Origin of the sequence: Limnohabitans sp. Rim47 (assembly GCF_001517545.1) — a bacterium.
In the GTDB taxonomy this organism is placed as follows: Bacteria; Pseudomonadota; Gammaproteobacteria; order Burkholderiales; family Burkholderiaceae_C; genus Limnohabitans_A.
In genome coordinates this window covers 1-56,376 of the sequence record NZ_FBYA01000007.1, presented here as the reverse complement: position 1 = coordinate 56,376, position 56,376 = coordinate 1, and the positions used below count along the sequence as shown (strand labels likewise).

Here is a 56,376-nt window from a genome sequence, read left to right as displayed (position 1 = left end):
TTTGTGCATTCAAGGATCCGGAAATCACCCAAAAACAAGGGTAAGCACCAACGTCATCACTTGTAAAGATCGGTAGTCCAACCCAATATCCAAAAAAAACCGCCCGAGGGCGGCTTTCGTACCCAACCAGCAGGCAGCTCGGGAGGCTGCGCGCCTCAGGCCTTTTTGGCGTAAGCCGAGCACCAGCCTTTGGCCGAGACTTGCTTGCCTGCAAACAAGGGGCACCCACCGGAAGCAGCGCCGGCCTTACCCTGGTACAAGGCGCAGTTGCCGCAATTGGAACCCGCAGCGAACTTGGGGTTCTTCGTCTTGTCAACTTTGGTCGCATCGGCTTTGTAGGCCAATCCGGCCGCCTGAGGGTCTTTTTCATCGACCATGGCTTGGGCAGAGGCTTCGCTCACAGCCATCACGGCCGTGGCCACAGTGGCAGCCTGCATCATGAACACGCGGCGATTCGAAGGAAGGGGCGAAAAAATCGACATGAATTTCTCCTGAAAAGGAAGGTTAAAAAATACTGTCCAGTTCATTGTGCGCCAGATCAGTCACTTTGTCCTTAAGCGCTGATACCCGAGCAAATCACACAGGAACTTCCGAAACTTCAAATGTCAACCTCAATAGACACACCCGTGTCAGAATGCCACTTGAGTCTGAATTCGACGCCCCTCTACCCTGCACACAAAGGTTTTGACATGCTGCAACTGCTCATCGGTCTGGCCCTCTTTTTGGGCATCCACTCCGTGCAAAGCCTAGCCCCGCAACTGCGCAGAAACGCCATTGCCCGCTGGGGTGCGCTGGGTTTCAAAGGCGTTTACACAGCCATCTCGCTGCTGGGTTTGATCCTGCTGGTGCAAGGTTACGGCCAGGCACGGCTGAACCCTCTGATTTTGTGGACGCCGCCGCGTGGCATGCAGCACGCCACCATTTTGCTGATGTGGCTGGCCATGGTGCTGCTGGTGGCCAGCTATGTGCCGCGCAACCAGATCAAGGCCAAACTGCGCCACCCCATGACCCTATCGGTCAAGGTATGGGCGCTGGCCCATTTGCTGTCCAACGGCAACCTGGCTGATCTATTGTTGTTCGGCGGCTTTCTGATCTGGTCGGTGCTGGTGTTTCGCGCGGCGCGCCAACGCGACCGCCTGAGCCTGCACACCGCCCCCGAAGGCACACTGATCGGCAGCGTGTTGGCGGTGACGATGGGCACGGGCATCTGGGCCGCCTTCCTCATGGGTGGCCTGCACCTGTGGCTGATTGGTGTGATGCCATTCACCCGCGCGAGCTGATCGGGTTCGGACCCCAAACGCCGTCATGAGCATCTCGGCCAACATCTCAGCTCAAGGTACGCCTTTGGCCAGCCCCATCACCGCCCCAAGCCGCAAGCTGTGCACCGATTGCGGCCTGTCTCGCACCGACGACCCCAAACGCTGCGGTCAGGCCTGCCAGTTCATCCAGCCCGACTACCCGGGGCTGGAGCAGCGTGTGCACGGCCGCCAACGCCAGCATGACCGCCCAGGTCACAACGCCCAGCCCGACGAGCTGTTTTTCGGGCCTTACCAACAGATCCTGAGCGCCCGCCTCGACCCACCCACACCCGGCGCGCAATGGACCGGCATCACCACCCGACTGGCCGAAGTTCTGCTCGAAAAAGACCTGGTTGACGCAGTAATCGCCATGGCCGCCGACCCGCATGACCGCTGGCGCCCGCGCCCGGTACTGGTCACCCGCGCCGAGGACATGGCGCAGTGCCGTGGCATGCGCATGGGCTACGCCCCCCTGCTGAGTCTGGTGGAGCCAGCGCTGGCGCAAGGCCACAAACGCCTGGCCGTGATCGGCATTCCGTGTCAGATTTATGCCCTTCGCGCCATTCAGCCGCAGCTCGAACGCGAACAAGGCCTCGAGCAGCTCTATGTGATCGGCACGCCCTGCTCGGACAACACAAGCACCGAAAACTTCCACCAGTTTCTGGGGCTGATCTCGGACCGCCCGCAGGACATCAGCTACGTCGAATTCCGCGCCGATTACAGGGTCGAAGTGCGCACCGACCAGGGCGACCAACAGCTGATTCCGTTTTTGAACTTACCGCTGTCGACCTTACCGCCCGACTTTTTCCCGCTGACCTGCCGCACCTGTGTGGACTACACCAATGTGCTGGCCGACATCACCGTGGGTTACATGGGCGGGCACGGCCAGCAGTGGCTGCTGGTGCGCAACGCACGCGGGCAATCGGTGCTCGATGGCCTACAAGGACAACTGGTCACCAGCGCCCCGATCAGCAAGGGCCAAAGAGGAGGCCCGGTTCGCGGCTTCATGGCCAACACCGAGCGGGCCGCTGGCGGCCTGCCGCTGCGGCGCATGCCCGCCTGGATCAAGCCCCTGGTCAACTGGCTCATGCCCCGAGTGGGTCCACGCGGCCTGGAGTTTGCACGCGCCCGGGTCGAGATGAAGGCCATCGAGGCCATCTTGCACCTGCGTCGCGAAGCCCCAGCGCGCATCAAGAACATGCTGCCGCAGCACGTTTGGGATTTAGCTGCCCGCTACGGCTTGAAGCCCGAGCCCTCACGCGAATCCGACCCAGTGGTCACGTCAAAACACAAACTGTAAATTTAACTTGACACTTTGCCATGTCTTTTGGATGATGGCCCAAGAACAGTTTTGCGGGACGCCCCATGGCATTGACCTTCCCTTTCGCGGCCATCGTTGGTCAAGATGAAATGACCCTTGCCATCCAGGTGGTGGCGGTCGACCCGTCAATCGGTGGCGTGCTGGTACTGGGCGACCGGGGCACGGGCAAATCAACCGCCGTGCGGGCGCTTGCCGACTTGCTGCCTCCAATCCAGGTGGTCAAGGGTTGCCCTTACCGCTGCGACCCGACCCAACCCGCAGGAGCTTGCCCTCTTTGCCAGGCCCGCGACCCGAAAAGCAAAGTCGCGACCGAACGCCAGAATGTGGCCGTGGTTGACCTGCCTTTGGGCGCGACCGAAGACCGTGTGGTCGGCGCACTCGACCTGGAAAAAGCTCTTTCGCACGGCGTCAAGGAATTCGCCCCCGGTTTGCTAGCCCAAGCGCATCGGGGCTTTTTGTACATCGACGAGGTCAACCTGCTGGACGACCACCTGGTGGACCTCTTGATCGACGTGGCCGCCTCGGGCGAAAACCTGGTCGAGCGCGAAGGCCTGAGCGTGCGCCACCCCGCCCGTTTTGTACTGGTGGGCAGCGGCAACCCCGAAGAAGGCGAACTGCGCCCGCAACTGCTGGACCGCTTTGGCCTGTCGGTGCAGGTGCGCACACCGCAAGACCTGGCACTGCGGGTGACCATCATCAAACGACGCGACGCCTTCGACAAAGACCCCGCCGCCTTCAAAGCGCTGTGGCACAAGGACAACCAGAAACTACAAAAACGCATCCTCAAGGCACGTGACTTGCTCGAAGAGGTGCAAGTCAGCGACGACATGCTGATGCTCTGCGCCCGCCTGTGCCAACAGCTTGGCACCGACGGCCTGCGTGCCGAACTCACGCTGCTGCGCGCCACGCGGGCCTATGCCGCGCTGCAAGGCCACAAGGCAGTCCAACCCGAACACCTGCAAAACATGGCACCGCTCGCCCTGCGCCACCGCCTGCGCCGCAACCCGTTGGACGACACCGACTCGGGCGCGCGCGTGCAGCGCAGCTTGCAAGAAGTGCTGGCCGCCTGAGCGGTTGACCAGATCCCCATGTTTGCACTGCCCCTTCCCTTTAGGGACTGCGTCCTCGCAGCGATGGGTTCTCGTAGACCCCGCCCCGTTGCACCCCAGGCAACGCGCCTGCACAACCGCTGTTCAGCCGCCGCATGAGTCGCGAAACCTCTTCCTCAGACCCGCTGACGCGCTGGAACGACGCGCTCACCGCGCTGCAGCTGCTGCAAATCGACCCCCACGGTTTTGGTGGTGTGTGCCTGAGCGCACCGCACGGCCCGGTGCGCGAGCGCTGGCTGCGAGCACTGGCAGGGCTGGGCCTGGGCCTCATCAAAGTGCCTGGCTCGGTGGACAGCGAGCGGCTGCTGGGTGGCATCGACTTGGCCCACACCCTGCAAACCGGCCAACTGCTCACCCAAGCGGGTTTGCTGCAGCAAGCTGACCAAGGCTTGGTGTGTCTGCCCATGGCCGAGCGCTTGTCGCCCGCCCTGCTCGCGCCGTTGGTTCAGGTCCTGGAGCAAGGACAAGTGCCGCCCACCCGCCACAGCAGCGCCCCGACACCCACCCGCTTTGGGGTGGTCGCGCTTGACGAATCCTTGCCCGACGAGCCTGGCGTGGGCACTGCCCTGGCCGAGCGCCTGGGCCTGTGGCTGGACCTGAATGAACTCTCGCCCAGCGACATTCATGCGAGTTGGGCCGATGCCGATACCGATACCGATGCACACGCGGACAGCGATGGCCTGCACATCCGCCTGAGCCCCGGCGCTTTGGTCCGTGCCCGCGAGCACCTGCCGCAAGTGCAAGCCACCGACGAACAGGTGCAAGCGTTGTGCGCCGCCGCCTGGAGCTTGGGCATTGGCTCCTTGCGCGTGCCCAGCCTGGCGCTGCGCGTGGCCTGCGGCCATGCGGCGCTGAACGGGTGCAGTACGCTGGACGCCGAAGACCTGGGTTTTGCAGCGCGCTGCGTGCTTGCGCCGCGCGCCACACAGTGGCCGACCGAGCCGTCTGCCGAAGCAGCGCCCGCTGAAACCGAGCAGGCCGATGGCAACACACCACCAAAGCCCCAAGAATCGGCTGAAACGCCTGAGCAAAACGCCGAACAAAGCACCGAAAAAAACGCCGAACAAAGCGCCGAACCCAGTGCAGAAGACCTGCAAGAGAGGGTGGTCGCCGCCGCGCTGGCCAGCTTGCCGCCGCACATGCTTGACGCGCTGATGACCCGCCAAGGCGAGGTCAGCCAACACACCTCCGGGCGCAGCGGCCAAACCCGTGCAGGCTCGCAACGCGGCAGACCCCTGCCCCCTCGTCCGGGCCGCCCCGGTGGTCAGGCGCGCCTGCATGTGCTGGCCACCTTGCGCGCCGCCGCGCCCAAGCAGCGCTTGCGGCAGACGCAGAGCACCGGCCGCGTCGCGATCCGCGCCGAAGATTTCCACATCCAGCGCTACCAGCAGCGCGCCTCCAGCTGCCTGATTCTGGCGCTCGACGCTTCGGGCTCGGCCGCGCTGCAGCGCCTGGCCGAGGCCAAAGGTGCGGTTGAGTTGCTGTTGCAACAGTCTTATGCCAGACGAGACAGCGTGTGCATCGTGGCCTTTCGGGGTGCGCAGGCGCAGCTGCTGCTGCCCATGACGCGCTCGCTGGTGCGTGCCAAACGCGCCATGACCGGCTTGCCCGGCGGCGGCGGCACCCCTTTGGCACTGGCCCTCAAAATGGCGCACGAGCAAGCGGCGCAGCTGCACCGCCAAGGCGTCACGCCTATCCTGGTCGTGCTGAGCGACGGCCGCGCCAATGTGACGCTGCAAGGCCTAGGCGGCCGTTCCCAGGCTCAATCCGATGCGCAAAGCTGGGGCCAGCAGTGGCGCGCCAGCGGTCACCGCGCCTTATGGATCGACACCTCAATGCACCCCGATGCGCAAGCCCAGCAACTGGCCGCCACCATGGGCGCGAGCTACCTGGCCATGCCGCAGGTGCAGTCGCAGCGCATGGCAAGCGCCATGGAGCGCGTGCGCAACCCCGGCACATGAACCGTTTCAAAAACCCGATACGCCGCAGCACCTGCTATGTTTGAAAGCTTTTACCCCGGCATGGTCTGGGCAGAACACCGGACCTACTGGCCACATGCGCAGCACAGCCGCTTCATTAAGGCAGGCGGCATCCAGTGGCACGTTCAGCAAATGGGTCAAGGCCCCTGCATGTTGCTGCTGCACGGTACGGGCTCGGGTAATTTCAGCTGGCGCGGCTTGCTGCCGACCTTGGCGCAGCACTTCACCGTAGTCGCACCCGACCTGCCCGGCCACGCCTTCACCAGCCGGGGGCCAGAAGGCGCACTGTCGCTGCCCGGCATGGCCGAAGGCCTGCGCGCGCTGATGCGGCAACTGAACCTCTCGCCCCAGGTCATCGTGGGCCACTCTGCGGGTGCTGCCATTGCCGCGCACATGGCGCTTCACTTTGACAGCGCGTCGCGCAGCACCTTGATCGGCTTGAACCCGGCCTGGCTCCCACTGCCGGGCATGGCCTCGTGGTTGTTCGGCCCGGCGGCCAAGCTGGCCGCGCTCAACCCACTGTCGGCCTGGGCCACCGCCAAAATGGCTGCCAAACCCGGAGCCGTGGCCGAATGGCTGACGCGCACCGGCTCGACACTCGACGCGCAAGGGCTAGAACTGTACCACCGCGTGCTCAGCAACTCGGGCCATGTGCACGGCGTGCTGTCTATGATGGCCGCCTGGCGTCTCAAGCCGCTGGCCGCACGTCTGCATGAAATACGCAACCCGGTGTTCATGCACATCGGTGCGCAAGACCGGACCGTGCCGCCCGCCCTGGCCGTTGAGGCTTGCCGGCGTTTGCCGCAAGCCGTGCAGCAGGTTCAGGCTAACTTGGGGCATCTGGCACACGAGCAGGACCCAGCGGGCACGGCACAACAAATTCTGAAATGGAGCGCTGCCCGCTGATGACCGCATCAGGTGCTGCATATCGCAGCAAATGGAACGCTGCGTTCCTGACCCTATAGGGCATCACACGAAGCCCCGCGTTCAACTCGCCCGCACCAAATGCTTGACCGCGCCGACGGCCTCACGTGCATCGGTGAAGATGGCATCCGCCCCCAACTCGACTGGGTTGAAATCTCGGATCATGAAAATCGGGCCGCCCAAGACCACCCGCACCTTGGGGTTTCCCGAGCTGGCCCGCATATGGGCAATCAAGGCGGGCAGTGTGCTCAATTGCGCCTCGATGGCCACCGAAATCCCCACTACATCAAACCATTCGTTGGCCACGGCCCGCAGCAACTCGGATTCGGAGGAGGAGATTTCCAGCACCACCTCGGAGCCCGCTTGGCGAAAAAAATCGGCCACGATCGTGAGGCCGAGGAAATGCTGAGACCCTGGCGCGCAGGCCAGCATGACCCGCTCGCGAGCGCCCTCTTCGCATTGCCCAGCTGGTGACTCGTAACCCAGGCGGTAAATCATCTGGTGCATCAGGGCCAAGCCACAGGTGACTTGGGTGAAATCACACAAATCCTGCTCCCACAAGACCCCCAGATGGCGGGCGGCCGGAGTGATGAGCTCCAAAAAAATGCGGTCGTTCGCCAAACCCCGGGCGCTCAAGGCGTCAACGATCTGGTTGGCCTGCATGGCGTCGCCGCTCAGGCAGTGTTGGGTGAAGGCCTGGAATTCAGGCTGGGCGTCCAGGCCGCTGTTCTCCAGCGCCTGAACGGCCTGCTGGACGTTGCCGGGAAAGAACTGCTGGACGTTGAGCAATCGGGGAATGATTTGTTGCTCGATCACCACATGCAGGGATTCTTTGCAATCGTCCAGCGTGTTGTTTTGGGGTTTTAAAGCATTCGATGGACTACCCAAGCCGTTGAACTCAGACATGCACGTTCCTTGCAGCACAAGCGTGTCACCTTGGGCGAAGGTAAAAACCGGGGCGTCAATTCGCCAGCGAGATAGCTTGCCGGTCCGCCGCTGCAAGTGTGTTTATAAAATTTTCAACCTCGCTCAACAAGCATGAGAAACCCTAGGGTGGACGGGTTTCCACCCCAAGCCCAGCGTCAGAAAATGCCCGGAAACGGCCCATTCAACTCAACGGTTTGCCAGTTGAGGACCGCCGCGATGCTGACCCAAACCCCGTAACTGAGCAGCAGCAGGCTGGCCCAGCGAGAAAGGCGCCAAAGGCCCACGATCAGGGCCAGGATGGACAGCCACAAAAAAACCACCTCGACCAAGGCCCAATCGGGGCGCTGCAGCTTGAAGTAGAGCGCGCTCCAGATGATGTTGAGCACCGCATTGAGCCCAAACAGGCCCGCCACACGGCGGCGCAGCGCGGGCGTGCTCGCCGCCTGCCAGGCCAGCCAACCGCTGATGGCGCACAAGGTGAAAATGGTGGTCCAGATCACGCCAAAGGCGGCGTCGGGCGGCTTCCAGGCCGGGTGTCTCAGGGCGAAGTACCAAGGCCCCAGATCGGTCAAGGCACCGCCAATGCCGGCTGTGACATAGCTCAGGGCAAAAGCCCAGCCCAGTCGGATGACCGCTTGTTTGTTCATTTCGCGCATTGTGCACTTCTGGGCCGCCTTGGCTGTGCGCACAAACACGGTCCTCCACACGTGCGCCAGGCGTTACTGAGGCACTTCACGTTCGCGCCAAACCCAGCAGGTGCGCCATGTCTTTGATGAAGATGCGAACATGGGCCATCGGGTCCTTGCGCGCCAACTCCTTGTTCATGTAGGACTCGAAGGTCAGGCGCTGCACGTCGCGGTCTTCGCAGATCTTGACGAACTTTTCCCGGCGACGGTCGCTTTGGTACCAGAAATACTGCATCACGCCCAAAATCCAGAAGACGCGGCCATGCTGCTTCATGAAGCTCTTGCGGCCTTGTTTCAAGCAGGCGCTGTTGCCGGTTTTCAGGGCTTGGTGCGCCGCTAGCGCCACGCGGCGGGCGCAATCCATGGCGTAGTAAATACCCTCGCCCGACGACGGCGCCACCACGCCGGCAGCATCACCGACCACGACCACATCGCGGCCGTTGTCCCACTGGGGCAAAGGCTTGAGCGGGATGGGCGCGCCCTCGCGTCGCAGGGTGGGCGCCTTCGTCAAGCCCGCAATGGCTCGCAAACGCGCCGTGGCGCTGCGCAGTGAATAGCCTTTGTCGGCACTGCCCATGCCCACGCTCATGGTCTTGCCGTGCGGGAAGACCCAGCCGTAAAAGTCTGGCGACACCTCGCCCTGGTAATACACATCGCAGCGCGCCGCGTCATAGCCCGCCTGGCCCACAGGCGCTTCGATGATCTCGTGGTACGCGAACACATATTTGGTCTTGTGCGCATTCGGAATGGCTTGGCGTGCAACCTCCGAGCGGGCGCCGTCGGCCCCCACCACCATGCGGGTGGACACCTTGACCGAGCGGGCATGCTCAGGTGCAGCATGCTCTTTGGGCGTCACCGGGGTGTAGTGCACCCAGAGCTGGCCACCCGCGTCGTGCTCAAGCTTGTCAAAAATCGCCTGACAGCGCACCGCCCCCGACTGCGCTGCGCGTTCGCGCAAATACTCATCAAACTCGTCTCTGTCCACCATGCCAACAAAGCCGTTGTCGATCGGAATGTCCACTTTGTTGTCAGCAGGCGAAATCATGCGGGCGCAGCGCACCTTGGCTACAAGCAAGTGGTCGGGGATGTTGAAGTCCTGGATCAGGCGCGGGGGGATCGCGCCGCCGCAGGGTTTGGTGCGGCCTTGGCGGTCGAGCAGTAAAACGCGCCAGCCTTGTCGCACCAGGTCGTGTGCAGCGGTCGCCCCGGAAGGCCCGCCTCCCACCACGATGAAGTCGTAATCGGTCTGGTTCATGAGCTTGACCCGCCTTTCAGCCATTCTTGGCCTTGGAAATGCACGGCCTGCTCCGCAGGCGCTGGTTGTGAATGTGTGGACTTGGCGCGCAGCCGCAGTGCGACCGCCGCAGCGACTGCAAACATCAGTGCTTGAAGACCGAATACCGCTGCATAGGCCGTGCTTTGTTCACCAAGCAGGGCATGGGCCAAGTCACTGGCGGCCGTGCCCAGCAAACCCCCTAGTCCAAAAGCGGCGGCTTGCGCCGCGCCCCACAAACCCATGCGCGTGCCTTCGCGGCCCGGGCCGCCCTCACCGGCCAGGCGCATCATGGTGGCAATCGCTGCGATCGAAAACGCGCCATTGGCCACACCCAAAAACACCACATTGGCTTGCAGGGGCCAAAGGGCCGTCATCGCAGATTGGACCAAACCCACCGAAGCCAGGGCCGAAAACAGGCAACCGCCCACCATCCAGGCCTGCACCGAGCCCAGGCGCCCGGCCACCCAGCGCGAGCCCGCAGCGGCGACCGCCAGCATGCCGATCAGCACGCCCATGTGGTGCCAGCCAGACAGCTGCGTGGTCTGCCCCGGTGTAAAGCCGTGCACCGCGCCCGCAAAGGGCTCCAGAATCAAATCCTGCGCGCTGTAAGCCAGCATGGACATGAAGACAAACACGGTGAACGTGCGAGCCGCAGGATCGGACCAGACTTCCTGAAATGCTTCTTTGAAGCTCTGCTTTTGCAGGCGCTCGGTGCCCACAGTCTCGGTGGGGTTCAGGGGCGTGCCGCCGTCTTTTTCAAGGCCCCACAAACACAGCGCCGTGGTGCACGCAGTCAGCAGGCTCAAACCGGCCGATACCTGGAGCAGCACCTGCGGGCTGTAAGGGTCGATCAGTTTGCCCACCACGCCAGCGGTCACCGCGAATCCGACAATCATCATCAGCCACACCGTTGTGGCCGCCGGGGCCCGGCGCGCCTCGGGCACGCGTTTGGCCATCAAGGCTAAGAGCGAGGTGCCGCAAGCGCTCACCCCCAGGCCGATCAAGCTGAAGGCGAGCACGGCCAATAAAGCGCCATACAAGGGCTGCGTGGCCATCCACACCGTGGCCCAAGCGGCCATCACACCGCCCACGCCCAATATTCCCATTCCGCCCATCATCCAGGGTGTGCTGCGCTGGCCCTTGTCAGCACCGAAACCCATGCGCGGCCGCACCATCTGCACTGCGTAATGCCAGGCCACCAAAAAGCCAGGCAGCAAAGCGGGCAGCGCCAACTCGACCACCATGATGCGGTTGAGCGTAGACGTGGTCACCACCACCACCGCGCCCAGGCAGGCCTGGATCAGGCCCAAGCGGATGATCTGAAACCAACCAAACATTGGCCTCTGCAAGGAATTGCTCATAGGGTCCCCAAGGTGTTTTGCAGCAAATTCAAGTGGCGCAGGCCCCAGGCGCTGACCATCATGCCGCTGACAAACAGCGGCACGCCAAAGGCCGACACGTGCAAGGCACGTTCAACCGGTTGGCGCAGAAATTTCGCCATCAAGGGGCATTGCAAAACGGCCAAGACCAAGACGGCTGCCGCATGCCAAGGCAGCTGCCAATGGGCCAGCAGCAGCGTCACCGCCACTTGCGGCAGCAGCATGAACACGCAGGCTACGCGCGCTGCGCCGTGCTCGCCCAGTTGAACCGGCAAAGATGCCACACCCATGCGGCGGTCGCCTTCGATGGCCTTGAAATCGTTGAGCGTCATGATGCCGTGCGCACCCGCGCTATAGAGCAGCGCCAGCGCGATGGAATGCGGGCCGGGCCAAGCCCCCCCGAGCATCACAGCAGTGCCGGTGAGCCAGGCCAGACCTTCGTAACTCAGAGCGCAGGCGGTGTTGCCCCACCAGCCGTTGTTTTTGAGGCGCACCGGCGGTGCGCTGTAGGCCCAGGACAAGGCAATCGCCAAGCCGCAAGCCACAAAACCCCAAGAACCCATGAGGGTGGCCCACAGCAGCGACAGCCCTGTCCAGGCGATGGCGATGCCCAAACCCCAGCGGCCGGGCATGCGTCCTGAAGGGATGGGACGGTTCGGTTCGTTGATGGCGTCTACATGCCGGTCAAACCAGTCGTTGACGGCCTGGCTGCTGGCGCAGACCAGCGGTCCGGTGAGCATCAGGCCCAAAAATAGCAAATCCCAGCGGGTTCTCAGGTCCTGGCCAGCGGCCACCGCACCGCAGGCAAAGGCCCACATGGGTGGGAACCAGGTGATGGGTTTGAGCAATTCGGCCACCGTGCCCAGCGCAGGGCGTGTGCGTGGGGACGTGAGAGCGAGGGGCGGTGTGTCCATGCCCCCATTGTGGAGAGCGATTTGAAAATGTCAATCGGGATTGACACTTTGTGTCAATCAATAGGTACAAACTTCAAGAAGCGTCGGCTTCGGCCTCGGCCACCATGCCAAAGCGGCGCAGCTTGACGTAGAGACTTTGGCGCGACAGCCCCAGCATTTCCGCCGCCGAAGCGCGGTTGTTGTGGGTCAGCTCCAGGGCCGCCTCGATGCACATGCGCTCGATGGTGTCCACCGTCTCGCCCACGATGTCCTTGATCGGACGGCGTCCGACGAGTTGCGACAAGTCGGCGAAAGGGTTGGCCTGGCTTTGCGTCACCGACGCACCGCCTTGCAGACGGCGGTCCATGTCGCGCACGAAAAAGGCATACATCGGCTCTGGCCGTGCCAGCCATACCGCCGAGACCTCGACCGGCAACGTCATGCCCGACAGGGTGCGAACTTCGGTCGCAAAATTGCGCACCGGCAACTGCTGGCGCAAGCTGGTATTGAGCACACCCCAATCGACCGCGCCACGCAAGAGCCAGCGCTCCATGTTCTGACCCAACACCTGCGAAGAGGCCGTCAAACCGAGCAAGGCCATGCCCTCTTCGTTGACGCTTTTGATCACACCCGAGGTGTCTGTCAGCAGCCATCCGTCCGGGAACCGCTCCATGGCTTCGCTCAGCGCAGCCGCAGAGCCTACATCATGACGCGGTGCCACGGTGGATTCACGGGTCACCAGACGCACCAGAAATTGAGCCCCGCCCTCCTGGCGAAACACCGTGGCCGAGACGGTCCAGGCCGAGGGCAAACCCGCCACGCGGGCCGAACACATTTCGATGCGACCCGTGGCCAAGGCAATGCGCAGCAAGGACTGCACTTCGCCCTGGCTGTCAGCTTCAAAACATTCGCGCACATCGCGGCCCACCAGGCGTTTGCCTGCGTCTTTCAACAGCGACTGGGCGCCCACATTGGCCTCCAGCACACGCTGGGTGCTGGCGTCGACCATCAGTACGGCCTCGGACGAGGTGTCAAACAGCACGCGGTATCGCGCCTCTATGTGGCGCAGGCGCAAATAGTCGCGCTCCATGGATTGCTGGGTTTCGACCAGGCGGCGTTGCAACTCGGCCAGGCTCTCCAGGTCACGCCCCATGGCCAGCAGGCGACCAGCGCCCAAGGGCAAAAGCACATACTGCAAGGCCACCTCGTTGCCCGCGGGGGCCGTGTGGTTGACATGGCGCCAACGCATCTGCTCGGGAACCCCTTGCGACTGCAGCATTTCCAGGATTTTGGTCCGGCTTTCGGTGGTGACGGTGTCAACCCAGCGGCGCCCGATCCAGCTCTGGCAGCCCAAAGCGGCCAGGGTGTCTCGCCCGATCGAAACGTCCTCGATCACCCCTTGAACGTCCATGACGAGGGTGATGTCAGACACCACCCCCAGCAACTGGGAGAAGGTGGACGGGTCCAAAGAGGGAAGCTTCATGTTGTAAACCAAACGGGTTTGAGCATCAGGAAGTTGACACTTTAATTGATCATATAAGTATAGGCCAATTGACAGTATTCAAGCCCATGAATGTGCGTTTTGAAAGTAACAAAACGCACATTGATGCATTTCAGGAGGTGCTTGGGACACTCAAGGGCATGCGCTGTGTGATCCGCTTCACCGTGGCCGGCGCATCTTCTGCCACCAATTCTGCGGCAATGCCATTCAGGCATTCGGGCTCGAGCAGGGCCATCGGACCCCCCACAAAAATGCGCAAACCCAAGTTGTCTGCACCGGCCTTGAGCTGGGGCAACAGGTTGGCCAAAGCGTCCAGATACCGGTCGGTGCTCACCGAGATGCCCACGGCATCAAACCAGTCCGACTGGAAAAGACGCTTGAACTCGGCAACGTCTTGCGGCACGCCCACGGTCACGGTCCAGCCAGCGCGTTTGAAAAATTCGCTGAGCATAAACAAGCCCATGCTGTGCTGTGCCCCGGGCTCGGTCATCAAGAGCAGGCTCCAGCCGTTGCGCTTTTGTGGGCCCTCTTGCAAAAATTCCGCACTGAAGTCATATAAAAGCTGCTGAAGGTGCGTGGACGCGATGGTGGTCATGGCGAAGTCCAGCCGGTCGGCGCACCACCAGTCACCCAGCAGACGGGCGCAAGGCGTGATGCCTTGCAGATAAATGTCTTCCAACGACTGGCCTTGACGCTGCCAGCCAAACACCACTTGGCGCGCAGCGTCTAAGCCCTGTAGGCAGGCTTGCGCCAGGATCTGGATTTGCGCCAGGTCGATGGCCGACTTGCCAGCAAAAGTGGTCCCCCCAACCAACCGAGGACCAACAGGGCCACCTTGGCGCAGGGCCTCCGGCAAAAGCGGGCTCACCCCCGCTGTCTGGGGCGGGGACTGAGAGTTTTCAAGACTGAATTGCGCCATGACAAGCACCGATCATCAGAGGGATACACCAGCGGCAGACTCCGGGGCGTCGGAGTGCTCGTCGCAAGAGATGCATCGAGCGGGGCATGCGAAGCCCCGAAGAACACAGGCTTGAGTGTGAGCGGCTTACACCTATTTGCATTTAGTGTAAACCCTATAAATCAAAATTACTGTCAATTTTTGTTGACACACTGTAATAGCAGACTTACATTCATTCCAAGTCCCCTCACAAGCAGCTCCACCATGCCCACTTCGCCCGCCCAGGTTTTGTACACGCCAGCGCAACGCGCTCGGCGCAATGCAACGGCCTGGACGCTGGTGCAAGGGGTGTTGGCCCCGGTGCAGTTTTTGATTTTCGGCATCAGCCTGTACCTGGTCGTGCGCAGCCTGCAGACCGGCGAACACACCGACTGGGCCTTGGCCTCGGTGGTACTCAAAACCGGAGTGCTATACGCCATCATGGTCACTGGAGCCATCTGGGAAAAAGTCGTCTTCGGCCGCTATTTGTTTGCCCCCGCCTTCTTTTGGGAGGACTTAGTCAGCATGGGCGTGATGGGCCTGCACACCGCCTATGTCTGGGTCTGGTGGCTAGGGACTTGGAGCGCCACAGACCAGTTGCTACTGGCCCTGGCCGCCTACGGCAGCTACGCCATCAACGCCTTTCAATACATCCGCAAGCTGCGCATGGCGCGGATGCAAAAACACACCGACTCTGAAACCCCTTCTTTGCCCGCATCGGGTGCACAGGCCAGCACATGAGCACCATCATCCCGATCCGCGCCGAAACATCGGCTCAAACCGCAGGTTGCACCGACGTCGTGCCCTTAGTCGAACGCGGCCAACGCGAGGTTTTTTGCGGCCTGACCGGCATCATTTGGCTGCACCGCAAAATCCAGGACGCTTTCTTTTTGGTGGTGGGCTCACGCACCTGCGCCCACCTGATCCAGTCGGCGGCGGGCGTGATGATCTTTGCCGAACCCCGCTTTGGCACTGCCATCATCGACGAGCGCGACCTAGCGGGTCTGGCCGATGTGCACGAAGAACTCGACCGCGTGGTCGGACAGTTGCTGGCGCGCCGTCCCGATATCCGCTTGTTGTTTTTAGTGGGCTCATGCCCGTCCGAGGTCATCAAGCTCGATTTGTCCCGTGCCGCCGAGCGCCAAAACCAGATCCACCACCCTGCGGTGCGCGTACTGAACTACTCGGGCAGCGGCATCGAAACCACTTTCACCCAAGGCGAAGACGCCTGCCTGGCTGCGATGGTTCCTGGTTTGCCGACCAGCACTGACATGGCCCCCGCCCTGATGGTGGTCGGCACCCTGGCCGATGTGGTCGAAGACCAGATGCGCAGCCTGTTTGATCGCATGGGTTTGCAGGTCAGCTTCTTCCCACCGCGCAACAGCCAGGCCATGCCCGTGGTCGGCCAGAACACCCGCTACCTTTTAGCCCAGCCCTTCTTGGCCGACACCGCCCGCGCCCTGCAGTCGCGCGGCGCGCAGCATCTGCCAGCCCCCTTTCCTCTGGGTGTGGAAGGCACCACCGCCTGGCTGCAAGCGGCCGCCAACGAATTTGGCGTGGCCCCTGAGGTGTTTGAACAGGCCACCGTCGCCCCGCGCCAACGCGCCAACAAAGCCCTGGCCGTACAACGCCAAATGTTGCAGGGCCAGCGCATCTTTTTCTTCCCCGACTCACAGCTCGAAATCCCGCTGGCGCGCTTTGTGCATCGCGAACTGGGCATGGATTTGGTGGAAGTGGGCACGCCTTATTTGCACCGCCAGCACATGGCTGCCGAACTCGCCTTGCTGCCCGAGGGCACGCGCATCAGTGAAGGACAGGACGTGGACCTGCAGCTCGACCGCTGCATGGTCGATGCGCCTGATCTGGTCGTTTGTGGTCTCGGTTTGGCAAACCCCTTGGAGGCGCAAGGTATCACCACCAAATGGGCCATCGAATTGGTCTTCACACCCATCCAGGGCTACGAACAAGCGGCCGATTTGGCCGGACTGTTCAGTCGCCCGCTCAAGCGCCGTCTGAAACTGGCCGCTTGATCTGCGCAGGAACACCCCATGCAACTGACGCTCTGGACTTACGAAGGACCGCCTCATGTGGGCGCGATGCGCGTGGCCACCGCCATGACGGACGTGCACTACGTGCTGCACGCCCCACAAGGCGACACCTACGCCGACCTGCTGTTCACCATGATCGAGCGCTTGCCACGCCGCCCGCCCGTCACCTACACCACCTTCCAGGCGCGTGATCTGGGCGGCGACACGGCCGAGCTGTTCAAGGATGCTGCCCGCCAAGCCATGGCCCGTTTCAATCCTGCCGCCATGCTGGTGGGCTCGTCTTGCACTGCCGAGCTGATCCAAGACGACCCGGGCGGTTTGGCCCAAGCTCTGCAGCTGCCGATTCCAGTGGTGGCGCTGGAGTTGCCGTCCTACCAGCGCAAGGAAAACTGGGGCGCGAGCGAAACCTTTTACCAACTGTGCCGCCACTTGGTGCACAAGCCTGCCGTCCCATCCGAAACAGCCGAGAAGCCCGCCAAAAGCCGCCCCACCTGCAACCTGCTTGGCCCCAGCGCCCTGGGCTTTCGCCACCGCGACGATGTCAAGGAAATCACGCAGCTCTTGAACCAACTCGGTGTGGATGTGGCAGTTGTCGCGCCTTTGAACGCGAGCGTCGCCGACTTGCACCGGCTGGCCGAAGCCGACTTCAACGTGGTGCTCTACCCCGAGATCGGCTTGGCCTCCGCCCAGTGGCTGCAGCGCCAGTTTGACCAGCCCTACACCAAGACCGTGCCCTTGGGCAGCCACGCCACGCGCGACTTCATTGCCGAAGTCTGCTCCCTGACCGGTCTGCCCCTGCCAGCACAAGACCCCGCCAACGCAAACGCCCATTGGTATGCCAAGTCGGTCGACTCGACCTACCTGACCGGCAAGCGCGTTTACATCTTTGGCGACGCCACGCACGTCGTGGCCGCTGCCCGCATCGCCAGCCAAGAGATGGGTTTTGAGGTGGTGGGCCTGGGCACTTACAGCCGCGAGTTTGCCCGCGAAGTGCGTGAAGCTGCCAAGCGCTACGGCGTCGAAGCCCTGATCACCGACGACTACCTGGAAGTCGAAACCGAGATTAACGCCCTGCAGCCCGAGCTGATTTTGGGCACGCAAATGGAACGCCACATCGCCAAGCGCCATGGCATTCCCTGCGCGGTGATTTCGGCCCCAGTGCATGTGCAAGACTTCCCCGCCCGCTACGCCCCGCAAATGGGTTTTGAAGGTGCGAATGTGCTGTTTGACACCTGGGTCCACCCGCTGATGATGGGGCTCGAAGAACACCTGATCGGCATGTTCCGCGAAGACTTCGAGTTCCACGCCGGGGCTGCGCCATCGCATTTGGGCAGCACCCGGCCTGCGGCTGAAAACCTAGCCCCGACCACTGCCGCAGCGGCGGCACCGACCGCAACCCCTGCGCCCACGACCGTTGCGCCTGCAGCATCACGCGTTACCGATAGCCTTCAAGCCAAAGGCTTGACAAGCGATGGCCTCCAAGTCGTCGCGCAGCCTGCCCAAGCCGCTTCGAACCAGGCCACCTGGAGTCCCGAAGCCGAAAAGGAGCTGGGCAAGATCCCGTTCTTTGTGCGCGGCAAAGCGCGCCGCAACACCGAGCGATTTGCCCAAGACCTGGGCGTGGCGACCATCACCGTGGAGACGCTCTACGATGCCAAAGCCCACTTCAGCCGGTAAACAGGCCTCATCCAACACACCACGCATGAGCGTGGTGCTGTTGACCATGGACAGCCACCTGGCCAGCGCAGCAGACAGCGCCGCCGAACGCCTGGCGCGCGACCTGCCTGGCCTGCACCTGCAAACCCACAGCGCCTCGGCTTGGCGTGACAGCGACAAAGCCCTGGCCACGGTGCTCGCCGCTGTGGCGCAGGCCGATCTGGTCATCGTCACCATGCTCTTCATGGAAGACCATTTCCTGCCGGTGCTCGATGCGCTGCAGGCTCGGCGCGAACACTGCGACGCCATGGTCTGCATCATGTCAGCCCCGCAAGTCACGCAACTCACCCGCATGGGCAAGCTGGTCATGGGCCGAGAATCAGGCGGGTTGATGGCCTTACTCAAAAAGCTGCGCCCCAGCGCCAAAAACAAAGACACGGGTTCAGAGACCGGCGCACCTTCGAGTGCGGGAGCCAAGCAAATGGCCATGCTGCGCCGGCTGCCCAAGCTGCTGCGCTTCATCCCCGGCACCGCGCAAGACCTGCGCCTGTTTTTCTTGACCATGCGCTACTGGCTGGCCGGTTCCGAGCACAACATTGAGCACCTGGTCAAAACCCTGGTGCACCGCTACGCCCAAGGCCCGCGCGAGCCCCTGCGCGCCCTGGCCCAGCCCGAAGACCCGATCGAATACCCCGAAGTGGGCCTGTACCACCCGCAGATGAAAAACCGCATCAGCGAACAGTTGAGCGACCTGCCCGGCCACGGCCGCAAAGACCAGCCTGCTGTGGGCCTGCTGCTGCTGCGCTCGTATTTGCTGGCGGGCAACACTGCGCATTACGACGCCGTTATCGCTTCGCTGCAAGCGCGTGGCCTGCGCGTCATCCCCGCCTTTGCCAGCGGCCTAGATGCCCGCCCGGCCATGGACCGTTTTTTCAAGCCCGGCGTGGGCACGAAGATCCAGTCACTGGTATCGCTCACCGGTTTTTCGCTGGTCGGCGGCCCTGCCTACAACGACGCCAGCGCCGCCGAAGTGGCCCTGAGCGAACTTGATGTGCCCTACATCGCTGCGCACCCGCTGGAGTTCCAGTCGATTGAGCAATGGGGCGACTCCACACGCGGCCTGTTGCCGGTAGAAAACACCATCATGGTGGCCATCCCCGAGCTCGACGGCTCGATCTTGCCCATGGTTTATGGCGGCCGCCCTGGCCCCGCCGGTCAAACCTGCCACGGCTGCGACAAACGCTGCACTTTTCCCAGCGGCCCGCGCAGCCAAGACATGTTCACCTGCAGCGAGCGCACCGAGATGCTCACCGCCCGTGTCGAGCGCCTGGTGCGCTTGCGCGACAAACCACGCACCGAGCGCAAGCTAGCTATCGTTCTGTTCAACTTTCCGCCCAATGCAGGCAGCGTGGGCACCGCCGCTTACCTGTCTGTCTTCCAGTCGCTGTTCAACACCTTGCAACGCTTGTCGCTTGAAGGCTACCAAGTCACCTTGCCAGACAGCGTGGACGACCTGCGCACCCGCCTCTTGCAAGGCAACGCCAGCCAGTACGGCACGCAGGCCAATGTGCTGCACGCCATCGACACCGGCCACCATGTGCAACACGAGCGTTGGTTGAATGAAATCGAAGCGCAGTGGGGCCCAGCCCCTGGCAAGCACCTGACCAACGGCCAATCGATCTTTGTGCTGGGTGCAGACTTTGGCCAGGTGGTGGTCACGGTGCAACCTGGCTTTGGCTACGAGGGCGACCCGATGCGACTGCTGTTTGAAACCGGCTGCGCCCCCACCCACGCCTTCAGCGCCTTTTACCGCTACCTGCGCGATGACTACGCGGCCGATGCGGTGTTGCACTTTGGCACGCATGGCGCGCTCGAATTCATGCCTGGCAAACAAACCGGACTATCAGCCCAGTGCTGGCCCGACCGACTGATCGGTGCGCTGCCCAATGTCTACCTCTACGCGGCCAATAACCCATCAGAAGGCGCATTGGCCAAACGCCGGGGCGCAGCCACGCTGGTCAGCTACCTCACACCCTCACTCACGCACTCGGGTCTTTACAAGGAACTGGTGAGCCTGCAGCAATCGATTGAGCGTTGGCAGCAAATGGGCCCCGACCAAGCCCAGGATCGTGAATGCCTGACGGCGTTGATTCACGAGCAAGCGAAAAGCATCGACTTGACCGTGCCCACCCCCTCGGACACAGCAGCAACAGATGACGCTACTGCCTGGATCGAACAACTGCAAAACCAGTTGCTCGAGCTTGAATACGCGCTGATTCCAGAAGGCCTGCACGTTATGGGCCAAGCCCCCACCCGCGAGCAACGGCTGGGCACACTCCAAGTGATGGCCGACGCCATGGGCTTGAGTGCAGCACGAAACCCCGCACTCATGGATGCCCTGGTCGACGGTGCCAGCGAAGCGCAACTGAACGCGCAATTCAGCACCGACCTGATCGCAAACGACAAATCGCAAGCACAAGCACAGACTGAAAGCCTGCGCCAGCTGGTGCGCAGCAACCGTCTGCTGGGCGAAGACCACGAAATGCAAGGCCTGATGCGAGCGCTTGACGGCCGCTACCTGCCACCCGCCCCCGGCGGTGACCTGATCCGCAACCCTAACGTGCTGCCCACCGGTCGCAACCTGCACGGCCTAGACCCCTTCAGAATGCCCTCGGCCTTTGCGGTGCGCGACGGCATGCGCCAAGCCGACAAACTCTTGGCGCGCTACCAACAAGACCACCAGACCCTGCCCGAGACCGTGGCCATGGTGCTGTGGGGCACCGATAACCTCAAGACCGAAGGCAGCCCCATGGCGCAAGCCCTGGCCTTGATGGGCGCAGCGCCGCGCTTTGACAGCTATGGCCGCCTGGCTGGCGCGCAGCTGATTCCTTTGGCCGAGTTGGGACGCCCGCGCATCGACGTGGTGATCACCTTGTCGGGCATCTTCCGCGATCTGCTGCCGATGCAAATTCGCCTGCTGGCCGAAGCCGCGTTTTTGGCAGCCAGCGCCGACGAACCGGCTGCGCAAAACTTTGTTCGTCAACATGCCCTGGCCTATTTGGCCGAGCACGAAGGCAGCAACATGGAATGCGCCGCGCTGCGCGTATTCGGCAACACGGAAGGGGCTTACGGCGCCAACGTGAACCATCTGGTCGACAGCAGCTGCTGGGAAAACGAGAACGAACTCGGCGAAGCCTTCACGCAACGCAAAGGTTTTGCCTACGGCCGAGAAGGCCGCCCGGTGCGCAACACTGCCGTGCTGCAAAGCGCGCTGGCCAGTGTCTCGCTGACCTACCAGAACCTCGACTCGGTCGAGCTGGGCGTGACCAGCATCGACACCTACTTCGACACCCTGGGCGGCATCAGCCGCGCCGTACTGCAGGCCAAGCACCAACGCGACGGCAATGCCGCCGAAGCGCCACCTGTGTTCATTGGCGACCAGACCCAAGGCGACGGCGTGGTGCGCAGTCTGACCGAACAAGTGGCACTCGAAACTCGCACCCGCATGCTGAACCCCAAGTGGCACGAAAGCATGCTGCAGCATGGCTATGAGGGCGTGCGCCAAATCGAAGCGCACCTGACCAACACCATGGGCTGGTCGGCCACCACAGGGCAAGTGCAACCCTGGGTCTACCAACAGCTGGCCCAGACCTTTGTACTGGACCCTGCCATGCGCGAGCGTATGGCCCAACTCAACCCCACCGCATCGGCCAAAGTGGCCAACCGCCTGCTGGAGGCCACGCGCCGCCAGTACTGGCAACCCGACGCCGAGACCATGTCAGCCCTGCTGCGTGCCGGCGAAGAACTTGAAGACCGCCTCGAAGGCATACAAGAAGGACTCCCAGCATGATCGAAACCACCAGCATTCCGGTGAACAGCATCCAGAGGGTCCGCGGGGCCGATGGCGAGGGCAGCGTGCAGTTCCAGATGGACCCCACCGTCAAGATCGGCACCGCCAAGGTGTTTGCGGTCTACGGCAAGGGCGGCATCGGCAAAAGCACCACGTCTTCCAACCTGTCCGTGGCTTTCAGCAAGCTGGGCAAGCGCGTGCTGCAAATCGGCTGCGACCCCAAGCACGACTCCACCTTCACCCTGACCAAAAAGCTCATGCCCACCGTGATCGACGCGCTCGAAACGGTGGACTTTCATGCCGAGGAACTGCGCCTCGATGACTTTGTGTTCAAAGGCTACAACGGCGTGATGTGCGTGGAAGCCGGTGGCCCGCCCGCAGGCACAGGCTGCGGTGGTTATGTGGTCGGACAGACCGTAAAACTGCTCAAAGAACATCACCTGCTCGAAGACACCGATGTGGTGATTTTTGACGTGCTGGGCGACGTGGTGTGCGGCGGTTTTGCCGCCCCGCTACAACACGCCGACCGGGCGCTGATCGTGACCGCCAATGACTTCGACTCTATCTTTGCGATGAACCGCATCGTGCAAGCCATCGGTGCCAAGGCCAAGAACTACAACGTGCGTCTGGGCGGCGTGATCGCCAATCGCAGCGACGCGACCGACCAGATCGACAAATACAACGCGGTCACCGGCCTCAAGACCATGGCGCACTTCCCCATGCTTGACGAGATCCGCAAGAGCCGCTTGCAAAAGTGCACCCTGTTCGAGCTGGAGCCCACACCGGCTGTGAAAGCCGTGCAAGACGAGTACATGCGCCTGGCTGCAGCCCTGTGGCTGGGGGCCGACCCGCTGCCATCCATTCCCATGAAAGACCGCGACATTTTTGACCTGCTGGGTTTCGACTAAAGCCCGCTCAAAAACAAGCCAAGAAAGTCACCCGATGAACACCACCGCCTACGAACAACGCCGCAGCCAGATCGAGCACTACTTTGACCGCACCGCGGCAGATGCCTGGGCGCGCCTGACCTCGAACGAGCCGGTGGGCCGCATCCGCGCCACCGTGCGCGCCGGGCGCGACGCCATGCGCGAGACCCTGCTGTCGTGGTTGCCACAAGACCTGCGCGGCCTGCGCGTGCTCGATGCCGGTTGTGGCACGGGTGCGCTGGCTATGCAAGCGGCCCTGCGTGGGGCCGAGGTGGTGGCCATCGACCTCTCGCCCGCCCTGGTCAAGCTCGCTGGCGAACGCATGGCGGCAGAGCACCCCAGCCTGCCCGGCTCGGTACAGTTTTTGTCGGGCGACATGCTCAGCCAGGATCTCGGTCACTTCGACCATGTGGTCTGCATGGACTCGCTCATTCACTACGACAGCGACCAGATTGCGCACGCGCTGGCCGGACTGGCGCAGCGCACCCGTGGCTCCATGGCCTTCACCTTTGCGCCACGCACACCACTGCTGGCCTTGATGCACAGCGTGGGACGTTTGTTTCCGCGCAGCGACCGCTCGCCGTCGTTGTCGCCTGTCGCGCACGCCGATTTGCTGCACCGTATGCAAACCCAGCCCGATTTGCAAGGCTGGCAAGGCGCTCGCATGCAACGCGTGGCCAGCGGCTTTTACACCTCACAAGCCTGGGAGTGGACCCGCTCATGAAACTGCGTATCCCGGTCCCCCGCTGGCTCACCGCTTACGGCACACGCTTCATGCCGTTTGCCGACGCGGCCTCGCCCGAGCTGCCGATGGGGCGCCTGCTGCGCCTGTCGCTGTTCCAGGTGGTGATCGGCATGGTCACAGCGCTGTTGGTAGGCACGCTCAACCGGGTCATGATCGTGGAGTTGCAGATGCCCACTTGGTGGGTCGCTTTGGCCGTCGCCATTCCCATGGTGTTTGCCCCCTTGCGCACGCTGATCGGCTACCGCAGCGACACCCACCCCTCGGCGCTGGGTCTGCGCCGCATTCCTTACCTTTGGACCGGCACCTTGCTGCTGTTTGGCGGCCTGTCCATCATGCCCTTTGCCGTGCTCCTCTTGTCAGAGGCGGGTCATGCCAACGCCTGGATCGGCCAGATCGGTGCCTGCCTGGCCTTTGTGCTGGTGGGTGCGGGCATCCAGGTCACGCAAACCGCTGGTATGGCGCTGGCCCACGATCTGGCCAGCGACGACAAACGTCCCCGCGTGGTGGCCTTGCTTTACAGCATGCTGTTGGTGGGCATGATCGCCAGCAGCACGGTGTTCGGCTGGGTGTTGAATGATTTCAGCCCGCAAAAACTCGTCCAGCTGGTGCAAGGCTGCGCGGTAATGGTGGCGCTGATGAACCTGGCCTCGCTGTGGAAACAAGAGGCCCGAAGTGCCAAGCGCGGCCAGCGCGAAACCGGTGGCTTTGCCAGCAGCTGGCGTGACCTGATGGCCCAGCCCCAGATGCGTCGCTTCCTGTGGACCCTGGCCTTGGGCACCTTTGCCTTCAACATGCAAGACATCGTTCTCGAGCCCTATGCGGCCGAGATTTTGAAGCTCGATGTGGGCAAGACCAGCGCCTTGACGGCGCTCAGCGCAGGCGGGTCCTTGTTGGCTTTTCTCTTGTCGGCGCGCTGGCTTGTCGGTGGTTTGCATGCCTGCCGCCTGGCCAGCCTGGGCATTGTGCTGGGTTTGCCCGCATTTGCCATGGTGATTTTCTCGGGTCCGCTGGAGGCGGCTTGGATGTTCCGCATCGGAGTTGCCCTGATCGGCTTCAGTGCCGGTCTGTTTTCAGTGGGCATGCTGGTCACCGCGATGGGCATGGCGCAAGACGGCAGCCCGCTCGGTCACTTGGCCGGCTTGGTGATGGGCACCTGGGGCGCAGTGCAAGCCACCAGTGCAGGTGCGGCGATGGCGTTGGGTGGCGCGCTGCGTGACGGCGTGTCGGTGCTGGCCATGTCGGGCGCGTTGGGAGAGGTGCTGGTCACCCCCATCACCGCCTACAGCTTCGTCTACCACCTTGAAATGTATTTGTTGTTTGTCGTGCTGGTGGCACTGGGCCCCATGTTGCGCGCCAGCCGTTTAGCTGCCCGCGCTCAAGCCCAAAACCCCGGTCAACCCGTCCCCCCTTTTGGCCTCGCACAACTGCCGGGCTGATGCACCGATTTTTTGAAGGAGACAGCCATGGAAACAGGCGCAATCACACAGTACGTCGATGTGGCCCAAATTGTTTTGTACATGTTTTGGGCATTCTTTGCGGGGCTGATTTATTACCTCTTGCGTGAGAATCACCGTGAGGGCTACCCCATGGATTCGGGCCGCGACAACGGCCCCAAAATCGAAGGCTGGCCACCTGTGCCCGCGCCCAAGGCCTTCAAAACGCAAGACGGTCATACCTACCTGTCGCCCGATTTGGCCCGCCCCGACGGCGAATACAACGCACAGCCCATGCACGGCTGGAACGGCGCACCGCTGGAGCCGCTGGGTGACCCCCTGCTGGCGGGAGTAGGCCCGGGCGCGTGGGCCATGCGCGCCGATGTCCCCGACATGGACCCGCATGGTCAGCCCAAAATTGTGCCTCTGCGTGTGGCGACTGATCATTCGGTCGCCAAACAAGATGTGGATCCCCGTGGCTTGCCGGTTTGGGGCGCGGACAAGGTCGTCGCAGGGACTGTGGTGGAGCTCTGGGTGGACCGCATGGAAATGCTTTTCCGCTACGCCGAAGTGCAGCTGGCAGGCTCAGACAAACGTGTCTTGTTGCCCATGACCTTTGCACGCATCAAAAAAGACGGCACGCATGTGCAGGCAATTCTTGGCCACCAGTTTGTGAACGTGCCGCAGACGAAATCACGCGAGAAAATCACCTTGCTCGAAGAAGAAAAAATCACCGCCTACTACGGCGCGGGCACCTTGTACGCCACCCCCGAGCGTCAGGAGCCCATCCTGTGAAAGCCACCCACGAACACGAATGGGAAGCCGCCCCCGGCTTGCCCAGTGCCTTGCCCCCGGGCGAGCGCGTGGTCTGGCAGGGCGCGCCCGATTGGCGCAGCCTGGCGGTGCACGCCTTTCATGTGCGCAAGGTCGCGCTGTACTTTGCGCTGATGCTGGCAGTGCAGGCCATCAACCTGACGGCTCCCGAAGGGCAAGTCGACTGGAAACCCTGGGTGGTCGCAGGCAGCCTCTACACCCTGGCCCTGGCCCTGCTCTTGGGCACCGCCTGGATGTCGGCGCGCAGCACGCTTTACACGCTCACCAACAAGCGCGTGGTCATGCGCATCGGCATTGTGCTGACGCTGACCTTCAACCTGCCCTTCAAACGCATCGCGGGTGCATCTCTGAAGCCCCAGGCCAAAGGCATGGGCGACATCGCGCTAGCCCTGAACCCTGAAGACCGCATCGGCTGGGCTCACCTGTGGCCACACCAGCGCGCCTGGTACATCACCCAGCCGCAACCCACCATGCGCTGCGTGCACGACAGCCAGCAAGTGGGCGAGCAATTGCTGGCCCTGTGGCGCGCAGAACGTGCGAAACAAAGCCTGCAACTGGGCGATGCTCCTGTGAAAAGCCAAGCCGCGCCACCCAACGGGATGCTGGCATGAGCACCCTGCCCCAACACCAGTGGCAGCAAAACCGCCCAACCCCTCAGACCTCAGGGCTCAACCGGCCCATGGCCTGGATTGGCGTCATGCTGCTGGCCATGCTGGTGGCCGTGAGTCTGGCCCGTTGGTCGGGGCTGGACACGCGCACGCCCGACGCCGCTGTGCAGTGGCAGCGCGATCTGCAGTTTCGCGATCTGCCCGGCGGCGACATCGCTGTGCTGGACAGCGCAAGTGGTCAACCCGTGGCCCGTTTCACGGGAGAGCAGGGCTTTTTGCGCAGCACCTTGCGGGCGCTTGCTCGCGAACGCCACCGCGAAAAAATCGGCAGCGATGCCCCCTTTGTGCTGATCGGCCGCACCGACGGCCGCCTGACTTTGCAGGACCCGAGCACCGGACAGCGCATTGACCTGGAGTCGTTTGGCCCCAGCAACGCGGCTGTGTTTGCAGGCCTCAGGCTGGCGGGCACCGACAAAGCCCCATGGACATCCACCCCTTGACATTGATTGAACCCGCACCGGAGAACCACCATGAACGCCACCGCTGTCCACACCATCGAAACCGCTGATGACGCCAACAAAAAAGCGGTGCACAGCGACATGATCAGCCCGCGTTTTTACACCACCGACTTCGCCGCCATGGACCGCATCAACATCGAGCCGGTGCGCGCCGAGTGGGACAAGATGATGGCCGAGTACGAGGGCGACAACAATCACGACCATTTCCAACGGGACGAAGCCTTTGCGGGTGAAGTGGCTGCAGGCATGGCCAGCCTCTCGCCCGAGATGCGCCAGGAATTCATGGACTTTCTGGTCAGCTCGCTCACCTCCGAGTTTTCTGGCTGCGTACTCTACAACGAGATCCGCAAGAACGTCAGCAACCCCGACATCAAGCAGCTGATGACCTATCTGGCACGGGACGAATCACGCCACGCGGGCTTCATCAACCTCTCGCTGCGCGACTTCAATCTGGGCATCGACCTGGGTAACCTCAAGCGCACCAAAAAATACACGTTCTTCAAGCCAAAATACATTTACTACGCGACCTACCTGTCCGAAAAAATCGGCTACGCCCGCTACATCACCATATTTCGCCAGCTCGAAAAGCACCCTGAAAAACGCTTTCACCCCATCTTTCGCTGGTTCGAGCTGTGGTGCAACGACGAGTTCCGCCACGGTGAATCGTTTGCCCTGATCATGCGCGCCAACCCCAAGCTGCTCAGTGGCGGCAACAAGTTGTGGATCCGGTTTTTCCTGCTGGCCGTGTACGCCACCATGTTCGTGCGTGACCACACTCGCCCCATGTTGCACGAAGCCATGGGCCTCGATTCGAGCGAGTACGACTACCAGGTGTTTCGCATCACCACCGCCATCACGCAGCAGGTCTTCCCGGTGGCGCTCGACACCGACCACCCCGACTTTCGTCGGGGCCTGGAGCGGCTGTTTGCCTTGTCGAAATCCATGGAAAAAGCCAAGGCCCGAGGCGGCCTGGTGGGGAAGCTACAGCAAGGCGTGTGCGCCGTCAAAGCCGCGGCCACTTTTGCCCGCCTGTACTTCATGCCCGTCATTCAACAAGACCTGTCGCCCCAAGTGCGCATGGAACCGGCATGGTGAATGAAGTCGTCTGGGCCTGCGTTTTCACGGCCCTGTGCTGGTGGCTCGGCACGGGGGTGATCCTGTGGCTCGACCGGCTGCCCGCGCACAGCTTCCGTTTCAGCCTGGCCGGCTGGACGGTGCTCTTGGCTTTGAGTTTTGGCGGCGTCGCCCACAGCATGCAAGAGGTCAGCGTGTTCAACGCCTACCTCGCTTTTGGCAGCGTGATCGTGATGTGGGGTTGGCACGAGTTGGCCTTTTTGACTGGTTGGATCACCGGACCGCGCAAAACACCTCTGGATGCAGGGGCCACCGGTTGGTCGCGTTTTGTGCAGTCGGTACAGGTCATGCTGTACCACGAGCTGGCCTTGCTGGCCAACTTTGCCGCGCTCTGGTGGATGCAAGAAGGACAGCCCAGCCATGTGGCCATTTGCACCTTTGCGCTGCTGTGGTGCATGCGCCTTTCAGCGAAACTCAATTTGTTTTTTGGCGTGCCACAAAACGGTGCGCAATATTTGCCCACCCACCTGAAATACCTCGCCAGTTATTTCCGCACCCGCGACATGACGCTGTGGTTCGTGCTCTCAATGGGCATCGCCATGGGCACCTGGTTCTGGCTTGTGTGGCTGGCCCAGAAAGGGGCGGTGGCCATCACCACGGGCTGGGTCATGCTGGCCACGCTGCTGGGGCTGGCCATTGTTGAACACATCATCATGATTTTTCCTTGGCCACTGGAGCGGCTGTGGGGTTGGGCCATGGGCCAGACCACCAAACCGGCTTTGACCACACCCCCCTGAAGGCCCCCATGAACACCCTGACCCAATCGCTCAGCCCTCAGCTCACCCCAGCTTTGCGCGCCGATGGCTTTGACACCCCAGCCGCGCCCCAGCGCCCCGTGACCGAAGCCATCAGCCGCACCCGCCAACGCCCCGTGGCCGTGGTGATCGGTAGCGGCTTTGGTGGGCTGGCTGCAGCGATTCGGCTGAGCGTCAAGGGCTACGACGTCAAGGTTTTTGAAAAACTCGATGCCCCCGGTGGCCGCGCTTATGTGCACCACCAGGACGGTTTCACTTTCGATGCCGGGCCCACCATCATCACCGCCCCTTTTTTGCTCGAAGAGCTGTGGGCACTGTGCGGCAAAAGCTTTGCGGGCGACGTGCGGTTGGTGGCCATGGACCCGTTTTACCGCGTTCGGTTTTCAGACGGTACTTGGTTCGACTACAACGGGGACGCCGAGCACATGCGTGCCGAAGTGGCCCGCTTTGAACCGGCTGACCTGCCCGGCTACGAACGCTTTTTGCAAGAAGCCGAACGCTGCAAGACATTGGGCTTTGAAGGCATGGGCGACATGGCTTTTGACAAGGTGAGCGACCTGGCGGCCGCCATCCCCGACTTTTTGCGCATGGGCGCTTGGCGCAGCCTTTACAGCCTGGTGGCTAAACACATCCGCAACGACAAGCTGCGCACCGTGATGAGCTTTCACCCGCTGCTGATCGGCGGCAATCCGTTTGCCGTGACCTGCGCCTACGCCCTCATTAATTCGCTGGAACGAACCTGGGGTGTGCACTCTGCCATGGGCGGCACAGGAGCCATTGTGAAAGGCTTGGTCGGCTTGTTGGAAGAGCGCGGTGTCCCCTTGCGCTACAACGCACCCGTGACGCAAATTCGCATCGAAAACGGCCATGCCTGTGGTGTCGAATTGCAAAGCGGTGAGTTCGTGCCCGCCGACATCGTGGTGAGCAACGGCGATACCGCCTGGACTTACAAAAATCTGGTGGCCACCGAGCACCGCCGTGTCTGGACCGACCGCAAGATTGCGCGAGGGAAATACTCGATGGGCTTGTTTGTCTGGTACTTCGGCACCTCGCGTCAGTACCAAGACATACCGCACCACATGATGGTGCTGGGCCCGCGCTACCAAGGCCTGCTGCATGACATTTTCAAAAAACACAAACTGGCTGATGACTTCAGCCTGTATCTGCACCGCCCCACCGCAACCGACCCCTCGCTGGCGCCAGAGGGCTGCGACACCTTTTATGTGCTCTCGCCCGTCCCGCACCTGGACAGCGGCACCGACTGGCCCGCCTTTGCCGAGAGTTACCGCGCGGCCATTGCCGAGAGCCTCGAAGCCAGCGTGCTGCCCGGCTTGCGCGCATGTGTCGTGACCAGCAAGGTCAGCACGCCGCAGGACTTTCAAGACAACTTGTGGTCCTACAAAGGCGCAGGCTTTGGCCTTGAGCCGCTGCTGCTGCAAAGCGCGTGGTTTCGCCCGCACAACCGCAGCGAAGATGTGCCGGGTTTGTATGTGGTGGGCGCCAGCACGCACCCGGGCGCGGGTGTGCCCGGTGTACTGATGTCGGCCAAGGCTTTGGAATCGGTGGTGCCCCATGTCCCAGCCTGAACGTATGCCCAGCGCGGCAGACACGCATCACCTGCGCGCAGTGACCACGCCCACAGCCTTTGCGAACCAAGACACAGAACCCACAGTGCCTGTGGCCTTGAAAGAACTCGACTTCGACTCGCTCGACTTACAGGCTTGTGTAGCCATGATGCAAGGGGGCTCCAAAACCTTTTTTGCGGCCAGCCGCTTACTGCCACCGCGTGTGCGCACCGCCGCCATTGCGTTGTATGCATTTTGCCGCGTGGCCGATGACCTGGTGGATGAAGCTTCACCCAGCGACACACCTTTGCAGGTGTTGCAATCGCGCCTGGACGCCATCTACGCAGGCACCCCACACGACCACGTCGAAGACCACGCCCTGAGCCTCTTGGTGCAGCAATATAAGTTGCCCCGCCATTTGCTGGACGCGCTGATTGAAGGCTTTGCCTGGGACGCGGCCGGGCGGACATACAACAGCATCGAAGACCTGCATGCCTATGGCGCCCGAGTGGCGGGCAGTGTGGGTGCAATGATGAGCTGGATCATGGGGCCGCAAAGCATGGACACCCTGGCGCGCGCCTGCGAACTGGGCGTGGCCATGCAGCTGACCAACATCGCTCGCGATGTAGGGCATGACGCCCGGATTGGCCGTTTGTACCTGCCGCGTCGCTGGTTGATCGAGGCTGGTGTCCAGCCCGATGCTTGGCTGGCCCAGCCCACCTTCTCGCCCGCCATCGCCCAAGTGGTGACGCGCTTGCTCGACGAAGCCGACCGCCTCTACAAGCAAGCGCATTCGGGCATCGCTGCGCTGCCGCCCGACTGCCGCGCTGCCATTTGTGCGGCCAGCGTGATCTACGCCGAGATCGGCCACCAGCTGCGCCGTGAAGGCCTGGACTCGGTCAACAAGCGCACAGTGGTCAGCACCACGCGCAAGCTCATGCTGCTGGCCAGCGCCTGGACCCAGGTGCACTGGATCAGGGTAAGTGAGCACACCCCTGAGCCGCTGGCCGCCATCGTCGGTATGGTGCAAAGCTGCCGAGATGCCACACCGGTAAGTGGTCACAAAGCCTATTTCCCCAACCGCGCCATGCCCCAACGCGTGGCCTGGATGTTCGATCTGCTTGAGCGCCGTGAAGCCGCTCGCCTGGGTCTAAACCCTCCACAACAAACGCCTTGAGTGCCAGACCTGCGCTCAAAGCCAAGGCCATCAACCGCCACCGAAACGGGACCACCTCATGAGACAGCCCCCCCACAGCATCCAGGTGCGTTTGCTGTACGTCAGCCATGCGGTCGGTCCGCAAACCACCACCATGACCAGCAGCATCTTGCTGCAGGCGCACCAACACAACCCGACCCAAGGCATCTCGGGCGTGCTGTGCCAAGGCCAGGGTTTATTTTTTCAGGTTCTAGAGGGCGAACGCAGCCGCGTGAACGCCTTGTACCGGCGCATTTGCGCAGACAAGCGGCACCGGGACGTGGAGGTGCTGCATTACGAAGAAATCACAGAGCGCCGATTTGGACAATGGTCCATGGCGCTGGTCCGTCTGTCGGTGGACGATCCTAAGGTCCAAATGCAGGACCCGGACTTTGACCCCTACTCGGCATCCGGTGGGCAAGTGATGCAACAAGTAATGAACTTGCTGGAGACGGGACAGCCGATTCAGATGACAGTCCCCTGAGCTGTCTTGGCGTTTTCGCCGCAGGGCCAAGCGCAACCGCGCTGTGGCCGCAGATGGCGTTTCAGCTGTTGCTGGCGATCAACTGGGCGATCACGGCAACCACCACAAAAAACGCCGAAAACACCGCGATGCCCACGGCGTAATAACGTCCCGATTTTTGACGAATTTGAGACATGGATAATTTGTTCATGATGGCAAAACTGTTTGAAAAAAATGGCCTGCATGGCCGCTGAAAACAGCAGCGTGCGCAGGAGTGTTCAAGCCCCAATGACCCCGACCTTTAGTCTGCAGGCTTCTGCGTGGGTTTGTCCGACGATTTGCGAAATGTGGGTTTGGGTCGGTTGAACCAGTTGGCCAGCATGAACAGGCAGAAAACCACGAACATGATGATGAGGATGTGTTTGATTTCCATGGCTTTTCCTTGGGTTGATGAAAGATGAAAGGCATCACAAAAATGGCAAGCGGGTGGCTGTGCATTATGGTTAAGAGACGGGTGCCGAGGCAAGCGAACGCCAAGGCTTCATCATCGGCGCGAGGGCCCACAGAGTGAGCACCAACAACACGATTTCGAAGCCGTAAACCGCTGAGTAACCCATGACGGAACTGCCCAGGAGCGCCACGCCGTCGCGCAGCAGGCCGCCTGCGGCCATGCCCACACCGGCGGCAGTGGCCTGCACCGCGCCCCATGCCCCCATGGCAAGGCCAATGTATTCAGGCGGGGCCAATTGCATGGCGGCCGTGAGCGTGCCGTGAGCAAACAAGCCGCCACCCAAGCCGATCAGGAAAATCCCCAGGCCAAACAGCAAGGGTGAATCCAGGGGGGCCGAGGCGATCACCGCCACAAACGCAGGCACACCCACCCAGGCACCCCAACTGGCCATGCGGTAAGCGTCTGCCCCCCGACTGAGCACGCGTGAGGCCCAGGCAAAACCAATCAGGCCACCGAAAGCCAACGTGGCCGTGAGCAAGGTGGTGGTGGAGACGCTCAGCCCCAAAATCTCGCCCCCATAAGGCTCCAGCAACACATCTTCCATGGTGAAGGCCATGGTGCCCAACCCCACCGCCAGCAAACGGCGCACGCTGTTGGGGCCTTCGCAAAACAACTGCCAGGCCTCGCCAAAGGTGTGGTCCGGGGGCGTGCCGGGTTTGCGAAGTCGACTGCGGGGCTCTTGCTTCCACAGGGCGATCACATTGAGTACCAGCGTCATCACCGCCACCGCTTGCACCACGCGGATCAGCTGACCGGGACTGTAGTCGCGCAGTAAATGGCCCAGCATCAAGGCGCTACCGATCATGCCCACCAGTTGCATCACATACATGAGACCCACCACCTGAGGCTGGCGCTCGGGCGGGGCCAGGTCGGTGGCCAGCGCCAAACCTGCGGTTTGCACCGTGTGCATGCCCAGGCCCACCAGCACAAAAGCACCCGCCGCGCCAAGCAAGCCCACCCAGGCTGGGGCCTGGCTGGCCTGTCCGGCACCACTGAGCACCAGCAAAGCAAAGGGCATGATGGAAAAACCACCGAACTGAAGCAAGCTGCCCATCCAGATGTAGGGAACGCGCCGCCAGCCCAGTTGCGAGCGGTGGTTGTCCGAGCGGAACCCAATCAGCGCCCGCAGCGGTGCAACGAGCAAAGGCAAGGCCACCATGAGCGACACCAGCGTGACGGGCACTTGCAGCTCCACAATCATCACGCGGTTGAGGGTGCCCACAAGCATGACCATGGCCATGCCGACAGAAATTTGAAACAGCGACAAGCGCAGCAGACGGGACAGCGGCAAATCATCGCTGGCGGCGTCGGCAAAAGGCAAAAAGCGTGGACCCAGGCTGGCCAGCACATGGGCAAGGGCTGATGATGATTTTGTTTTGGTCATAAGGGAAAGGCCAGACGCTTGCGCGTCTGGCCGTTCGGGCTTGCACCCCTTACTTCTTCACCGTGGCATCCACCGCAGCAGGCGCTACCGCCACCACTTTGGCGCCGCCGTTGAGGAAGCTTTTCACCCAGGTCGTGTTCATGGTCAAAGCCAGGTGCACGCTGAAGGACGAAATCGCCACAGCCGCTATGAACACCGGAATGCCCACCGAAGGTTTGACCACACACCACATTTTCGAGTAGATCATGTTGTGTCTCCTTTACTTGAGCCAGGGTGAATAGATGTAGGCCAGCAGATGGGCAAATGCGGCAATCATGCCGAAAATCTGCGTGCCCTGGATGAGATTGCGGTGAATCTCTTCCGATTCGGCCTCGGTCAGTCCCGTTGGCCAGACTTTGTCTGAGTTAGACATAGTTTTCTCCTTGCAGAAGACGTGCACGGCCCGCACGAGGGCTATTCATGGCCACCATGGCCAAGAATGGGGTTGCCTTGAAAGCCGCTTCAAGGGTGTTCATCTCAAGCCCGCCTTGGCATGCGCCAGGGCAGCATGGCTTGAACCACCGGTGACACCAAACGCGGCACCGACAGGGTTTCGTGGAAGGCGAGCAAGGACTCACCGGCGTAGTCAAATTGCAGCAAGGCACGCTGGTAAAAAGGCGTGTCTTCGAGTTGTTCGTGCACCCGCACAGCTTGCGTGCTGCGCATGCGGCGATCGATGCGCCAAGCCGTCTTGGGCAGGCGCTGCACCGGGGGTGTGGCGATGGGCTCCACCGTGCCTCTGGGTGTGAAGCGCAGCGACAGCACACGGTCTTCGGTAGCGGGTGCCTGCATGTCATAAAACACCACGGTGCTGCCGTCTCGCGTGCGGGCACGCGACCAATCCCAGTTATGAAAGCCGCGATCCACCGGCTCGTCGCCTTCGTTGGAGTCGAGGTAGGCATGGCCTTGCCATTTCAAATCGGGGGCGTTCAGGTCGACCTCGATGCGCGAGGCTGGAGCCAATGGCCCCCAACGATGGCGGCCTGCGGCGTCCAAGGGCGTGGAATAGCCAAAAAGCTGCTGCGGCCAGAGTTTGATGCGGCCGCGCACACGGCGTGGCAACGGCACGCACACTTCGTCGATGTCAATGCTCAGGCAGTCACCGTCCCAGCTCAGCTGGCTCGGACCAATCGTGAACTGGCTTTCGCTGCGCTGGCAGTGGCGCTGGCCGCGCTCCGTCATGGCCCAACGGCCCTGGCCTTTGCTGTAAATAGCCACGTTCAGAGCGCAATAGTTGTCTGGGTCGGCGCTGCCGCTGCGCTGCGCCCAAGCGTAGTAAGGCGAAAACACACTGCCCACAAAAGCAATGAGTGTGATGCCGTGTTGGCAGTCGTCACTCATGGCGTCGACATACCACCAAAGGTAGCCCCCGTTTGGAACCCACTGGTCGAAGCGAGGCCCGCCATCAGCGCCTCGGCCGCCCGCTGCCCGGACAGCGCCGCCATCGGCACGCCCGGCCCCGGGTGCACGCTCCCTCCCGCCAGATACAGGCCCTGCAGGGGTGTGGTGGAGCCAGGTCTTTTGAAGATGCTCGTCCAGCCGTGCGTCGCCATCCCGTAGAGCGCTCCGCCGCTGGCCGGAAAGCGCCGATGGAAATCCTGTGGCGTCGTGCGCAAGCTGTTGGCCGTTGTGGGTTGCAGGTGCAGACCCAGTTGGCGCAGGTGCTGAAAGGTGTGCGTTTGGCATTGTTCTAAAGCCTCCTTGGTGAGTGCGTTGCCATCACCGCAGGCGGGTGCGTTGACCAAACAAAAAAGGCGCTCGGCCTGGCCTGACGCAAGCGGTGCAGGCCGGTCTTGCGCGCAGACATACACCGTCGGTTGCTGTGGCAGCCGCTGGTGCTCGAAGATGTCTTCGAACTCGCTGGCGTAGGTGCTTTGAAAAAACACGTTGTGCCGGTCCAGCGCCACACCCTCGGTGGGGGTGTGCATGGACCAAGTCAGCGCCGACAGCGAGCGCGGCGGCGCGGCCTGCGGCACAGCGCGACGCACATCCTTGCCCAGCAAACCAGCTCGCAAAGCAGCGGCATCGCCATTGAAAATGATGCGGTCAGCGGGCAAGAACTCGCCCGACTCTAGGTGCACACCGCACACCCGCCCCTGGCGCTGCTCGATGCGCTGACAAGTGCTTTGGAAACGGAACACGGCCCCACGGCGACGGGCCACACGGGCCAGCGCCTGGGCCATGCCGACCATGCCGCCTTCGACCGACCAGACCCCGTCCATCTCGACCTGAGCGATCAACATGAGCGTGGCGGGCGACTGCCACGGCGATGAGCCGCAGTAGGTGGCATAGCGGGCAAAGAGCTGGCGCAAACGCAGGTCGGTGAATTGGTGGCCCAGCTGCTGCCACAGGCTGCGCATGGGGCCGAGTTGGGCCAACACACCCAAACCTTTCAGCCCCAAGTCGCCCATGAAGCGGCCCATGCTGGGGCGCTGAGCGCGGATCATCGGGCCTTCGAGCGTGGCATACAGCTGGCGCGTGGTTTGACAAAAATCCCGAAAGCGCCGGGCTTCGTCACCCCCCGACCAAGCGGCAATGGCCGCTTCGCTTTCGCGCGCATCGGCCGACAAATCGAGTTGGCTGCCATCGGGCCAGAAGTGGCGTGCCAACACCTGCAGCGGCGCGATGCGCATCTCGGCGTCAACGCTGGTGCCCACGCTGCGCAGCAAGGCGTCGAACACCCAGCGCATGGTGAACACAGTCGGACCGCTGTCGATGTGAGCGCCATTCACCTCGCGGCTGTGCACCTTGCCGCCGGGTGCCTCCGAGGCCTCGACCACAGTGACATCCAGCCCCTGGTGGGCCAGCAAGATGGCGCTGCACAAGCCGCCCATGCCTGCCCCCACGATGACAACCCGGTGCTCAGACATGGCTGTGCTCCAGCGTGGGCACATCCCGTGCGAACTCGTCTTGCAAGACAGGCTGTGCCGTCGGCGCTTGGCCCGGCCTTGGAACCACGGGCAGCTGGAAGGTCCGGCCTTGCCAGACGCCAGTCATCTGCAACACCTGCATGCGCACAAAGAGCGACTCAGAAAAAAACTGGTGCTTGTAGGCCGCAGCGCTGGCCGCTTGGTGTGGTCCCTGGTGAGCGTACTGCAGCATCGCGGCGGTGTCCTCCCACAGGCTAAACGTGCATTGCCGAACCAAAGGCACCTCACCCAGACCCATGGCCAGCAGGCAGCCGGGGGCTTGGCCCAAATCGGCTTGTGCGGCCGGGGCGTATCGCCAAAATGCCATGGCCTTGGTGGGCACGATGGAGGCGCGGGTCAGCACGGCAAAGGGTGCAGGGTCGTTCAAGCGGGTCTGCTCGCCCAGTGCCTGCGCGCTGCTGGCTTGCCAGGCTTGTTTGTCCCAATGGCCTCTGGCCGATTGCACGGCCAGCACACCGGTCCAGCACTCGCGGGCACGGCTGCGGTAGGCCTGCACGGCCGGGCTGTCGAGGAATTGGAGCGCCAGATCGACGTGACTGAAGGTGCAAATCAAGCCTTGGTGAGTGGCACTGGGCCGGAGGCTAAAGCCCCCGCCATGGCCACTGCCCATGACCTTGACCATGGTCAAGCCAGGTACATCTTTGTAGTGCGTGGCACCCGCCACCAGCCGCAACCAGCCCCAACCCTGATGCTGACGCAAAAAGTCAGTCAACAAGACCACCACCACGCCAGACAGCGGGTCATGAAGAGTGGTGTTGGCTTCCATGACAGGCTGTGCGGCAAAGTGGCTGCGAGCAAGCCGAGCGGTTATTTGGCTGCGACTTTGGCAGCAGCCAAAGCGGGCTTCAACAACTCGGGAAAGTCTTTGGCCATGGGTGCACCATTGAGTGGCTTGTAGGCGCCTTGGTGACAGGTCGCGCAGTTGAGCTTGGCCACATCGCCCGTGGGCCCCTTACGGTGCGAGGGGAAGATTTCGGTCAAAGACTCCATGTAGGTCAGGTTCAGGTCACGCGCCATGCGGATGCCGTGCCAGGCGGTCGTGCGCTGTGGCGGGCTGTTTTCCCAGTTTTGGAAGGACTGCGTGTTGTGGCAATAGGTGCAGTTGACGCCCAGCGAATTGGACATGTGCGTCATCAGCCCGTAGGTCCACTCGGCCTGCTTGATCGACTGCTTGTTGCCGGAAGGCAGCGCCGTGGGGCCGTTCACACGGATCTTCTGGTCGCCCAGCAAGAAAGGGGTGAACGGGTCATTGGGCAGCGAGGACAGGTTGACCACGGGCGAAGGTTCGTTTTGTCCGGCCTTGTCACCCATGAAATTAGCGCCATAGGGCTGCGGGTCAGACTTGAACCAGATCGCATTGGGCACAGGCTCGCCGCGGTGGCAGGTGTAGCAGGTCACCCCGGTCTGAGCCACATGAGGTTGCCAGTCCGAGTTGATGTGCTGCGTCATCTCGATCATGCGCCGGGCTACCACCTTGGTGTACTTGCTGTCGTCTTCAAAGTTGGGCAAGGCGTGGCAATAGGCGCAGCCTTCTTGAGGCGCCACCCAACTGGTCATCGAGACCATCAGGCGGTTGAACTCGCCAACGCTCAGGTTGCCTAAAACTTTCACGTTTTTGTAGGCCTGCGCGGCCTTGGGGCCGTCTGAGCCCGGTGAAGGAATAGCCACCGGCGGTTGGTTCTTCTCGGTTTTGACTTCGAGCAAACGGGCGTTGTAGACCTGCACCATGCCCGTACCCCGGTAGCCACTTTGCACGGTCTCGGGACTGGGGCGCTCGCAACCGGCCAGCACCAGGCCCAGCAGCGCGAAGCCCAAGGCTCTGAGCAAGCGACCTGCCCGGGGGGATGTTGTCAATGTCTGCGTGTGCATGTTCATGCGCATGAGCATGTGGGTTTTCATGGCTTGCCTCCAATGCTCAGCGCGGGGTCCACCATCGCCGGGAAGATTTCAGGGTAAGGCGGTGCCACACCATGCTTGATGGCCCACAGATACCAGTTGTCCACCACAGTGCCAGTTAGCAAGATGCCGATGCCTCCCGTGATGGGGCACAGGACAGCAAACCACCAAGCCCAGCGGTGAATCGATTCCATGGTGGCGTTAAAACCCATGGTCCAGCGCCAAAACAAGGCCGCGCGTTCCGAGGCCGTGCCCCGGTCGGTGATCTGCTCGATCTCGCGCTCACCACCGAAGCGGGTCACCGCCAAAATGGTCGCACCGTGCATGGCAAACAACAGGGCCGAGCCATACAGGAACACGATCGACAGCGCGTGGAAAGGGTTGTAGAACAAGTTGCCATAACGCAGCGAAAAGGCCGCAGTCCAGTCCAGGTGCGGGAAGATGCCGTAGGGCACCGCCTCACCCCAAGAGCCCATCAGGATGGGGCGGAACAAGCCCAGCACCAGGAACAGCCAGATGGCCGCAGCGAATGCCCAAGCAATGTGCGTACCCATGCCCAGCGCCACAGCACGGCGGTAGGTGCGTGCCCACCACAGCATCACCGAAGCGGTGAAGAACAAGCCCACGATGAGAAACCACCCTCCCTGGTTGAGCGGCGGGATGCTCAGGCCGTAGCTCGGCGGTGGCGGCTCCAGCGAGAGCCAGAACAGCTGGCGCACAAACTGGATCGGGTCGTAGTTGACCGAGGCCAGCATGTTCATGCCGATCAGGGTGAAGGCAATCAAACCGCAAATGAGCGACGCCAGACCGAGTCCACCCAGGTAGATGGGGCCAAGCTGCGCATTGCCCAGCTTGCCCACCCAGTAGTTGATCAGGGGTTGCCCGGTGCGCGGGCTGTTGCCGTGTCCCAGGGGGACACCGTGGTGCACCGGACCCACGGCTTGAACCGTGGTGAACAGGTTTTGATAGTCGGCCATGGTGGTACTCCTCAATTCTTCAGATTCGGACAGTGCGGGCAGTCCGACTCAAACGGGCCACTGGGACCAGATCGGCATGTTCAGCCACCAGCTCCACCACTCGGGCCAGCCACGGCTCCAGAAGGGGCCACTGAGCACGATGCACAGTGCACTGAAAAGCACCGCCGCCAAGGCCAAGAACAACCCCATGCGATGGATGCCTAGGGTGCCGATGGAGTAGCCGATGATGTCGCGGAAGAACGTGTCTTCGTGTTCAGGGGTCTTGACTACCGTGCCCGGTGCGGGGTTGGTGGACGAGAGGATCAGGCCACCGTGCAGCGACAAGGCGAACACGCTGGCGAAAAAGAAACTCACGGCGATCATGTGCGCCGGGTTGTAGTGAAAGTGCAGATACTGATAGCCCACGTTGGACACCCAGTCCAGGTGACTGTAGATGCCGTAGGGGAAGCCGTGGCCCCAAGCGCCCATGAGCACCGGTCGAATCACCACCAAGGTGACGTAAGCCGAGATGGCCACGCCGAAAGCCACGGGCACGTGGTAGCCCATGCCCAGCTTGCGGCAGATTTCGACCTCGCGCATCATCCAGGAGCCAAAGGCGCCGATGGCGCACACCGTGATGAGCTGCCACAGACCGCCTTCCATCAGGGGCGCAAAGCGCAAGCCGTAAGACAAATCAGGCGGTGCGATGCTGATTTGCCAGAGGTTCCAGGTCGGGCCTTGTGAGGCCCCCCAAAGGATCATGGCCGTGCCCAGGAACGCAAAAAACAAGGTGGTGACGCCAAAAAACCCGACATAAAAGGGACCCACCCAAAAATCGAACAAGTCGCCACCCAGCAGGGTGCCACCGCGGACACGGTACTTTTTTTCAAAACTCAGCATGGCCATGATGGGGTCCTCCTGCCTCAAAGGGTGAACAGACGCCGCATTGAAATGGGGTTCAATGGCGGCATCTGAGTAACAAGTCCTGAATCAGGACTTGGCTGCGGGCAGCGATGCCACCGCTGTAGGCAAAGGCGCGTTTTGCGCCGATGCTGCCACGGGTTTTTTCGCCCCGTCGAGCCAGTTGAATTTGTTGGTGCTGAGCAAGATGAGGTGAATCATCGCGGCCAGACCAAACAAGAAAATACCCTGCAGCACCATGGCACGCAGCGGATCGAACAGACGCCAAATTCTCCACATGGTGAATCTCCTAAATGATGTGGGACATGAAGGTGTACACAGCAGCTTCCACGCCCCGACTCATGCTCTTGGCGTCTTCTGCACCTGGCAACAGATCACGCCAGTGAACGCCCACCAGCTTGGCCAGCAAGACGAGCACGAACAGACATCCGAAACCGATGAGGAAGATGGACCAGTAAGCAGGAGATTCATCCGCACGCGAATGCTCTCCGTTGAGGTGGCTTGTGTTGGGCATGACAATGACTCCGTCAATCTATGGTTGAAAAAAAGGCTCTAAATCAGAACCAGGGACGCCACGCCCAGACCAAGATGTGGGCCAATACAGCAACTGCTGTAAAACCCACGGCGCCTTGCATCCAGTAGTGGTGAAATTCCTGGGCTTCCTCATCGGTGAGTCCGGAAATGGATGTCTTTGTGGACATTTTTTTCTCCTGTTAACGAGGCCTTGCGACCCGGGGTGCGCACAGCCCGCGCAGATGGGCATCCGCAGCCAAAGGCCACGACATCGGGTGCAAGGCATCGACCACAACGTTGCCTGTGCGTGTTTGAAAAACGGTGTGTGCGTTCATGCCGCCACCCCCAAGCCCAGTTCGCGGCTGGCCACATTCACATGGGCTACGGTCACCTCACTGTGGCCTTGGGCCTGCGAGAGTTGTTCGGCCTGGTCGCGCAAGCGCTTTGCCGCTGAAATCTGCACCAGCACCGGCTGGCTTTGCACCACATCTCGCAGGCGCTGCTGGGCTTGGTCTTGCCAGCTGGCATTGGGGGAGACCACCCCACGCGCCTGCGTGGCTTCCACCTTGTCCATCTCGGTACCCAGTGGCAGGATGTGGAACAGCGCATCGAACAGCGCGTTGCACACCTCCTGGATCACATAGCTCGCACCGCTGTAGCCCATGAAAGGTGTGCCGGTGTGGCGGCGGATGATGGCACCCGGAAAAGACGCGGGAATGAATGCAGCTCGCATCGCGCTGCCGCCCGAGATCTCGCTCAGATACATGCGCTCGTTGTAGCTGCCGAACATGATCAGGGGCGTTTGCGTTTTCACCAGTTCACGCACCGTGGCGTTGTCCGTCTTGGTGCCTGCCGTGCGCGACACACTGAACCGGCAAGGCAAGCCCATTTCGTTTTCTAGGAAGTTTTTCAGGCCGCGTGAATAAGTCTCGCCCGCCACCACGGCAAAGCTGGCGGTGGCAAAAAAGTCTTGCGTAACCGAACGCCACAGGTCCCACATGGGCTTCAAGGTGGTGTGCTTTTCGCGCTCAATGAAAGGCTCGGGGTCTAAATGCAGCAGCTGACCCAGCTTGCGCAAAAAGGAGGTGGTACTGTGCAGCCCGATGGGCGCTTGCAAATAGGGGCGCTCCAGCGCCTCGCACAACATGCGGCCGAACTCGCGGTACATGCAAATATTCACATCGGCTTCGACCAGGCGCGAGACATCGGCCAAGTGGCTGCCCAAAGGGAAGACCATGTTGACCTCGGCACCAATGCCCTGCACCAGACGGCGGATTTCGGCCAGGTCGCTGGCACTGTTGAAGGTGCCGTAACAAGGGCCAATGATGTTGACGCGGGGCTTTTCCCCTTCAGGGCGTTCTTCAAAAGGCTTGCGAGCAGGCACTTTGCGCAGGCCGTATTCGCTCCATAGCCAATACATGGCGCGGTTGGCGCACTGCCACTGGTCTTCGTCGATGGTGCGCGGCAAAAAACGAGCGATGTTGGTGCCTTCGGGCGTGACGCCGCCACCGATCATCTCGGCGATCGAGCCGGTCACCACCACGGCAGGCAGTTCGGGATCGAGCGTGGCGTGGGCGCGCTTCATGGCGCCTTCGGTGCCTTCACGGCCGAGTTGCTCTTCGGCCAAGCCCGTCACCACAATTGGCAACTCGTGCGGGGGTAATGCGTCGGTGTAGTGCAGCACCGAGGTCACAGGCAGGTTTTCGCATCCGACCGGGCCGTCAATCACCACCTGCAAACCCTTGATGGCGGTGAACACATACACCGCGCCCCAGTAACCGCCTGCGCGATCGTGGTCGAGGATAAGTGGCGACTTGGGTTTGGCCACGGTGCTGGGAGGGTGCGCGACCTGGTTCATGAACCCATCTCCTCGGCTTTGCGCTTCTTCAAGAGCTTTTCAATCTGACGACGGGTTTCAGCCTTGAACTCGGGCCGATCTTTGGGCACCGACTCCCACACACCGGCAGCATGGCCCGCGCCCACATCGCCAAAAAAGGATTTCATGGCGTCAAAGCGCGCCTGGTTGCCCATGGCCGCTTGCACCACTTGCACCAAGGACCCGGCACCGGCCACACCCATCAGAGGTCGGGCAGAGATCAGGTTGGTGAAATAGAGCGAGGGCACGCTGTTTTGCTTGGCGATCTGCACCACCGGGGTCGTGCCAATGGCCAGCTGTGGCCGATATTCGTACATGGCGTGAAGGTCTTGCTCCAGCGAGGCGCGCATTTGCACCTGCACACCCTTGGCCTGCAACCAAGCAATGTCATGGGCGTTCCATTCGGTGACCGGGCAAGCAGAGCCCACGTATCGCAAATCGGCGCCACATTCGATGAGCAAACGGCCCACCAGTAATTCGGAGCCTTCGTAGCCACTCAAAGTGATGCGGCCAGAGATCGGCTTTTGCATCAGCAGGCCGCGCATTTGCGTGAGAGCCTGGTTGCGCGCCACATCAATCTGCACTTGCGCAATGCCAGCGGCCTGGCCAATGTGTTGCAACCAGTCTTGGGTGCCTTCCAGACCCACCGGGGCGGAGCCCACCACGGGACGGCCGGCAGCTTTGAATTCGCGTACGCTGGCGGTGTAAAACGGGTGGATGGCGGCGGCCACCGAGCAGTCGAGCGCAGCATACAACTCGCGCCATTCACGGGTGGGCACCACCGGGCCTGCGGCCAGGCCCATGGGCGCGAGCATCTGACCAATGATGACCGGGTCAGCCGGAAACATCTCGCCCAGCAAGGCCACCGAGGGCTTGTCACCACGACCGGCGCGGGGCGCGGCCACGGGGCCACTCATGACTTCTTCGCGGGCGTACTTCAACATCGCACCGGCTAGCACGTCTTTGGCCTCGGCATGCGTGGGTACGCCAAAACCGGGCACGTCGATGCCGATGATGCGGACGCCGTTGATCTCTTTGGGCAGCAGCTGCAGCGGCACGCCGCTGGCGGTGGGCACGCACAGGTTGATGATGACAACGGTATCCACTTTGTCGGGATCGGCCTCGGCATGCACCGCTTCGCGGATGTCTTCAAAGAGCTTGCCCGTGACCAGCGACTCGGAGTTGAAGGGCACATAGCCCACACTGCGGCGAGCGCCGTAAAAATGCGAGGTGAAAGTCAGGCCATAGACGCAGCAGGCCGAGCCCGAGAGGATGGTGGCGGTGCGCTTCATGCGCAGGCCCACACGCAGCGAGCCAAAGGCTGGGCACATGCTTTGCGGTTGATCGTGCGGACCGGCATCCGGCTGGCGCGGGTAGTCGCGGGCGTATTGGTCGAGCACCTCGGACTTGCCCGCCACTTTGGCGGCGGCCACCATGGCCTCAGTCCCAGCGTGGCAGCCCATGCCGTCGACTTGCAAACCCGCAGGGTTGGACGCTTCAGTGCTGGGGTGAATCGGGATGGTGCGTGTCATGGCCTGTTCCTGTGGGTGTTGTCTTCAGCTCTTCAAGCTGCGTCGTAGACGACTTCCAGTGAGGGCTTGATGTCTTCGTGCTTGCCCACCATGTCAAACACGGTAGCGGGCTCCAGCACCACGTTGCGGCCGACCACGTCGGCGCTGAACAGGCCCAGCAACTGGTCCTGGGTCTGGGGCTTAGGACGCATGGGTGGGGCCTCGGCCACGTTCTTGGCCAGATCGGCAAACAACGGGCCCCACTCACCATCGGGACGGCCGATGATTTCGTAGCTGGCGCTCTTGCGACGGATGTCTTCGTTGGCGGGGATGGCGGCCAGCACCGGGATACCCGCGTTGTCGGCAAAGGCTTGGGCCTCGCCCGTGCCGTCGTCCTTGTTGATGACCATGCCGGCTACGCCCACGTTGCCGCCGAGCTTGCGGAAATACTCCACCGCCGAGCACACATTGTTGGCCACGTAAAGCGACTGCAAGTCGTTGCTGGCCACCACGATGACTTTTTGGCACATGTCGCGGGCAATCGGCAGCCCAAAGCCGCCGCAAACCACGTCACCCAAAAAGTCGAGCAACACGTAGTCAAAGCCCCAATCGTGAAAGCCCAGTTTTTCGAGCGTTTCAAAGCCGTGGATGATGCCGCGTCCGCCGCAACCGCGACCCACTTCGGGCCCACCCAATTCCATGGCAAAAACGCCATCGCGCTTGAAGCACACGTCACCAATGCTCACCGCCTGACCTGAAAGTTTAAGGCGCGACGAGGTCTCGATGATGGTGGGACAAGCCTTACCACCAAACAGCAAGCTGGTGGTATCGCTCTTAGGATCGCAGCCGATCAGCAGCACTTTTTTGCCCTGCTGCGCCATCATGTAAGACAGGTTGGCCAGCGTGAAGCTTTTGCCAATGCCGCCTTTGCCGTAGATAGCAATGATTTGCGTCTCTTTGGTCACCTCGGAGGTGCTCACGGCGTCGGGTTCGACGTCGGCTTCGCGGCGCAGCACCTCAACGAATTTGATGGGCTGGGTGGTGATGGCGGTGTCAGTTGAGGTATTCATGCGGAAGCACTCCAATCAAGAATCATCTTGAGACAGCTCGCATCTCCGAAGGCGGTCTCGTAAGCAGAACCAGCATGCGTCGATGGCTGGGTGTGGGTGATCAAACCGTCGAGCGACAAGCGGCCGGTGTTTACCAGCTCGTTAACAGCCAACAGGTCGGGGCGCTTCCACTCGGCGGCGATGCGGATGCGCGCTTCGCGCATGAAGGCCGGGGCGTAGGTAAATGAGAGGTCTTGTTTGTAAAAACCCGCCAGCACCAACTCGCCACCGGGGCACAGTCGCTGGATCAGGCTGTTGAGCAGGCTGCCGTCGCCGCTCACGTCGTAAATGGTGTTGTAGTCGCGACGGGAGTCGTCTTGCGGTTGCATGACGGTATAACCCTCGGCCCCTGCAAAACGCTCGGTCCGGGTTTCCCACACCGTGGGGGCTGGCAGACCCGCAGCCACCGTGAGACGGGCCAACAGGCGGCCCATGACACCGTGACCGATGATGAGCTCGGGTGCGGCAAACGGCGCTTGCTGGCCACCGCCCGACACCGCGTGGTAGGCCGTGGCCGCCAACGCCAACAGCACCGATTGCGCACCCAGGTGTTCGGCCACAGGCACCACTTTTTGTGAGGTCACCACCAAGCGCGAAGCGGCACCGCCAAACAGGCTTTTGACGCCGGTGAAGCAATTGGCGCCAGGCACAAACACGCGCTGACCGGCTTGCACACCAGCGTCCGAGGCGGCGCGGACCACACGGCCCACGGTCTCGTAACCGGGCACCAAGGGGTACCCCATGCCCGGAAACGGCGGCATGCTGCCGTCCCAAAGCATGCGCTCGGTGCCCGTGCTGATGCCGCTGTATTCGACCGCCACGTCCAGCTGACCGGCCTGGAGTTCAGGCAACTCCAGCCCCTGCAATGTCAGGTGCCTGGGGCTGTTGAAAACGACGGCTTGGGATTTCATGCTTGTATTCTTTGCTTTACATCACAACATGTCAAAATTAATTGACACCTTTCTGCAAAACAGAGGGTAAACACTGAGATTTACGACCCAAAAGGATGCGCGCATGGATGGGCATGGCGTTGGGCACCTGCTCTACATGGGAGAAACCGGCCTCTTGCATCATGGTTTGCAGCTCTTGCGGGGTGCGCAGCCGCCCTGCCCCCATGGCCAGCAGGTAGAAGTGGAAATAGGCATCAACCGAGGCCTCTGGCTGGCCAGCCTCTTCATGAGGCTGGGCCATGGGTTCGGCCAGCAGCAAGATGCCGCCCACCGGCAAGGCGGCATGGGCTTTTTGCAGAATCTGTCGCACCACAGCATCGGGGTGGTCGTGCGCCACGCGCACTAGGGTGATCAGGTCGGCACCTTCGGGCAACGGGTCATCCAGAAAGCTGCCAGGATGCAAACTCACTCGCTCGCTCAAACCCTTGGCCTGCAGGCCTTCGCGGGCCAGCGCCAGCACAGGGGGCAAGTCGAACATCTTGAAGTGCAGGTGTGGCGCGTGTGCGGCCAACTCACTAACAAAGCGGCCCTTGCCCGCGCCCACATCGAGCACGCAGCGGTGTTCATCAAAAAAGTAGGACGACAGGATCTCTTGCACCACAAAACCTTGCGAAGCGGCCATGAGTTGCGAGTAACGGGTGAACTTGTCCACGTCAACCTTGACCATTGGGTCGGGCATGGTCACAGGGGGTTTCTCATGCGCATAGGGCCAGTACTCGGCCATGCTGCCGCTCCAGGCATTGTTCAAAAACTGCACCGGATCCTGCATGTCCTGGTAGAGCAGATGGTTGTGCTCGATCATCTGAGCAATGCCCTCGTGCTGCGCCAGTGGCACACCCAGCGGACCCAGGCCAAAACGGCCTTGGCTGCGGTGCTCCAGCAAGCCCAGCGCCACCGCCGACAGCAGCAAACGTTGCAGCACCGCCGGGGCTAGCCCCGTACGACGCGACAGATCGGTCAGGTTGCAGGGTGCCTGGTACAGGGCCCGAAACAGGTCCAGCCGCACGCAAGCGAGCAGGACCTGGCTGTGCACGAAACCGGCCATCAAATCGAACAACTTGCGGGTGCGGCGACGTGTGAGCCAGCGTGTGAGCGGGTTGCCGAGCGACCATCGGTACAGGCCAGGGTGTGCGTACCAGCGCTCCAAACGGCCTTGCCAGGCGTCCTTGAATGACGTGGATGCGGTCTGGGCCTGAATGACGGACAAATCCAGAGGTTGGGACATGGTGTTTCCTTCGCTTGAGTCGGTCTGGGCGCTCAATATGGGGCGCTGACACGAGCGGGAGCCACTTCGGGGTGGATCCTGAAATAGCCTTCGCACAGGGCTTTGGGCACCAGGCGCTCGGCCTCGACCTGGACCAACTGGCACAACATGTCGCGGCACGAGCAAGCCGGAATCGACGAAGCGGCTTGATCAATCAAATGGTCAAAGTGGGCAATGGCGCCGTCCAGCCCCAGTGCCTGGGCCGAACTGGGGCGTGCATGCAGTGCATCCTGGCCTGCAGGTTTACCCAAGGTGACTGCGTCGGCGATCACGTCACGGATGTCATCAGCCACCTGGTAAGCCTCACCCAGATAAGCGCCCAAAGGCCCCCACGGCTCGGGCTCGTGACCACAGCTGAGCGCGCCCGCGCAAGTGGCCGAAACGAACAAGGCCCCGGTTTTGGCGCGCTGGTATTGACCCAGGTCGGCACTGGTCTCGCACTCCCATGCCTGCCCAGCAACGATGCCGTTTGGCAAGCCCACACCGGTGGTCATGTTGTCCATGAGACGAATCAATCGGTCTGGCCGCTTCACCCCGGCTTGCAGCAAAACACGGTAAGCCATGACGATCAGCCCATCACCGGCCAGCAGCGCCAGCGGCTCACTAAAAGCCTTGTGCACCGTGGGTAAGCCGCGCCGAGTGTCGGCGTTGTCAAACGCAGGCATGTCGTCGTGAACCAGTGAGGCGCAGTGCATCAGTTCGAGCGCCACGGCGGCGGCATTGGTCAGATGCGGGACATCGTCGCCACAGGCGGTGGCCACCGCCATGCACAGCTGCGGACGGATGCGGGCGCCGCCCGAAAAGACAGCATGCCGCATGGCGGCCACCAGCCGAGACGGCGAACCCACCCCTGCCGCTTGGTCAAAATGGGAACTCAGAGCTTGCTCAGCGCGTGTCAACAGACTCATGGGACCTCCAAAAGGGAAGGCCCGTCAAACCAAGTTGACAGGCATGAGTGTCAATATAACCCGATAATTAAAGGTGTCAATCTTTACTGACACATGAAAGCCACGTCATGGGAATCTGGTTAGAGCTGGGCATTTTCGGTCTGGTGTTCGTGTTTGCCTTTTGGCAAATGCACGACGTGCGCAAGGCGCAAGAACACACACGCCAACAGCGGGCGCGCGAGAAAGCAGCACAAGAAGTCACTGATAACGCGACTGAAAAAGCCAGCGACAAGTCGACTTGAGCCATAAAGAAAACGCAAACGGAGAGTAAAACCTGCCGGTTGCTGCCAAACAGGGCTCTCTCCGCAGTCCGCAAGAACCCGCAGGAACCCGCGCAAACACGCGGTACTAGGCAAAAAAAGCCAACCGGTTAGGGTTGGCTTTTAAGGTATTGGTGGTGGATGGTACCAGAGGGCAAACGAACTGGGAATAGCGATCCCCGGTCCTGACTAGGCAAAGCTAGCTAGTGCGAAATCGCTTTTCGTTCCCCAGTGAAAATCAGCAAATTCAAGCCCCAATTCTATCGATTTGCGGACGGGGGTTCAATTCCGTGAATCGCCATTGAATCCGCGTCCGCAGCCCAAGAATGCACTCAAATCAAGGGGATGACACGTCGGGCAAGAAGCGCTAAAATGCATGAAATTTCAATGAAAAAGCCTCCATGTCAGCCGCTGCCACACTATTTACGCCGCCCCTAAGGGGTGCCACTGCGCACCTTGCGGACGAGCTGCAAGCTGGCCGTGTCTATCGGCGTGAAGATCTTGCTCGCCTGAGTAATGCAGTTGATCGACATCTGAATGAACTGGTGTCCACTGGGTTGCTCAAAAAATTGGCTCAGGGGCTTTACTACGCACCCAAGCAATCGAACTTTGGTCCCTTGCCACCCGCTGACGAACAGGTGGTGAGAGGATTTCTGCGTGACAAGGATTTTTTGGTGTTTTCTCCGTCGTCATACAACACGGTGGGCCTGGGCACCACCCAGCTCTACAACAGCACACTGGTCTACAACCACAAACGTCATGGCGTTTTCAAACTGGGCAATCGACAGTTTGATTTCCGAGTAAAGCCTCGCTTCCCTAAAAAACTAACTTCCGAATTTTTGTATGTGGACCTGCTGAACAACTTGGAGGAATTGGCCGAAGACCGTGACGCGGTGCTCAGCCAGGCCCGCACCAAGCTGATGTCTTTTAATCAACCCCGACTTCAACAAGCATTGGACAGCTACGGCAACATGGCCACTCGCAAACGCGTTCGGGAGTGGGTCGGTGGCTGACTTTCTTCACGAACGACGTGACTTCGATCAATTGCTTGCGGTTGTCGCTAACGAGCGCGCGCTCGACCCCATGTTGGTCGAAAAAGACTACTGGATCATGCACAGCCTCTGGGGACTCCAGGCTCAAGGCTTTGTGTTCGAATTAAAGGGTGGCACTTCACTGTCCAAAGGCTTCGGGGTCATCCATCGTTTCTCAGAAGACATTGACATCCGCATCGAGCCACCTGCTGACATGGATGTCAAAACAGGGCGCAACCAAGACAAGCCTGCGCACATCGATTCGCGGCGTGCTTATTACGACGCGTTGTCAAAACGCATCCGCATCCCGGGTATCGACAGTGTTGAGCGGGACACCTTCTTTGACGATGAAAAAATGCGCAGCGCAGGCATTCGGCTCGTCTACTCACCCAGCGCGGCCACCGTAGCCGGTTTGAAAGATGGCATTCTGTTAGAACTGGGGTTCGACGATACCGCACCCAACCGACCCGTCACCATCTCCTCTTGGGCTTTAGATTTCGCGATGAGCCGGGGCGTTGAAGTTGTCGACAACCGTGCCGCCGACGTGCCCTGCTACGCGCCGACACACACGTTCGTCGAGAAGCTCCAAACCATCTCGACCAAGTACCGCCGTTTAGCTGAGGCTCAAAAATTTCCCGGCAACTTTCTGCGCCACTACTACGACGTGTATTGCTTGCTCGATCTACCCGAAGTTCAGGTTTTCATGCAGGAGCAGGCATATCAGGACCGAAAAGTGCAACGCTTTCGGTCTGCTGATGAATTGGTGATCGCCAAGAATCCGGCCTTCACCCTGAACGACTCTGAGCAGCGAGATCTTTTTGCTCGGGAATACAAAAAATCCTCTGCGCTCTACTACCAAGGACAGCCGGATTTCGATCAGCTACTTGACCGAATCGGTAAGCATCTGAATTCAATGTGACGCCTGTTGATTGGCTTTAAAAACTGAGCGCAAAGTTTTACTTGGCTTCTCTGGTGACCAGAGCGTTCATACAGACCTCATCAACAAATGAACGAGGTTCACATGAAAACAAGCAAAACGCCCGCAGCCGCACCCCGGACTGCGGTGGCCCAGGTGCATGAACTGCCCAACCTGCCATTCCCCGAGATCAAGGCCCTTTGGAGAAAACTTTTCGGCGGTGAAACACCCACCCACAACCGGCAGTTTCTGGAGCGCCAGCTTGCCTACAAACTTCAGGAGGTCGAATTCCGCAAGGTCGACCCGGGGCTGCTGGAGCGCAACAACAAGAAAATCGCCTCGCTGATTGCCACCGGCAAGCTCAGAAAGCGCGACCGGGATTTCCACCCAACGCCCGGCACACTGTTTACCCGCGAGTACCACGGCAAGGTGCACCAGGTGATCGCCACGGCCGACGGCCAGTACGAATTTGAAGGTCGCCCTTACCGAAGCCTCTCGATGATTGCGCGAGAGATCACCAGCAGCCGCTGGTCCGGGCCGGTCTTTTTTGGACTCAAGGACTACGCCGTCAAATCCTCCGCCAAGAAAGGCGGCTCCAAATGAGCGAAGTATTGAAACGCCGCATGCGCTGCGCGGTCTACACGCGCAAGTCCAGCGAAGAAGGACTGGACCAGGAATACAACTCGATTGATGCCCAGCGCGACGCCGGGCATGCCTACATCGCCAGCCAGCGCGCCGAGGGCTGGATCGCTGTGGCCGACGACTACGACGACCCAGCATTCTCCGGCGGCAACATGGAGCGGCCCGCACTCAAGCGACTGATGGCCGACATTGAGGCCGGGAAAATTGATGTGATCGTGATTTACAAGATCGACCGGCTGACCCGCAGCTTGCCCGACTTCTCCAAGATGGTCGAAGTCTTTGAGCGGCAAGGCGTGTCCTTTGTGTCGGTCACCCAGCAATTCAACACGACCACGTCCATGGGCCGACTGATGCTCAACGTGCTGCTGTCCTTTGCCCAGTTCGAGCGCGAGGTGACTGGAGAGCGCATCAGGGACAAGATTGCTGCCAGCAAACGCAAGGGGATGTGGATGGGCGGCATTCCCCCGATTGGCTATGACGTTGCCGACCGGCGTCTGATTCCCAATGAGGCCGAAGCCAAGACGATCGCGCACATCTTCCAGCGATTTGTGGAATTGGGCTCGACCACCAAGTTGGTGAAGGAATTACGGCTGGACGGTGTGACCTCCAAAGCCTGGACGACTCAGGACGGTCGAGTCCGGGAGGGCAAGCCGATCGACAAGGGGCTGATTTACAAGGTACTGAACAACCGCACCTACCTGGGCGAGTTGCGTCACAAGGAGCTTTGGTATCAGGCGGAACACCCGCCGATCATCACGAAGTCCTGTTGGGATGATGCCCATGCCATTCTTAGCACCAATGGCCGGGTGCGGGCCACCACGACCAGAGCCAAGACTCAGTACCTGCTCAAAGGCATCGTCTTTGGCAGCGACGGCCGCGCGATGTCGCCATTTCAAACAGCCAAACAAAACGGTCGCCGCTACCGGTACTACGTGCCCCAGCGCGATATCAAGGAGCACGCCGGTGCATCGGGCCTCCCCCGCATGCCAGCGGCGGAGTTGGAGTCAGCGGTACTGGAGCAACTGCGCGGCCATTTGCGCTCGCCGGATGTGGTCAGAGATGTTTTGCCGCAGGCCCAGAAATACGACCCAACCCTGGACGAGGCCATTGTCACGGTGGCCATGAAGCGACTCGACGATGTCTGGGACCAACTATTTCCTGCCGAGCAGATGCGGATTGTGCGGTTGCTGGTTCGCCAGGTGAATGTCTCGCCCAACAACATGTCGATGGATTTGCATCCCACGGGTATCCAGCGACTGGTGCTTGAGTTGCATCACAAGAAACTGCAACCTGAGCCAGCCACGGAAATGGAATCGGAGGCCATGGCATGAGCGAGATTCAAATCAGATCCACTGGCACCACGGAAGTGATTCAATCCAGCGACGGCCGGATCACGCTGTCGGTACCGATTCAGATCAAACGGCGCAGCGGGAGAAAACAAATGACGCTGCCTAACGGGCAATCAGGTCAGCCGGGAAAACTGCTGCGGCCTTGGGACGTGGCGGCCACACCGCTGCAACTGGCGCTGGCCAGGGGCCACCGGTGGTTGGCAATGCTGGAGTCTGGCAAGGTAAAGAACCTGACTGAAATTGCAGCGCTTGAGGGTGTCGACAACAGCTATGTCAGCCGGATGGTGAACTTAACCACGCTGGCACCTGACATCGTCGAGGCGATTTTGGAGGACGCGCTGCCGGACCACCTGACGTTGTTTGATCTTGCTGTGGATCCGCCTGCGCTTTGGGAGGAGCAGCGGGGGCGGATCACTGCTTATTTTGAAGATACTGACTCCAAGTGATACTTGGAGAATTTTCGTCTAATTCCGACTGCCTTTTAACTATATCAACATAATCACGGACATCCTTAACACCCAACATAATAATATTGTGAGCACCATCAGAATCCGCTTGAAAGTATTTCACCAAAATTTTTTCATAATCAGAAAATGAAGTTTTCGCTTGATCACCCAAACCCATAATTTCCGCATACTCATAAACCAAATAAAACCACGATGCTATTGCGGCCTTATCTGCAAAATCGTCATTTATCTTTTTTTCGGAAAATAATTTCCCAAGAAATTGATTATTAAATGAATTAAACACGCGAACTGCATCGCACATATTTTCATTCCACCAAAACTCTTCTTCATCACTCAAAAAGTCATGAATAAAGCCTTTAAAAAATTTAACTTGATTCCAGAAAATTGAGTCTGAATTATCCTTGTTTGTATTTTGCATCTTTTGATTTCCAAAATGCCAAACAAGAAGCTCAATTTCGTCATTAGTAAAATTTATTTTTTCAAAATAATGCGGTGGCATCCTCTTGCGCTCATCAGCCAAGTACTCTAAAGATATATTTTTTGATTTTGGTTGCATGGAATTTCCTAAAAAATTAACAGTGGAATTTGGAGACCTGCCAATTGGGTCCTGATGGAATATCAACCACATTCGAATCTCCATCAAAGGCCGATTCGATCGAAGAAATATATCTCTTAATCGAATCCACGTCCGGCTTTCTACCGCCCTGATAAATATCTGGCATAGGTGGAAAGCTCCGGTCAACACCTTGCGCCTGTTTTCTTTTGAAGTTAAACATCTCAAAAAACTTATGCATCTTGTCCTGCTCACGCTCATTGGGAAAAATTATTTTTACATGGGTGGAACTCTCGTGGACAAACTTAACGCCCTCGAATTCAGAGACGCCGACTTGCGTACCGTTGTTAAGAATCCACTCAATAATTTGCCTGTAGCAACTCCATGGAAACAAATATTCAAGTTGCCAGTCATTGGACTTTCCGTCTTCTGACTTAAGAATAGCTTGGAGCATAAACAAGTCTGCAGCAAAGCTGAATTGCGCTGGCTTGCTCATTGAGTTTGGCGGTGGACGTCGGTTAAACATGGGTTTCCCTTTCACTCTGCTGCGTAGATGTTACGGAAATAGCCTTGGCTAGACCATCGACCAGGACTGTCTTTGGGGTCCCAGCATGTTGTTCTGATTCTTGACCCCACGAGCGACTTTGCCTTCGTGGTGATTGACCCGTCAGGATCAAATGTCGAAGTTTTCATGTGGCGCTGGCTTCCGTCACCCATCACCAGAACCGTACAAGACGAGCCGCGCACCATTTCATTTTCTTTGATGGTCACAAGCGCATCTGGTGCGGATAACGTTGCAACGCTTCTTTCGATCTCTGCGATTTCAGTCTCAGCTTTGAAAGCTGCATGATCTTTGGTGGCTAACTTTTCCAATAAGATGAGTTGCGATTCAAGTTCTTTGTTTCTCGCCTCGAGTTCTTCAGCTGGAGGCTGAGATTCCGTTTTGGCTCCGCTGTTATCTTTGGCCTCTGTTGAATAGCGCCAAGCGACCCCTCGCCACGACTTTGTTCGCCAAGAAGCAGGGTGCATCCGACGAATGGTTTGAATTTCGGGGAAGTGATGACGCATGGATGCCTCGACCAAGGACCGAAGCGGTGTGTTCAGTTCAAAGTCATTGCCTTTGGTACAGCAGTTCATGACAACATCACCCGGTCTAAGCACCGATCGAAGTCTCGATACAAAATTTTCCTGCCCACCTTGCGCCCACACCGCCCTGAAGATTTTGTCCCGGTGTTCAGAAGTACTCATGCCCAAGGAGCATTGATGTTGAATCGCATTGACAAGCACCAATCCGAAACCATCGACATCTTGAAGATTTATGGCTTCCTGTAGGAAATTGCGGATCATGTCTCCGGTAAACCCCTTGGCCGGACCTGGGTCGCCAATGAATTCATCAACGTGTGGCGACTCCAGAATCATGACCAAAAACGGTTGCCTCGTTCGCTGTTCTGCGGTTACCCGCAACGGGAATTGTGGCTTGCCAATAATTTCTGAAAGCGCGCCAAGGTACTGGTCTGGACAGGCTCGCACATCAAACCTATGCCCAGCCAGCGACACTGTGTTGCCGACAATTTGCTCAAAATTCAATTCTTCCATTTGGATCTCCTAAGGATTGTTTCCTTAACATTTGCGAGATCCATGCCAACTACTCTGGATTTAAGACACTCATATAAATCAACTACTTAGATGACTTGAACATTACGGGCTTGTAAATTAATTTACTTTTAAATAAATTAATTTACATTACAGAACTCAACTGAGCGTGAGATCAGAGTTCATGCCCAATCGTTTCATCCAATTGGCAAGGGTCTGATGATTGGCAAAGCCAAGCAGTTTTGCGGCGGCGGATTTACGTTGTCCCGACTGCTGCAGAGCCTGGTTGATGAGACTGCGCGCCACTTCATTCAGCCGCTCTTGCAACTCAAAGCCGTCACACAATATCTGGAAATGATTCGGCACTGAAGTACGCGCCACAGGAAGCATCGCCGCTTGAATGTCCTGCTCAGTGACGTCTGGACCTACAGACCAAATGACAGCGCGCAAAAGCGTGTGATAGAGCTCGCGGACGTTGCCGGGCCACGCGTGGGATTGCAAAAGCTTAAGTGCGGCCGGTGTAATGGTCTTATTCTGTGCTTCGGGCCTGCCTGCTGAATCTGCGTTGATGCTTGCCAAAAAATGGTGCGTCAGTAATTCCACATCACCCATACGTTCCCGTAGCGGCGGCAGCTGAAGAATGCCTACATGTTGACGCCGATCCAATATTGACCACCTGTGCCGATTGAATTTTGACCAGGGGCTTGAGCCAGCTTTTATGTCTGCTGGCTGTGGATAACTATAAGTTCAATTGTCGTCCTGCAGCTCCTTTCTCTCCGTTTTTCTTGCCTGCTCCCG

Annotated in this window: 57 protein-coding genes; 26 read left to right on the top strand and 31 right to left on the bottom strand. The window is 60.6% G+C overall.

What is annotated here, in order from left to right; all coding sequences use genetic code 11:
- Window positions 1-155 precede the first annotated feature (155 nt).
- Window positions 156-482, bottom strand: coding sequence for a high-potential iron-sulfur protein (locus BN3544_RS13880; protein ID WP_019429137.1), 327 nt, complete (start codon window positions 480-482; stop codon window positions 156-158).
- A gap of 207 nt (window positions 483-689) precedes the next feature.
- Here BN3544_RS13880 and BN3544_RS13875 point away from each other — a divergent pair, with 207 nt between their 5' ends.
- From BN3544_RS13875 to bchO, 5 genes are all read left to right on the top strand, one after another.
- Window positions 690-1,280 carry an NnrU family protein gene (locus BN3544_RS13875; RefSeq protein WP_019429136.1) on the top strand — a complete coding sequence of 197 codons (591 nt, stop codon included), beginning with the start codon at window positions 690-692 and terminating at the stop codon, window positions 1,278-1,280.
- Between the two features lie 25 nt (window positions 1,281-1,305).
- Window positions 1,306-2,598 (top strand): Coenzyme F420 hydrogenase/dehydrogenase, beta subunit C-terminal domain, encoded by a 1,293-nt coding sequence (locus BN3544_RS13870; protein ID WP_019429135.1) that lies wholly within the window; start codon window positions 1,306-1,308, stop codon window positions 2,596-2,598.
- A gap of 65 nt (window positions 2,599-2,663) precedes the next feature.
- Entirely contained in the window at window positions 2,664-3,689 is a 1,026-nt protein-coding gene (gene bchI, locus BN3544_RS13865) for a magnesium chelatase ATPase subunit I (RefSeq protein ID WP_019429134.1), read from the top strand.
- A 134-nt stretch (window positions 3,690-3,823) separates the two neighbouring features.
- Window positions 3,824-5,689, top strand: coding sequence for a magnesium chelatase subunit D (locus tag BN3544_RS13860; protein ID WP_019429133.1), 1,866 nt, complete (start codon window positions 3,824-3,826; stop codon window positions 5,687-5,689).
- 36 nt (window positions 5,690-5,725) lie between these two features.
- The gene (bchO, locus tag BN3544_RS13855) at window positions 5,726-6,613 is read left to right on the top strand and encodes an alpha/beta fold hydrolase BchO (protein ID WP_019429132.1); all 888 of its coding nucleotides are present in this window, start codon (window positions 5,726-5,728) and stop codon (window positions 6,611-6,613) included.
- An 81-nt stretch (window positions 6,614-6,694) separates the two neighbouring features.
- Here bchO and BN3544_RS13850 read toward each other — a convergent pair whose 3' ends face one another.
- From BN3544_RS13850 to BN3544_RS13820, 7 genes are all read right to left on the bottom strand, one after another.
- Window positions 6,695-7,537 (bottom strand): cobalamin B12-binding domain-containing protein, encoded by an 843-nt coding sequence (locus BN3544_RS13850; protein ID WP_155820334.1) that lies wholly within the window; start codon window positions 7,535-7,537, stop codon window positions 6,695-6,697.
- Window positions 7,538-7,713: 176 nt separating this feature from the next.
- Window positions 7,714-8,214, bottom strand: a complete 501-nt coding sequence (locus tag BN3544_RS13845) for a TspO/MBR family protein (protein WP_019429130.1) — start codon at window positions 8,212-8,214, stop codon at window positions 7,714-7,716.
- 76 nt (window positions 8,215-8,290) lie between these two features.
- Window positions 8,291-9,499: a geranylgeranyl diphosphate reductase gene (locus tag BN3544_RS13840; RefSeq protein WP_019429129.1), complete on the bottom strand. Its 1,209-nt coding sequence runs from the start codon at window positions 9,497-9,499 to the stop codon at window positions 8,291-8,293.
- A complete protein-coding gene (locus tag BN3544_RS13835) occupies window positions 9,496-10,857 on the bottom strand; it encodes a BCD family MFS transporter (RefSeq protein ID WP_019429128.1) in 1,362 nt (453 codons plus the stop codon). Before BN3544_RS13835 ends, BN3544_RS13840 begins: the two co-directional genes overlap by 4 nt.
- A gap of 20 nt (window positions 10,858-10,877) precedes the next feature.
- On the bottom strand, window positions 10,878-11,813 hold the full coding sequence (chlG, locus tag BN3544_RS13830) for a chlorophyll synthase ChlG (RefSeq protein ID WP_019429127.1): 936 nt from the start codon (window positions 11,811-11,813) through the stop codon (window positions 10,878-10,880).
- Window positions 11,814-11,886: 73 nt separating this feature from the next.
- The gene (ppsR, locus tag BN3544_RS13825; RefSeq protein WP_019429126.1) at window positions 11,887-13,275 is read right to left on the bottom strand and encodes a transcriptional regulator PpsR; all 1,389 of its coding nucleotides are present in this window, start codon (window positions 13,273-13,275) and stop codon (window positions 11,887-11,889) included.
- 130 nt (window positions 13,276-13,405) lie between these two features.
- Complete coding sequence (locus BN3544_RS13820; RefSeq protein ID WP_019429125.1) at window positions 13,406-14,161, bottom strand: cobalamin B12-binding domain-containing protein; 756 nt, start codon at window positions 14,159-14,161, stop codon at window positions 13,406-13,408.
- 294 nt (window positions 14,162-14,455) lie between these two features.
- Between BN3544_RS13820 and bchF the strand changes: the two genes are divergently transcribed.
- From bchF to BN3544_RS13745, 15 genes are read left to right on the top strand one after another with little or no spacing between them, the layout of a single operon-like run.
- Window positions 14,456-14,971 carry a 2-vinyl bacteriochlorophyllide hydratase gene (bchF, locus tag BN3544_RS13815; protein WP_019429124.1) on the top strand — a complete coding sequence of 172 codons (516 nt, stop codon included), beginning with the start codon at window positions 14,456-14,458 and terminating at the stop codon, window positions 14,969-14,971.
- Entirely contained in the window at window positions 14,968-16,260 is a 1,293-nt protein-coding gene (locus BN3544_RS13810; protein WP_019429123.1) for a ferredoxin:protochlorophyllide reductase (ATP-dependent) subunit N, read from the top strand. The genes bchF and BN3544_RS13810 overlap by 4 nt, the downstream gene beginning before the upstream one ends.
- A gap of 18 nt (window positions 16,261-16,278) precedes the next feature.
- A complete protein-coding gene (bchB, locus tag BN3544_RS13805; protein ID WP_019429122.1) occupies window positions 16,279-17,955 on the top strand; it encodes a ferredoxin:protochlorophyllide reductase (ATP-dependent) subunit B in 1,677 nt (558 codons plus the stop codon).
- Entirely contained in the window at window positions 17,930-21,784 is a 3,855-nt protein-coding gene (locus BN3544_RS13800) for a magnesium chelatase subunit H (RefSeq protein WP_026036492.1), read from the top strand. The genes bchB and BN3544_RS13800 overlap by 26 nt, the downstream gene beginning before the upstream one ends.
- Window positions 21,781-22,692, top strand: a complete 912-nt coding sequence (gene bchL / locus BN3544_RS13795; protein WP_019429120.1) for a ferredoxin:protochlorophyllide reductase (ATP-dependent) iron-sulfur ATP-binding protein — start codon at window positions 21,781-21,783, stop codon at window positions 22,690-22,692. Before BN3544_RS13800 ends, bchL begins: the two co-directional genes overlap by 4 nt.
- Window positions 22,693-22,726: 34 nt before the next feature.
- Entirely contained in the window at window positions 22,727-23,434 is a 708-nt protein-coding gene (gene bchM / locus BN3544_RS13790; RefSeq protein ID WP_019429119.1) for a magnesium protoporphyrin IX methyltransferase, read from the top strand.
- Window positions 23,431-24,891 (top strand): BCD family MFS transporter, encoded by a 1,461-nt coding sequence (locus BN3544_RS13785; protein WP_019429118.1) that lies wholly within the window; start codon window positions 23,431-23,433, stop codon window positions 24,889-24,891. The genes bchM and BN3544_RS13785 overlap by 4 nt, the downstream gene beginning before the upstream one ends.
- Window positions 24,892-24,918: 27 nt before the next feature.
- Entirely contained in the window at window positions 24,919-25,683 is a 765-nt protein-coding gene (gene puhA / locus BN3544_RS13780) for a photosynthetic reaction center subunit H (RefSeq protein ID WP_019429117.1), read from the top strand.
- Entirely contained in the window at window positions 25,680-26,333 is a 654-nt protein-coding gene (puhB, locus tag BN3544_RS13775) for a photosynthetic complex putative assembly protein PuhB (RefSeq protein WP_019429116.1), read from the top strand. Before puhA ends, puhB begins: the two co-directional genes overlap by 4 nt.
- Complete coding sequence (puhC, locus tag BN3544_RS13770; RefSeq protein ID WP_019429115.1) at window positions 26,330-26,830, top strand: photosynthetic complex assembly protein PuhC; 501 nt, start codon at window positions 26,330-26,332, stop codon at window positions 26,828-26,830. The genes puhB and puhC overlap by 4 nt, the downstream gene beginning before the upstream one ends.
- Window positions 26,831-26,860: 30 nt before the next feature.
- A complete protein-coding gene (acsF, locus tag BN3544_RS13765) occupies window positions 26,861-27,943 on the top strand; it encodes a magnesium-protoporphyrin IX monomethyl ester (oxidative) cyclase (RefSeq protein WP_019429114.1) in 1,083 nt (360 codons plus the stop codon).
- On the top strand, window positions 27,937-28,719 hold the full coding sequence (gene puhE / locus BN3544_RS13760; RefSeq protein ID WP_026036490.1) for a putative photosynthetic complex assembly protein PuhE: 783 nt from the start codon (window positions 27,937-27,939) through the stop codon (window positions 28,717-28,719). The genes acsF and puhE overlap by 7 nt, the downstream gene beginning before the upstream one ends.
- A gap of 8 nt (window positions 28,720-28,727) precedes the next feature.
- A complete protein-coding gene (locus BN3544_RS13755; RefSeq protein ID WP_019429112.1) occupies window positions 28,728-30,323 on the top strand; it encodes a phytoene desaturase in 1,596 nt (531 codons plus the stop codon).
- On the top strand, window positions 30,310-31,479 hold the full coding sequence (locus tag BN3544_RS13750; RefSeq protein WP_231734003.1) for a phytoene/squalene synthase family protein: 1,170 nt from the start codon (window positions 30,310-30,312) through the stop codon (window positions 31,477-31,479). The genes BN3544_RS13755 and BN3544_RS13750 overlap by 14 nt, the downstream gene beginning before the upstream one ends.
- A 58-nt stretch (window positions 31,480-31,537) precedes the next feature.
- Entirely contained in the window at window positions 31,538-31,981 is a 444-nt protein-coding gene (locus tag BN3544_RS13745) for a BLUF domain-containing protein (RefSeq protein WP_019429110.1), read from the top strand.
- Window positions 31,982-32,261: 280 nt separating this feature from the next.
- Here BN3544_RS13745 and BN3544_RS14535 read toward each other — a convergent pair whose 3' ends face one another.
- From BN3544_RS14535 to BN3544_RS13660, 19 genes are all read right to left on the bottom strand, one after another.
- Window positions 32,262-32,393: a hypothetical protein gene (locus BN3544_RS14535; RefSeq protein WP_019429108.1), complete on the bottom strand. Its 132-nt coding sequence runs from the start codon at window positions 32,391-32,393 to the stop codon at window positions 32,262-32,264.
- Between the two features lie 70 nt (window positions 32,394-32,463).
- Window positions 32,464-33,855 (bottom strand): PucC family protein, encoded by a 1,392-nt coding sequence (locus BN3544_RS13740; protein WP_019429107.1) that lies wholly within the window; start codon window positions 33,853-33,855, stop codon window positions 32,464-32,466.
- A 49-nt stretch (window positions 33,856-33,904) separates the two neighbouring features.
- Window positions 33,905-34,102: a light-harvesting protein gene (locus BN3544_RS13735; protein WP_019429106.1), complete on the bottom strand. Its 198-nt coding sequence runs from the start codon at window positions 34,100-34,102 to the stop codon at window positions 33,905-33,907.
- 12 nt (window positions 34,103-34,114) lie between these two features.
- Window positions 34,115-34,267, bottom strand: coding sequence for a light-harvesting antenna LH1, beta subunit (pufB, locus tag BN3544_RS13730; protein ID WP_019429105.1), 153 nt, complete (start codon window positions 34,265-34,267; stop codon window positions 34,115-34,117).
- A gap of 104 nt (window positions 34,268-34,371) precedes the next feature.
- Complete coding sequence (locus BN3544_RS13725) at window positions 34,372-35,235, bottom strand: carotenoid 1,2-hydratase (protein WP_019429104.1); 864 nt, start codon at window positions 35,233-35,235, stop codon at window positions 34,372-34,374.
- Complete coding sequence (gene crtD, locus BN3544_RS13720) at window positions 35,232-36,764, bottom strand: 1-hydroxycarotenoid 3,4-desaturase CrtD (protein WP_019429103.1); 1,533 nt, start codon at window positions 36,762-36,764, stop codon at window positions 35,232-35,234. Before crtD ends, BN3544_RS13725 begins: the two co-directional genes overlap by 4 nt.
- Complete coding sequence (locus BN3544_RS13715; protein ID WP_019429102.1) at window positions 36,757-37,590, bottom strand: hypothetical protein; 834 nt, start codon at window positions 37,588-37,590, stop codon at window positions 36,757-36,759. The genes crtD and BN3544_RS13715 overlap by 8 nt, the downstream gene beginning before the upstream one ends.
- 41 nt (window positions 37,591-37,631) lie before the next feature.
- On the bottom strand, window positions 37,632-38,723 hold the full coding sequence (gene pufC / locus BN3544_RS13710; RefSeq protein WP_019429101.1) for a photosynthetic reaction center cytochrome PufC: 1,092 nt from the start codon (window positions 38,721-38,723) through the stop codon (window positions 37,632-37,634).
- Window positions 38,720-39,697, bottom strand: a complete 978-nt coding sequence (gene pufM / locus BN3544_RS13705; RefSeq protein ID WP_019429100.1) for a photosynthetic reaction center subunit M — start codon at window positions 39,695-39,697, stop codon at window positions 38,720-38,722. Before pufM ends, pufC begins: the two co-directional genes overlap by 4 nt.
- A 48-nt stretch (window positions 39,698-39,745) precedes the next feature.
- On the bottom strand, window positions 39,746-40,582 hold the full coding sequence (pufL, locus tag BN3544_RS13700; RefSeq protein WP_019429099.1) for a photosynthetic reaction center subunit L: 837 nt from the start codon (window positions 40,580-40,582) through the stop codon (window positions 39,746-39,748).
- Between the two features lie 84 nt (window positions 40,583-40,666).
- Window positions 40,667-40,876 (bottom strand): light-harvesting antenna LH1, alpha subunit, encoded by a 210-nt coding sequence (gene pufA / locus BN3544_RS13695; protein WP_019429098.1) that lies wholly within the window; start codon window positions 40,874-40,876, stop codon window positions 40,667-40,669.
- 10 nt (window positions 40,877-40,886) lie between these two features.
- On the bottom strand, window positions 40,887-41,111 hold the full coding sequence (locus tag BN3544_RS13690) for a hypothetical protein (RefSeq protein WP_019429097.1): 225 nt from the start codon (window positions 41,109-41,111) through the stop codon (window positions 40,887-40,889).
- A 43-nt stretch (window positions 41,112-41,154) separates the two neighbouring features.
- Window positions 41,155-41,298 carry a light-harvesting antenna LH1, beta subunit gene (gene pufB, locus BN3544_RS14215; RefSeq protein WP_081499349.1) on the bottom strand — a complete coding sequence of 48 codons (144 nt, stop codon included), beginning with the start codon at window positions 41,296-41,298 and terminating at the stop codon, window positions 41,155-41,157.
- 143 nt (window positions 41,299-41,441) lie between these two features.
- A complete protein-coding gene (gene bchZ / locus BN3544_RS13685; RefSeq protein WP_019429096.1) occupies window positions 41,442-42,968 on the bottom strand; it encodes a chlorophyllide a reductase subunit Z in 1,527 nt (508 codons plus the stop codon).
- Window positions 42,965-44,518: a chlorophyllide a reductase subunit Y gene (gene bchY / locus BN3544_RS13680; protein WP_019429095.1), complete on the bottom strand. Its 1,554-nt coding sequence runs from the start codon at window positions 44,516-44,518 to the stop codon at window positions 42,965-42,967. Before bchY ends, bchZ begins: the two co-directional genes overlap by 4 nt.
- 32 nt (window positions 44,519-44,550) lie before the next feature.
- Complete coding sequence (locus BN3544_RS13675) at window positions 44,551-45,567, bottom strand: chlorophyllide a reductase iron protein subunit X (protein ID WP_019429094.1); 1,017 nt, start codon at window positions 45,565-45,567, stop codon at window positions 44,551-44,553.
- Complete coding sequence (gene bchC / locus BN3544_RS13670; protein ID WP_019429093.1) at window positions 45,564-46,517, bottom strand: chlorophyll synthesis pathway protein BchC; 954 nt, start codon at window positions 46,515-46,517, stop codon at window positions 45,564-45,566. The genes BN3544_RS13675 and bchC overlap by 4 nt, the downstream gene beginning before the upstream one ends.
- Window positions 46,518-46,554: 37 nt before the next feature.
- On the bottom strand, window positions 46,555-47,781 hold the full coding sequence (locus tag BN3544_RS13665) for a methyltransferase (protein WP_019429092.1): 1,227 nt from the start codon (window positions 47,779-47,781) through the stop codon (window positions 46,555-46,557).
- Window positions 47,782-47,813: 32 nt separating this feature from the next.
- Window positions 47,814-48,728: a polyprenyl synthetase family protein gene (locus BN3544_RS13660; RefSeq protein ID WP_019429091.1), complete on the bottom strand. Its 915-nt coding sequence runs from the start codon at window positions 48,726-48,728 to the stop codon at window positions 47,814-47,816.
- A gap of 107 nt (window positions 48,729-48,835) precedes the next feature.
- Between BN3544_RS13660 and BN3544_RS14395 the strand changes: the two genes are divergently transcribed.
- From BN3544_RS14395 to BN3544_RS13635, 6 genes are all read left to right on the top strand, one after another.
- Window positions 48,836-49,009 (top strand): hypothetical protein, encoded by a 174-nt coding sequence (locus tag BN3544_RS14395; protein ID WP_019429090.1) that lies wholly within the window; start codon window positions 48,836-48,838, stop codon window positions 49,007-49,009.
- A gap of 485 nt (window positions 49,010-49,494) precedes the next feature.
- A complete protein-coding gene (locus tag BN3544_RS13655) occupies window positions 49,495-50,040 on the top strand; it encodes a DUF6088 family protein (protein WP_369814620.1) in 546 nt (181 codons plus the stop codon).
- The gene (locus BN3544_RS13650) at window positions 50,033-50,977 is read left to right on the top strand and encodes a nucleotidyl transferase AbiEii/AbiGii toxin family protein (protein WP_019429087.1); all 945 of its coding nucleotides are present in this window, start codon (window positions 50,033-50,035) and stop codon (window positions 50,975-50,977) included. Before BN3544_RS13655 ends, BN3544_RS13650 begins: the two co-directional genes overlap by 8 nt.
- 102 nt (window positions 50,978-51,079) lie before the next feature.
- Window positions 51,080-51,577 carry a DUF2924 domain-containing protein gene (locus tag BN3544_RS13645; RefSeq protein ID WP_036074748.1) on the top strand — a complete coding sequence of 166 codons (498 nt, stop codon included), beginning with the start codon at window positions 51,080-51,082 and terminating at the stop codon, window positions 51,575-51,577.
- Window positions 51,574-52,947 (top strand): recombinase family protein, encoded by a 1,374-nt coding sequence (locus BN3544_RS13640; protein ID WP_026036487.1) that lies wholly within the window; start codon window positions 51,574-51,576, stop codon window positions 52,945-52,947. Before BN3544_RS13645 ends, BN3544_RS13640 begins: the two co-directional genes overlap by 4 nt.
- Window positions 52,944-53,411, top strand: a complete 468-nt coding sequence (locus tag BN3544_RS13635; RefSeq protein WP_019429084.1) for a hypothetical protein — start codon at window positions 52,944-52,946, stop codon at window positions 53,409-53,411. Before BN3544_RS13640 ends, BN3544_RS13635 begins: the two co-directional genes overlap by 4 nt.
- Here BN3544_RS13635 and BN3544_RS13630 read toward each other — a convergent pair.
- The 4 genes from BN3544_RS13630 to BN3544_RS13615 all read right to left on the bottom strand — a co-directional run bounded on the left by BN3544_RS13630 (window position 53,377) and on the right by BN3544_RS13615 (window position 56,190).
- Window positions 53,377-53,988 (bottom strand): hypothetical protein, encoded by a 612-nt coding sequence (locus tag BN3544_RS13630; RefSeq protein ID WP_019429083.1) that lies wholly within the window; start codon window positions 53,986-53,988, stop codon window positions 53,377-53,379. The two genes, BN3544_RS13635 and BN3544_RS13630, sit on opposite strands and share 35 nt — an antisense overlap.
- A 16-nt stretch (window positions 53,989-54,004) precedes the next feature.
- Window positions 54,005-54,511 carry a hypothetical protein gene (locus BN3544_RS13625; RefSeq protein WP_155820332.1) on the bottom strand — a complete coding sequence of 169 codons (507 nt, stop codon included), beginning with the start codon at window positions 54,509-54,511 and terminating at the stop codon, window positions 54,005-54,007.
- An 11-nt stretch (window positions 54,512-54,522) separates the two neighbouring features.
- Window positions 54,523-55,581, bottom strand: coding sequence for a hypothetical protein (locus BN3544_RS13620; RefSeq protein WP_019429081.1), 1,059 nt, complete (start codon window positions 55,579-55,581; stop codon window positions 54,523-54,525).
- A 156-nt stretch (window positions 55,582-55,737) separates the two neighbouring features.
- Window positions 55,738-56,190, bottom strand: a complete 453-nt coding sequence (locus BN3544_RS13615) for an AAA-type ATPase lid domain-containing protein (protein WP_019429080.1) — start codon at window positions 56,188-56,190, stop codon at window positions 55,738-55,740.
- Window positions 56,191-56,376 lie beyond the last annotated feature (186 nt).

Bases quoted from the DNA above. Each gene is read 5' to 3' on its own strand.
- bchI (WP_019429134.1), top strand. From the start codon at position 2,664: ATGGCATTGACCTTCCCTTTCGCGGCCATCGTTGGTCAAGATGAAATG.
- pufC (WP_019429101.1), bottom strand. From the start codon at position 38,723: ATGAAAACCCACATGCTCATGCGCATGAACATGCACACGCAGACATTG.
- BN3544_RS13640 (WP_026036487.1), top strand. From the start codon at position 51,574: ATGAGCGAAGTATTGAAACGCCGCATGCGCTGCGCGGTCTACACGCGC.
- bchY (WP_019429095.1), bottom strand. From the start codon at position 44,518: ATGACACGCACCATCCCGATTCACCCCAGCACTGAAGCGTCCAACCCT.
- BN3544_RS13630 (WP_019429083.1), bottom strand. From the start codon at position 53,988: ATGCAACCAAAATCAAAAAATATATCTTTAGAGTACTTGGCTGATGAG.
- BN3544_RS13755 (WP_019429112.1), top strand. From the start codon at position 28,728: ATGAACACCCTGACCCAATCGCTCAGCCCTCAGCTCACCCCAGCTTTG.
- BN3544_RS13675 (WP_019429094.1), bottom strand. From the start codon at position 45,567: ATGAATACCTCAACTGACACCGCCATCACCACCCAGCCCATCAAATTC.
- BN3544_RS13615 (WP_019429080.1), bottom strand. From the start codon at position 56,190: ATGGGTGATGTGGAATTACTGACGCACCATTTTTTGGCAAGCATCAAC.
- BN3544_RS14395 (WP_019429090.1), top strand. From the start codon at position 48,836: ATGGGAATCTGGTTAGAGCTGGGCATTTTCGGTCTGGTGTTCGTGTTT.
- BN3544_RS13715 (WP_019429102.1), bottom strand. From the start codon at position 37,590: ATGGAAGCCAACACCACTCTTCATGACCCGCTGTCTGGCGTGGTGGTG.
- BN3544_RS13735 (WP_019429106.1), bottom strand. From the start codon at position 34,102: ATGATCTACTCGAAAATGTGGTGTGTGGTCAAACCTTCGGTGGGCATT.
- bchO (WP_019429132.1), top strand. From the start codon at position 5,726: ATGTTTGAAAGCTTTTACCCCGGCATGGTCTGGGCAGAACACCGGACC.
- BN3544_RS13875 (WP_019429136.1), top strand. From the start codon at position 690: ATGCTGCAACTGCTCATCGGTCTGGCCCTCTTTTTGGGCATCCACTCC.
- pufB (WP_019429105.1), bottom strand. From the start codon at position 34,267: ATGTCTAACTCAGACAAAGTCTGGCCAACGGGACTGACCGAGGCCGAA.
- BN3544_RS13660 (WP_019429091.1), bottom strand. From the start codon at position 48,728: ATGAGTCTGTTGACACGCGCTGAGCAAGCTCTGAGTTCCCATTTTGAC.
- acsF (WP_019429114.1), top strand. From the start codon at position 26,861: ATGAACGCCACCGCTGTCCACACCATCGAAACCGCTGATGACGCCAAC.
- puhC (WP_019429115.1), top strand. From the start codon at position 26,330: ATGAGCACCCTGCCCCAACACCAGTGGCAGCAAAACCGCCCAACCCCT.
- BN3544_RS13625 (WP_155820332.1), bottom strand. From the start codon at position 54,511: ATGTTTAACCGACGTCCACCGCCAAACTCAATGAGCAAGCCAGCGCAA.
- BN3544_RS13620 (WP_019429081.1), bottom strand. From the start codon at position 55,581: ATGGAAGAATTGAATTTTGAGCAAATTGTCGGCAACACAGTGTCGCTG.
- BN3544_RS13645 (WP_036074748.1), top strand. From the start codon at position 51,080: ATGAAAACAAGCAAAACGCCCGCAGCCGCACCCCGGACTGCGGTGGCC.
- ppsR (WP_019429126.1), bottom strand. From the start codon at position 13,275: ATGAAGCTTCCCTCTTTGGACCCGTCCACCTTCTCCCAGTTGCTGGGG.
- BN3544_RS13850 (WP_155820334.1), bottom strand. From the start codon at position 7,537: ATGTCTGAGTTCAACGGCTTGGGTAGTCCATCGAATGCTTTAAAACCC.
- BN3544_RS13750 (WP_231734003.1), top strand. From the start codon at position 30,310: ATGTCCCAGCCTGAACGTATGCCCAGCGCGGCAGACACGCATCACCTG.
- BN3544_RS13725 (WP_019429104.1), bottom strand. From the start codon at position 35,235: ATGAGTGACGACTGCCAACACGGCATCACACTCATTGCTTTTGTGGGC.
- bchZ (WP_019429096.1), bottom strand. From the start codon at position 42,968: ATGAACCAGGTCGCGCACCCTCCCAGCACCGTGGCCAAACCCAAGTCG.
- crtD (WP_019429103.1), bottom strand. From the start codon at position 36,764: ATGTCTGAGCACCGGGTTGTCATCGTGGGGGCAGGCATGGGCGGCTTG.
- BN3544_RS13745 (WP_019429110.1), top strand. From the start codon at position 31,538: ATGAGACAGCCCCCCCACAGCATCCAGGTGCGTTTGCTGTACGTCAGC.
- bchL (WP_019429120.1), top strand. From the start codon at position 21,781: ATGATCGAAACCACCAGCATTCCGGTGAACAGCATCCAGAGGGTCCGC.
- puhA (WP_019429117.1), top strand. From the start codon at position 24,919: ATGGAAACAGGCGCAATCACACAGTACGTCGATGTGGCCCAAATTGTT.
- bchB (WP_019429122.1), top strand. From the start codon at position 16,279: ATGCAACTGACGCTCTGGACTTACGAAGGACCGCCTCATGTGGGCGCG.
- BN3544_RS13870 (WP_019429135.1), top strand. From the start codon at position 1,306: ATGAGCATCTCGGCCAACATCTCAGCTCAAGGTACGCCTTTGGCCAGC.
- BN3544_RS13635 (WP_019429084.1), top strand. From the start codon at position 52,944: ATGAGCGAGATTCAAATCAGATCCACTGGCACCACGGAAGTGATTCAA.
- bchC (WP_019429093.1), bottom strand. From the start codon at position 46,517: ATGAAATCCCAAGCCGTCGTTTTCAACAGCCCCAGGCACCTGACATTG.
- BN3544_RS14535 (WP_019429108.1), bottom strand. From the start codon at position 32,393: ATGGAAATCAAACACATCCTCATCATCATGTTCGTGGTTTTCTGCCTG.
- BN3544_RS13810 (WP_019429123.1), top strand. From the start codon at position 14,968: ATGAGCACCATCATCCCGATCCGCGCCGAAACATCGGCTCAAACCGCA.
- BN3544_RS13845 (WP_019429130.1), bottom strand. From the start codon at position 8,214: ATGCGCGAAATGAACAAACAAGCGGTCATCCGACTGGGCTGGGCTTTT.
- pufM (WP_019429100.1), bottom strand. From the start codon at position 39,697: ATGGCCGACTATCAAAACCTGTTCACCACGGTTCAAGCCGTGGGTCCG.
- BN3544_RS13690 (WP_019429097.1), bottom strand. From the start codon at position 41,111: ATGCCCAACACAAGCCACCTCAACGGAGAGCATTCGCGTGCGGATGAA.
- BN3544_RS13740 (WP_019429107.1), bottom strand. From the start codon at position 33,855: ATGACCAAAACAAAATCATCATCAGCCCTTGCCCATGTGCTGGCCAGC.
- BN3544_RS13840 (WP_019429129.1), bottom strand. From the start codon at position 9,499: ATGAACCAGACCGATTACGACTTCATCGTGGTGGGAGGCGGGCCTTCC.
- bchM (WP_019429119.1), top strand. From the start codon at position 22,727: ATGAACACCACCGCCTACGAACAACGCCGCAGCCAGATCGAGCACTAC.
- BN3544_RS13880 (WP_019429137.1), bottom strand. From the start codon at position 482: ATGTCGATTTTTTCGCCCCTTCCTTCGAATCGCCGCGTGTTCATGATG.
- BN3544_RS13860 (WP_019429133.1), top strand. From the start codon at position 3,824: ATGAGTCGCGAAACCTCTTCCTCAGACCCGCTGACGCGCTGGAACGAC.
- pufB (WP_081499349.1), bottom strand. From the start codon at position 41,298: ATGTCCACAAAGACATCCATTTCCGGACTCACCGATGAGGAAGCCCAG.
- pufA (WP_019429098.1), bottom strand. From the start codon at position 40,876: ATGTGGAGAATTTGGCGTCTGTTCGATCCGCTGCGTGCCATGGTGCTG.
- puhE (WP_026036490.1), top strand. From the start codon at position 27,937: ATGGTGAATGAAGTCGTCTGGGCCTGCGTTTTCACGGCCCTGTGCTGG.
- BN3544_RS13785 (WP_019429118.1), top strand. From the start codon at position 23,431: ATGAAACTGCGTATCCCGGTCCCCCGCTGGCTCACCGCTTACGGCACA.
- chlG (WP_019429127.1), bottom strand. From the start codon at position 11,813: ATGGACACACCGCCCCTCGCTCTCACGTCCCCACGCACACGCCCTGCG.
- BN3544_RS13800 (WP_026036492.1), top strand. From the start codon at position 17,930: ATGCCAAAGCCCACTTCAGCCGGTAAACAGGCCTCATCCAACACACCA.
- BN3544_RS13665 (WP_019429092.1), bottom strand. From the start codon at position 47,781: ATGTCCCAACCTCTGGATTTGTCCGTCATTCAGGCCCAGACCGCATCC.
- pufL (WP_019429099.1), bottom strand. From the start codon at position 40,582: ATGGCCATGCTGAGTTTTGAAAAAAAGTACCGTGTCCGCGGTGGCACC.
- bchF (WP_019429124.1), top strand. From the start codon at position 14,456: ATGCCCACTTCGCCCGCCCAGGTTTTGTACACGCCAGCGCAACGCGCT.
- BN3544_RS13835 (WP_019429128.1), bottom strand. From the start codon at position 10,857: ATGTTTGGTTGGTTTCAGATCATCCGCTTGGGCCTGATCCAGGCCTGC.